The organism is Erythrobacter cryptus DSM 12079 (genome assembly GCF_000422985.1).
Lineage (GTDB): Bacteria > Pseudomonadota > Alphaproteobacteria > Sphingomonadales > Sphingomonadaceae > Erythrobacter > Erythrobacter cryptus.
On sequence record NZ_AUHC01000002.1, the window covers coordinates 168,799 to 223,337 of the forward strand.

Annotated in this window: 52 protein-coding genes and 2 tRNA genes (2 of these 54 only partly in view); 30 read left to right on the forward strand and 24 right to left on the reverse strand. The window is 70.8% G+C overall.

The features are described from left to right. From G524_RS0103655 to G524_RS0103685, 7 genes are all read right to left on the reverse strand, one after another. A protein-coding gene (locus G524_RS0103655) for a hypothetical protein (RefSeq protein ID WP_027442495.1) crosses the window boundary here: on the reverse strand, window positions 1–1,897 show its 5' portion. It extends 227 nt beyond the left edge of the window; 1,897 of the gene's 2,124 nt are visible here — the first part of the coding sequence; it begins with the start codon at window positions 1,895–1,897; its stop codon lies beyond the left edge, outside the window. Then, on the reverse strand, window positions 1,890–3,047 hold the full coding sequence (locus tag G524_RS0103660) for an NAD(P)/FAD-dependent oxidoreductase (protein ID WP_027442496.1): 1,158 nt from the start codon (window positions 3,045–3,047) through the stop codon (window positions 1,890–1,892). The genes G524_RS0103655 and G524_RS0103660 overlap by 8 nt, the downstream gene beginning before the upstream one ends. Continuing rightward, window positions 3,047–4,048, reverse strand: coding sequence for a hypothetical protein (locus G524_RS0103665; RefSeq protein WP_027442497.1), 1,002 nt, complete (start codon window positions 4,046–4,048; stop codon window positions 3,047–3,049). The genes G524_RS0103660 and G524_RS0103665 overlap by 1 nt, the downstream gene beginning before the upstream one ends. Further along, window positions 4,041–4,916, reverse strand: coding sequence for a sugar phosphate isomerase/epimerase family protein (locus G524_RS16245; RefSeq protein WP_051220881.1), 876 nt, complete (start codon window positions 4,914–4,916; stop codon window positions 4,041–4,043). Before G524_RS16245 ends, G524_RS0103665 begins: the two co-directional genes overlap by 8 nt. Further along, window positions 4,913–5,893, reverse strand: coding sequence for an NAD-dependent epimerase/dehydratase family protein (locus G524_RS0103675; RefSeq protein ID WP_027442498.1), 981 nt, complete (start codon window positions 5,891–5,893; stop codon window positions 4,913–4,915). The genes G524_RS16245 and G524_RS0103675 overlap by 4 nt, the downstream gene beginning before the upstream one ends. Window positions 5,894–6,075: 182 nt before the next feature. Continuing rightward, window positions 6,076–6,687, reverse strand: coding sequence for an LON peptidase substrate-binding domain-containing protein (locus tag G524_RS0103680; protein WP_027442499.1), 612 nt, complete (start codon window positions 6,685–6,687; stop codon window positions 6,076–6,078). A gap of 10 nt (window positions 6,688–6,697) precedes the next feature. Then, window positions 6,698–7,621: a tetratricopeptide repeat protein gene (locus tag G524_RS0103685; RefSeq protein ID WP_027442500.1), complete on the reverse strand. Its 924-nt coding sequence runs from the start codon at window positions 7,619–7,621 to the stop codon at window positions 6,698–6,700. A 243-nt stretch (window positions 7,622–7,864) separates the two neighbouring features. Here G524_RS0103685 and G524_RS0103695 point away from each other — a divergent pair. Beyond that, window positions 7,865–7,939: transfer RNA gene (locus G524_RS0103695), tRNA-Gly, on the forward strand. A gap of 51 nt (window positions 7,940–7,990) precedes the next feature. On the opposite strand, the gene G524_RS0103700 is transcribed toward G524_RS0103695, so the two are convergent. Both G524_RS0103700 and G524_RS0103705 read right to left on the reverse strand, forming a co-directional pair. Further along, entirely contained in the window at window positions 7,991–8,524 is a 534-nt protein-coding gene (locus G524_RS0103700) for a group I truncated hemoglobin (RefSeq protein WP_084625034.1), read from the reverse strand. Window positions 8,525–8,547: 23 nt separating this feature from the next. Further along, the gene (locus G524_RS0103705; protein ID WP_245561278.1) at window positions 8,548–9,576 is read right to left on the reverse strand and encodes a DUF3034 family protein; all 1,029 of its coding nucleotides are present in this window, start codon (window positions 9,574–9,576) and stop codon (window positions 8,548–8,550) included. Window positions 9,577–9,660: 84 nt separating this feature from the next. Between G524_RS0103705 and G524_RS0103710 the strand changes: the two genes are divergently transcribed. From G524_RS0103710 to G524_RS0103720, 3 genes are all read left to right on the forward strand, one after another. Then, window positions 9,661–10,302 (forward strand): cupredoxin domain-containing protein, encoded by a 642-nt coding sequence (locus G524_RS0103710; protein WP_245561279.1) that lies wholly within the window; start codon window positions 9,661–9,663, stop codon window positions 10,300–10,302. A gap of 17 nt (window positions 10,303–10,319) precedes the next feature. After that, window positions 10,320–12,605: an EAL domain-containing protein gene (locus G524_RS0103715; protein ID WP_051220882.1), complete on the forward strand. Its 2,286-nt coding sequence runs from the start codon at window positions 10,320–10,322 to the stop codon at window positions 12,603–12,605. A 170-nt stretch (window positions 12,606–12,775) separates the two neighbouring features. Continuing rightward, window positions 12,776–14,959, forward strand: coding sequence for a TonB-dependent receptor (locus tag G524_RS0103720; protein ID WP_084625035.1), 2,184 nt, complete (start codon window positions 12,776–12,778; stop codon window positions 14,957–14,959). A gap of 93 nt (window positions 14,960–15,052) precedes the next feature. On the opposite strand, the gene G524_RS0103725 is transcribed toward G524_RS0103720, so the two are convergent. The 4 genes from G524_RS0103725 to putA form a co-directional block, all read right to left on the reverse strand. Further along, window positions 15,053–16,228: a saccharopine dehydrogenase family protein gene (locus G524_RS0103725; protein WP_027442506.1), complete on the reverse strand. Its 1,176-nt coding sequence runs from the start codon at window positions 16,226–16,228 to the stop codon at window positions 15,053–15,055. 84 nt (window positions 16,229–16,312) lie between these two features. After that, window positions 16,313–16,867, reverse strand: a complete 555-nt coding sequence (gene dcd, locus G524_RS0103730) for a dCTP deaminase (RefSeq protein WP_027442507.1) — start codon at window positions 16,865–16,867, stop codon at window positions 16,313–16,315. A gap of 77 nt (window positions 16,868–16,944) precedes the next feature. Next, window positions 16,945–17,478 carry a hypothetical protein gene (locus G524_RS0103735; RefSeq protein WP_027442508.1) on the reverse strand — a complete coding sequence of 178 codons (534 nt, stop codon included), beginning with the start codon at window positions 17,476–17,478 and terminating at the stop codon, window positions 16,945–16,947. Window positions 17,479–17,505: 27 nt separating this feature from the next. Continuing rightward, entirely contained in the window at window positions 17,506–20,673 is a 3,168-nt protein-coding gene (putA, locus tag G524_RS0103740; protein WP_027442509.1) for a bifunctional proline dehydrogenase/L-glutamate gamma-semialdehyde dehydrogenase PutA, read from the reverse strand. A 154-nt stretch (window positions 20,674–20,827) separates the two neighbouring features. Between putA and G524_RS0103745 the strand changes: the two genes are divergently transcribed. Beyond that, window positions 20,828–21,115 carry a YciI family protein gene (locus G524_RS0103745; RefSeq protein ID WP_027442510.1) on the forward strand — a complete coding sequence of 96 codons (288 nt, stop codon included), beginning with the start codon at window positions 20,828–20,830 and terminating at the stop codon, window positions 21,113–21,115. 101 nt (window positions 21,116–21,216) lie between these two features. Here G524_RS0103745 and G524_RS0103750 read toward each other — a convergent pair whose 3' ends face one another. Then, the gene (locus tag G524_RS0103750; RefSeq protein ID WP_027442511.1) at window positions 21,217–22,050 is read right to left on the reverse strand and encodes a flagellin N-terminal helical domain-containing protein; all 834 of its coding nucleotides are present in this window, start codon (window positions 22,048–22,050) and stop codon (window positions 21,217–21,219) included. 268 nt (window positions 22,051–22,318) lie between these two features. Here G524_RS0103750 and G524_RS0103755 point away from each other — a divergent pair, with 268 nt between their 5' ends. Genes G524_RS0103755 through G524_RS0103840 form a run of 18 tightly spaced genes read left to right on the forward strand, consistent with a single transcriptional unit; the run spans window position 22,319 to window position 38,232 of the window. After that, the gene (locus tag G524_RS0103755; RefSeq protein ID WP_027442512.1) at window positions 22,319–23,650 is read left to right on the forward strand and encodes a sigma-54 interaction domain-containing protein; all 1,332 of its coding nucleotides are present in this window, start codon (window positions 22,319–22,321) and stop codon (window positions 23,648–23,650) included. Then, entirely contained in the window at window positions 23,647–24,015 is a 369-nt protein-coding gene (gene fliE / locus G524_RS0103760; RefSeq protein WP_027442513.1) for a flagellar hook-basal body complex protein FliE, read from the forward strand. Before G524_RS0103755 ends, fliE begins: the two co-directional genes overlap by 4 nt. A gap of 3 nt (window positions 24,016–24,018) precedes the next feature. Beyond that, entirely contained in the window at window positions 24,019–25,710 is a 1,692-nt protein-coding gene (gene fliF, locus G524_RS0103765; protein ID WP_027442514.1) for a flagellar basal-body MS-ring/collar protein FliF, read from the forward strand. Further along, the gene (gene fliG / locus G524_RS0103770; RefSeq protein WP_084625036.1) at window positions 25,707–26,765 is read left to right on the forward strand and encodes a flagellar motor switch protein FliG; all 1,059 of its coding nucleotides are present in this window, start codon (window positions 25,707–25,709) and stop codon (window positions 26,763–26,765) included. Before fliF ends, fliG begins: the two co-directional genes overlap by 4 nt. Continuing rightward, entirely contained in the window at window positions 26,749–27,405 is a 657-nt protein-coding gene (locus G524_RS14880) for a FliH/SctL family protein (RefSeq protein ID WP_051220883.1), read from the forward strand. The genes fliG and G524_RS14880 overlap by 17 nt, the downstream gene beginning before the upstream one ends. Next, window positions 27,402–28,736 (forward strand): FliI/YscN family ATPase, encoded by a 1,335-nt coding sequence (locus G524_RS0103780; RefSeq protein WP_027442516.1) that lies wholly within the window; start codon window positions 27,402–27,404, stop codon window positions 28,734–28,736. The genes G524_RS14880 and G524_RS0103780 overlap by 4 nt, the downstream gene beginning before the upstream one ends. Next, complete coding sequence (locus G524_RS16250; protein WP_027442517.1) at window positions 28,729–29,208, forward strand: hypothetical protein; 480 nt, start codon at window positions 28,729–28,731, stop codon at window positions 29,206–29,208. Before G524_RS0103780 ends, G524_RS16250 begins: the two co-directional genes overlap by 8 nt. Window positions 29,209–29,214: 6 nt before the next feature. Continuing rightward, the gene (locus G524_RS0103790; RefSeq protein WP_027442518.1) at window positions 29,215–30,969 is read left to right on the forward strand and encodes a hypothetical protein; all 1,755 of its coding nucleotides are present in this window, start codon (window positions 29,215–29,217) and stop codon (window positions 30,967–30,969) included. A 51-nt stretch (window positions 30,970–31,020) separates the two neighbouring features. Next, window positions 31,021–31,629, forward strand: coding sequence for a flagellar basal body-associated FliL family protein (locus tag G524_RS0103795; protein WP_027442519.1), 609 nt, complete (start codon window positions 31,021–31,023; stop codon window positions 31,627–31,629). Next, window positions 31,626–32,681, forward strand: coding sequence for a FliM/FliN family flagellar motor switch protein (locus G524_RS0103800; RefSeq protein WP_156893999.1), 1,056 nt, complete (start codon window positions 31,626–31,628; stop codon window positions 32,679–32,681). Before G524_RS0103795 ends, G524_RS0103800 begins: the two co-directional genes overlap by 4 nt. Continuing rightward, window positions 32,681–32,983 (forward strand): FliM/FliN family flagellar motor switch protein, encoded by a 303-nt coding sequence (locus G524_RS0103805; protein ID WP_036857313.1) that lies wholly within the window; start codon window positions 32,681–32,683, stop codon window positions 32,981–32,983. The genes G524_RS0103800 and G524_RS0103805 overlap by 1 nt, the downstream gene beginning before the upstream one ends. A 16-nt stretch (window positions 32,984–32,999) precedes the next feature. After that, the gene (locus G524_RS0103810; protein WP_027442522.1) at window positions 33,000–33,296 is read left to right on the forward strand and encodes a flagellar biosynthetic protein FliO; all 297 of its coding nucleotides are present in this window, start codon (window positions 33,000–33,002) and stop codon (window positions 33,294–33,296) included. Beyond that, the gene (fliP, locus tag G524_RS0103815; RefSeq protein WP_245561280.1) at window positions 33,296–34,123 is read left to right on the forward strand and encodes a flagellar type III secretion system pore protein FliP; all 828 of its coding nucleotides are present in this window, start codon (window positions 33,296–33,298) and stop codon (window positions 34,121–34,123) included. Before G524_RS0103810 ends, fliP begins: the two co-directional genes overlap by 1 nt. Next, on the forward strand, window positions 34,120–34,392 hold the full coding sequence (locus G524_RS0103820; protein WP_027442524.1) for a flagellar biosynthetic protein FliQ: 273 nt from the start codon (window positions 34,120–34,122) through the stop codon (window positions 34,390–34,392). The genes fliP and G524_RS0103820 overlap by 4 nt, the downstream gene beginning before the upstream one ends. Then, a complete protein-coding gene (locus G524_RS0103825; RefSeq protein WP_027442525.1) occupies window positions 34,389–35,192 on the forward strand; it encodes a flagellar biosynthetic protein FliR in 804 nt (267 codons plus the stop codon). Before G524_RS0103820 ends, G524_RS0103825 begins: the two co-directional genes overlap by 4 nt. 1 nt (window position 35,193) lies before the next feature. Then, window positions 35,194–36,336, forward strand: a complete 1,143-nt coding sequence (locus G524_RS0103830; protein WP_027442526.1) for an EscU/YscU/HrcU family type III secretion system export apparatus switch protein — start codon at window positions 35,194–35,196, stop codon at window positions 36,334–36,336. Between the two features lie 30 nt (window positions 36,337–36,366). Next, window positions 36,367–37,797, forward strand: coding sequence for a flagellar filament capping protein FliD (gene fliD / locus G524_RS0103835; protein WP_027442527.1), 1,431 nt, complete (start codon window positions 36,367–36,369; stop codon window positions 37,795–37,797). A 15-nt stretch (window positions 37,798–37,812) separates the two neighbouring features. Then, window positions 37,813–38,232: a hypothetical protein gene (locus G524_RS0103840; RefSeq protein ID WP_027442528.1), complete on the forward strand. Its 420-nt coding sequence runs from the start codon at window positions 37,813–37,815 to the stop codon at window positions 38,230–38,232. Window positions 38,233–38,270: 38 nt separating this feature from the next. Here the strand turns inward: G524_RS0103840 and G524_RS0103845 are convergent, their stop codons facing one another. From G524_RS0103845 to G524_RS14895, 3 genes are read right to left on the reverse strand one after another with little or no spacing between them, the layout of a single operon-like run. Beyond that, complete coding sequence (locus G524_RS0103845) at window positions 38,271–39,149, reverse strand: alpha/beta fold hydrolase (RefSeq protein ID WP_027442529.1); 879 nt, start codon at window positions 39,147–39,149, stop codon at window positions 38,271–38,273. 50 nt (window positions 39,150–39,199) lie between these two features. Beyond that, window positions 39,200–40,735, reverse strand: a complete 1,536-nt coding sequence (locus G524_RS14890) for a lipopolysaccharide biosynthesis protein (protein ID WP_084625037.1) — start codon at window positions 40,733–40,735, stop codon at window positions 39,200–39,202. Then, window positions 40,728–41,834, reverse strand: a complete 1,107-nt coding sequence (locus tag G524_RS14895) for a GNAT family N-acetyltransferase (RefSeq protein WP_051220884.1) — start codon at window positions 41,832–41,834, stop codon at window positions 40,728–40,730. The genes G524_RS14890 and G524_RS14895 overlap by 8 nt, the downstream gene beginning before the upstream one ends. 197 nt (window positions 41,835–42,031) lie before the next feature. Here G524_RS14895 and G524_RS0103860 point away from each other — a divergent pair, with 197 nt between their 5' ends. Then, a complete protein-coding gene (locus G524_RS0103860; protein ID WP_051220885.1) occupies window positions 42,032–42,580 on the forward strand; it encodes a flavin reductase family protein in 549 nt (182 codons plus the stop codon). Here the strand turns inward: G524_RS0103860 and G524_RS0103865 are convergent. Both G524_RS0103865 and G524_RS0103870 read right to left on the reverse strand, forming a co-directional pair. Continuing rightward, the gene (locus tag G524_RS0103865; protein ID WP_027442531.1) at window positions 42,563–43,675 is read right to left on the reverse strand and encodes an S-(hydroxymethyl)glutathione dehydrogenase/class III alcohol dehydrogenase; all 1,113 of its coding nucleotides are present in this window, start codon (window positions 43,673–43,675) and stop codon (window positions 42,563–42,565) included. The genes G524_RS0103860 and G524_RS0103865 overlap by 18 nt on opposite strands. After that, window positions 43,672–43,884, reverse strand: coding sequence for a C1orf53 family protein (locus tag G524_RS0103870; protein ID WP_036857317.1), 213 nt, complete (start codon window positions 43,882–43,884; stop codon window positions 43,672–43,674). Before G524_RS0103870 ends, G524_RS0103865 begins: the two co-directional genes overlap by 4 nt. Window positions 43,885–43,982: 98 nt before the next feature. Here G524_RS0103870 and G524_RS0103875 point away from each other — a divergent pair, with 98 nt between their 5' ends. Next, complete coding sequence (locus G524_RS0103875; RefSeq protein WP_211219273.1) at window positions 43,983–46,466, forward strand: M1 family metallopeptidase; 2,484 nt, start codon at window positions 43,983–43,985, stop codon at window positions 46,464–46,466. Beyond that, window positions 46,463–46,996 (forward strand): DUF6702 family protein, encoded by a 534-nt coding sequence (locus G524_RS0103880; RefSeq protein WP_027442534.1) that lies wholly within the window; start codon window positions 46,463–46,465, stop codon window positions 46,994–46,996. The genes G524_RS0103875 and G524_RS0103880 overlap by 4 nt, the downstream gene beginning before the upstream one ends. On the opposite strand, the gene G524_RS0103885 is transcribed toward G524_RS0103880, so the two are convergent. Beyond that, the gene (locus tag G524_RS0103885) at window positions 46,993–49,182 is read right to left on the reverse strand and encodes a putative bifunctional diguanylate cyclase/phosphodiesterase (RefSeq protein WP_027442535.1); all 2,190 of its coding nucleotides are present in this window, start codon (window positions 49,180–49,182) and stop codon (window positions 46,993–46,995) included. The genes G524_RS0103880 and G524_RS0103885 overlap by 4 nt on opposite strands. 220 nt (window positions 49,183–49,402) lie before the next feature. Between G524_RS0103885 and G524_RS0103890 the strand changes: the two genes are divergently transcribed. Genes G524_RS0103890 through G524_RS17295 form a run of 3 tightly spaced genes read left to right on the forward strand, consistent with a single transcriptional unit; the run spans window position 49,403 to window position 50,981 of the window. Continuing rightward, on the forward strand, window positions 49,403–50,020 hold the full coding sequence (locus G524_RS0103890; protein WP_027442536.1) for an outer membrane beta-barrel protein: 618 nt from the start codon (window positions 49,403–49,405) through the stop codon (window positions 50,018–50,020). 42 nt (window positions 50,021–50,062) lie between these two features. Next, window positions 50,063–50,587, forward strand: a complete 525-nt coding sequence (locus G524_RS17290; protein WP_027442537.1) for a serine hydrolase — start codon at window positions 50,063–50,065, stop codon at window positions 50,585–50,587. Beyond that, a complete protein-coding gene (locus tag G524_RS17295; protein ID WP_169447827.1) occupies window positions 50,511–50,981 on the forward strand; it encodes a serine hydrolase in 471 nt (156 codons plus the stop codon). Before G524_RS17290 ends, G524_RS17295 begins: the two co-directional genes overlap by 77 nt. A 17-nt stretch (window positions 50,982–50,998) precedes the next feature. Here G524_RS17295 and G524_RS0103905 read toward each other — a convergent pair whose 3' ends face one another. The 4 genes from G524_RS0103905 to G524_RS17300 all read right to left on the reverse strand — a co-directional run bounded on the left by G524_RS0103905 (window position 50,999) and on the right by G524_RS17300 (window position 53,744). Further along, complete coding sequence (locus G524_RS0103905) at window positions 50,999–51,715, reverse strand: tetratricopeptide repeat protein (RefSeq protein WP_027442539.1); 717 nt, start codon at window positions 51,713–51,715, stop codon at window positions 50,999–51,001. 23 nt (window positions 51,716–51,738) lie between these two features. Further along, window positions 51,739–51,918 (reverse strand): hypothetical protein, encoded by a 180-nt coding sequence (locus tag G524_RS0103910; RefSeq protein ID WP_027442540.1) that lies wholly within the window; start codon window positions 51,916–51,918, stop codon window positions 51,739–51,741. 522 nt (window positions 51,919–52,440) lie between these two features. Continuing rightward, window positions 52,441–52,527: transfer RNA gene (locus G524_RS0103915), tRNA-Leu, on the reverse strand. Between the two features lie 110 nt (window positions 52,528–52,637). Beyond that, window positions 52,638–53,744: an MJ0042-type zinc finger domain-containing protein gene (locus G524_RS17300; protein ID WP_027442541.1), complete on the reverse strand. Its 1,107-nt coding sequence runs from the start codon at window positions 53,742–53,744 to the stop codon at window positions 52,638–52,640. A gap of 168 nt (window positions 53,745–53,912) precedes the next feature. On the opposite strand from G524_RS17300, the gene ftsE reads away from it, so the two are divergent. Beyond that, window positions 53,913–54,539, forward strand: the 5' portion of a protein-coding gene (ftsE, locus tag G524_RS0103925) for a cell division ATP-binding protein FtsE (protein ID WP_027442542.1). Its footprint extends 111 nt past the window's final position; the window shows 627 of its 738 coding nt (coding positions 1–627); the start codon lies at window positions 53,913–53,915; its stop codon lies beyond the right edge, outside the window.

Sequence of the window (54,539 nt, forward strand, 5' to 3'; positions counted from 1 at the left end):
CGCCCGGCGGGGCGGCGGTTTCGGGCGATTGCTCGCGCACCACCAGAAAGCCGCCGCGCCCTTGGGCAAAGGGCGGCGCGCGGGTGAGGGTGATGACCGCAAGGCCCCCTGCCGGGGCGCTGATCGCAAGGGCAAGGCGGCTGTGCCCCAGCGGTGTCACCCGGCAGGAGGCGGGCGCCGGGGCGGGGCCGGGCGCGGCGCGGGGCACCCACAGCACCTGCTGATCGCCCCGCGCGATCGGGCGGTAGTGGCGGTAAAGCTCGGCAAAGATCGGCGCCTGCGCGCGCATCAGCCAGCCTGCCCAGCCGCTGTAATCGGGCGCGATCGTTGTGACAGCGGCCACCTCGCGCCGCGCCAGCAGCGCCGCCACGCCCGCACGGTTTTTCTCTCCCAGCGCGTGGATCAGCGCGCCGTAGGGGGTGGGGCTGCGCGCGCCCGCGGCGATATCGAGCGGTGACATATAGGCCGAAAGCAGGAGCCGGTCTGCCGCCACCCCTTGCGCGCCGAGCGCCTTGCCGAGCCGGGCCATGGCGGCAAGGTCCGCGGCATAGGCGGGGGTGACGCGAAAGCCGAGCGCGGCGGCGTGGACACTGCGCTCTGCCGTGGCAAGGAGGGGCTGAAGCCGCAGCGCCTCGCCCGCAACAAGGCCGAGCGCAGCGAGCGCGGCAAGCGCGGCGAGCGCGCCGGGCCTGAGCGCCCAGGCGCCGCGGCGCAGCAGCGGCTTTGCCTGGCGCCACAGCCAGCCCTGCCACAGGATCGCCGGCGCCGCCGCCCCGAGCATGAAGGTGATGGCGTTGTATTCTGCCCCCACGTGCCCGCCGATCTGGGGGATGAGCGCGGTGCCGGTGAGCGCCGCGGCAAGGAAGGCAAAGGCGCTGGTGCGCAGCGGCGCCCCGCGCCCCTCAAGCCGCCGCAGCGCCGCGATCAGCCCCGCGGCGGCGAGCAGCACCAGGCCCGCGCTCCCCAGGGGATCGGCGCTCTGGATAAGATGGGCAAGATCGGCCGGACCAAGGATGCGGGCGCTGCGCTGCCACGGGCCGAAGAACCAGAACTGATCGCCCGCCACGTCGCGGAAATTGTAGCCAAGCCAGCCCGCCGGGGCGCCGTGGGTGACGGCAAGGAGGATCGCCGCCGCGGCCGCAACCGTGCCGAGCGCAAGGCCGGCGAGCATCGCGGCAAGACGCGGCGGGTAGCGGTGCAGCGCCAGCACCAGCGCCGCCGCCAGCGCGAGGACCAGCGGGATCCCGGCATCATTCGACCACAACAGCCCCGCCCCCGCGGCCAGCCCCAGCCCCAGCCCGGCACACGCGGCCCGCGCCGCGGTCGCGCCCGGGGGCAGCGCCTGGCCCAGGCTCCACACCAGCACCGGCAGCACGAGGAAGGGCAGCGCCCCGCGCCAGGGGCGCAGCGAGACCCCGGGATCGAGGCTGAGCGGATAGGCCAGCCCCAGCGCAGCCGCGGCCAGCGGGCCAAGGCCGAAGAACAGGAACACGGCTATGATCGCCGCAGGCGCGCGCATGGGCGGCGGCACCGGGCGCAGCAGCCAGATGATCGCCCAGGCGCTCGCCATCGCTGATGCCACCACCGCGATCTGCGCGGCGAGGCTTGAGGCCAGCAGGGTCTTGCCGAAGGCAAGGTAGAGCGGCACCAGCGCCAGGACCATGGTGATCCCGAGATAGGACTGGAAGGCGCTGCCCAGCGCCTCGCCGCGGGCAAAGTGATCGAGCGCAAACCAGGTCTGCAGCGCCCCGTCGATCGAATTGAGGCTGTGGCCGTGGATGAGCGCAAGTGCGCGCAGCCCGATCAGCGCCGCGGCGAGCGCGACAAGGCCAAGCAGGCCCGCCACGCCCCACGGCACGCCCCGGCGCGCGGGCAAGGTGTGCTGGCTGTCAGGCATTGATGCGCCCGCTCAGCCAGCCGGCATCAAGCCCGGCAAATTCGGGCGCGGCCAGGCGCAGCGCCTCGATGAGATCATAGACATTGTCGATCTTGCCGCCGAGGATCGAGATCACCCGGCTGCCCGGCGGTTCCTGGTGGAACAGGATCGGGCGGCCATCATCGCCCTCGTTGCGGATCAGCACGGTCTTGATCTCGTAGAGCGAGCCTTCGTGGCGTGCCTCGGCAAGGCAGGGCAGATAGCGCTGTGCATCGCGCTGCATGAAGGCAAAGCGGCTCTCGCGCGGGGCCTCGGCAAAATGGCGATAGGGATCGCGCGCGCGCGGATTGTCGGCCCAGCTTTCATGCGGGGTGTAGCGCACGTGGGTGAAGGAATGGAGCGAAGCGGCGGGATAGGGCATGGCCGAGAAGAACGGCCCGTCCATCACCGTCACCCCCACGCGCGCGAGCGCGGGCGGCGGGGTGATCAGCGCCAGTTCGGCGATCTCGTGCTTGAGCCGGGCCTCGGGCAGGCCGGCGCGGGCGAGCAGGGTGTTGACCTGGGCATAGGTGGTGTTGAAGGCCCGGCGCGCGCTGATCTCGCTGCCATCGGCAAGGGCGGCGATGATGCCATCGGCGCGCTCGGCCAGCGCCACCACCGCACTGCCGAGGCGCAGCTCCACCCCGGCGGCATCGAGCCTGGCGCCAAGCCTCAGGGCGAGCACGCGGTGATCGAAGGCAACCTCGCGGCAGGCAAAGACCTCCTCGACCAATTCGGGATCGAACAGCGCCCGCTGGCTCGGCTCGGCCGGCGCGATCGGCGCGCCCATATCGCGGAACATGCGATAGAACTTCTTGGCCGTGACCTTCGAGCGGCGCCGGGCGATGGCATAGAGCATCTGGAAATCATCGCAGATGGCCTCGGGAAAATCGGCAAGGAAGCGGCGGTGGAGCAGCATCGACTTGACCGCGGTGGGGGCCGAGCGGGGATAGTGAAAGCCGGTGTGCACCCGCGCCTGGTTGACCCGCGAGGCGCGCTGCATCAGCGCCGGCTCGGCCTCGACCAGCACCACCTTGTGCCCCAGCGCGCGCAGATAGAGCGCCAGGCAGCAGCCGTAAAAGCCGCCGCCGATCACCAGGTGATCGAAGCTGGTGGCGCGCGCGCGTGCCATCAGCCGGCGCCCCGATCCTGCGCGACATTGAGATCGAAGGCGACCTGGGCGTAGAGATCGACCTGGTTGACCTCCTCGGGCGCGGGGGCGGCGCGGCTGCGGGCCTGCTGGCGCAGCAGATATTGAAGGCCGAGGCTCAGCCCGAGGGTGGAAAAGCCCATGAAGGCCGCGCTTGCCGCCAGCATCGCATTGGTGGTGAGCCAGCCGGGGGCGAGCGCCTCCTTCACCAGCGCGACCACGCCGACATAGGCGCCATAGGCAAGGCCGAGCGCCGCGAGCAGCGCCGAGGTGAGCGAGACGAGGCTCAGCACCGTCGGCGTGAGGTGGACGAGCAGGGTCTGGAACAGCTGCGCCCGGCGCGCAAGGCCGATAAAGGCATTGCGGCTTTCCACGTTCTCACCCGTGCGCAGCCATTCGACCGCGATGCGCGGATCGCGCGGGGGAAAGCGCAGCGCCAGGCGCGGCTCCTCGTGCGCGAGCAGCAGGTTGAGCGCGGTGCGCGGCACCGCCAGCGACTGGAAATCGCTGGGATCGACATGGAACCCGGCAAGCTTGCCCAGCGCGATGAAGGGCCAGGCGAGCAGGCGCTTGATCGGTCGGCGCGCCGGGCGGAAGGCCATGGCCACGGCATTCTCGCGCTCGGCAAGGTCAAGAAAGGCGATGAGATCGAGGCGGGCCAGCTCGTCGAGATGGCCGATCACCACGAGATCGCCGATCGCCTCCTCGGCGGCGATCACCCGGCGCTGGTAATATTCGGTGCCGCGCCGCACCACGAACAGGCGCAGATTGGCAAGCTCGGCGATGATCGGGAGGAAGGCGGCGTGGTCGGTCTCATCGACCACCAGCACGATCTCGCGGAAGCGGAAGGCGGCATCGAGCCGCGCGGCCAGCGCGCGCAGCTTGGCGAAGGTTTCCGCGCCGGGGGAAAGCTCGGCAAGGCAGACCGAGACGAGCACGTCCTCGCGCCGTGGGCGGAACTGGCCAAGATCAGGCTCACGCATCGCGGTGCTCCGGCGCAAGGGGGGTGGGGATGGGCACGGCGGCGGCGCGTGCCGCGGCGGCGAGGCGTTCGGCCATGCGGCCCACCTCGGCAAGGCCGCCTTGGGGTCGCCTCATCTCGATCGAGACCGCCGCGCCATAGCCCGCCGCGCCAAGGCCGCGCAGCACCTCTGCCAGCGCCGCCGCATCGGCCGGGGCCGGGGCAAGCTCGGGCTCGCTGACATGGACGTGGCCGAGGCGCGCGGCGAGCCTTGGCAGACGCCCGGGCAGCGCAGCAAAGCTGCCGTTCATGTGCAGCTCCCCGAGATCGAGGTTGAGCGTGACTGCCGGGTGATCGACCAGCGCCACGAAGGCCTCTGCCTCGGCCAGGCTGGTGAGGAAATTGGTGCCATAGGCCGCCGGGTTGGCCTCGATCGCAAGGCGGGTGCCAGCCGCCGCGGCGCGCGCGCCCAGATCGGCGAACAGGGCCGCGGCCTCACCCAGCGCGGCATCGGGCGCAAGCCCCTCGGGCACGCGGCGCTGGGTGGGCGCGCCGAACACGAGATTGGGAATGGCAAAGCGCTCGGCAAGCTCGATGGCGCGGATCATCCCGGCCTTGAAGGCGGCGCGCGCCTTGGGCGGGCCGAACAGGCTTGCCCCGGCGACGCCGAACAGCAGCGATTGCATCGAAACGAGCGTAAGCCCCGCCGCGGCGATCTCGGCAAGTGCGGTGCGTGCGCTCTGAGAATCGGGCCGGAAGGGATCCTCGGCGGCGTGGAAGAACAGCCCCGGGGCGATCTCCAGGCCGGTAAGCCCCGCCGCGGCGAGGCATTCATAGGCCGCAAGGCGCTCCGCGGGCAGCCAGGCGATGTTGGACATGGCGAGCCTCATGCCGGCACCCTTTCACCGGCAAAGAAGGCGGCGAGGCGATCGAGCGTGGCATCAGCGCCGAACTGGTAGGGCCCCTCGGCCCCCCACAGGCCGGCATGGCGAGTGCGCATGTCCTCGCGGTGGAGCCGCGCGCCCGTCTGCGGCATGGGCCGGCCCAGCAGGCGCTGATGGATCGCCGCGGCGCTGAGCGGTTCGGGCGCGAGGTGGAGATGGGTGAGCCCGGCTGCAAGCGCGATGGCAATATCCTGCCACAGCCGCATCACCGGATAATATTGGTAGGTGGTGGCGGGGTGGTGGAAGAAGGTGGCGCTTGCTCCCAGCGCTTCGAGCGCCTCCTCGAGCGCACGGCGGCGCGGATCGGCGTTGAGCACCGCCCGATCGAGCCGCAGCATCCCGGTGAGCGGATCGGGGGCATAGAGCCGCGCCAGCAGCGCGGCGAGCGGGGGGCTGAGCCGGGCAGAAAGATCGCCGAGGCGTTCGGCCCCGATCAGGCTCGGCACCGGGTTCATGAGGTCAAAGACGAAGTTCTTGACGAGGCCCGGCCCGAACAGCGCGGGCAGGCGGATGATGAGGTGGCGGGCAAAGCGGCGCTCGATGAAGGCCTCGAGCATTCGCCGGTGGCGGCCATAGGCGAGGCTTTGCTGGAAGGCGCTGGTGCCCTCGTCATCCCCCCCGGCAAAATCGGCGAGCACCGCGATGGTCGAGATCAGCACGAAGCGCTGGGCGCGCACCTGTTCGAGCCAAGCGATCAGCGCTTCGATCTGTGCCAGGTCCTCGTCAGGCGCGCGGTTGGCCGTGAGCATCGATCCCGGCGCGGCGGCGCAGACCAGCGTGCCGAAGCTCTCGCCCGCGATGCTGGCGATATTGGCGCGGTTGAAGCAGCGCGCAAAACCCGCCTGCCGCGCGAGCGCGGCGCCGACAAAGCCGGTGTGGCCGATCAGCCCATCGGGCGCCTGCTCGTCAAGGCCTGGTGTCATTGCCTGCTCGTGCCTTTGTCGCGCTGGCTGCGCCGGAGATGAGGGGCGGCGCAGACGGGGTGGGGCGTGCGGCGAGGCCGGGGCAGGCCACGCGCCGCGCACAGGCGCGGCATAATTAACATTGCTGGAGATAAGGTTAACCAGCCCGCGAGGGCACGAAGGAGCGGGCGCAGAGGGCCGCGCTATTGCAGCGTGACGATATCCTCGCTGCCGTCGTGGCGGCCGTAGAACTGCATCAATTGCACCAACAGCTCGCAGCGCTCGGAGAGGGTTTCGGCCTCGAGCAGCGCCTGCTTGCTTGCCGGATCGAAGGGGGCGATCTGTGAGACCCCGTTGATGAGCGCGCGGTCATCGAGGCGGGCGACCGAATCCCAATCGACGCTGTAGCCCTGGGCATCGGCAAAGCGCCGCGCCGCGCGCTCGAACCCGCCGCGCTCGGCGTGGGAAAGGGTCTCGCTCTCGTCCTCGTCATAGATCTCCGCCTCGATCTGGCGGAAGGCGGTGGTCACCTCCAGCTCGCGCACCAGGCGGAAGCGGGCCACGCCCTCGAGAATGAGGTTGTAGCGCCCATCGTCGAGCGCCTGCACCTCGCCGATCCGCCCGACGCAGCCGACCCGGTAGAGCGGCGCGCCCTCATACGGGCGCTGCGGCTGGATCATCGCGATCTGGCGATCGCGGATGAGGGCATCGCCCACCAGCGCGCGGTAACGCGGCTCGAAGATGTGGAGCGGCAGCTGCATCCCGGGAAACAGCACCGCGCCGGTGAGCGGGAAGATCGAAAGCCGCCTCGTCACGCAGCCAGGCTCACCCGAACAGGATGCGCGACAGCCGCCGCCGCACCCCCTTGACCCATTCGTCCTCGAGCCCGGTGGCCTCGAAGATCTTGAGCAGCTTGGCGCGCGCCGCGCCCTCGTTCCAGTCGCGGTCGGCCGCGACCATGGCGAGCAGGGTGTCGGCCGCCTCGTCGCGCAGGCCCGCGGCAAAGGCCGCCTCGGCAAAGGCGAACTGCGCGGCCATGTCCTCGGGCGCGGCCTTGGCGGCGGCGCGCAGGGACGCAAGCTCGCCCTCGTCAACCTTGGTGCCGGCCAGTTCGAGCGCCGCGCGCGCCGGGGCAACCGCGGGATCGGCGGCAAGCTTGGGATCGGCCTCGATCACTGCCATGGCGTCGCGCGCCTCCTCGATCCTGCCCTCGAGCACCAGCGCGCGCACCAGCCCGGCATGGGCGGCGGCATTGTCGGGGGCAAATTCGGTGATCTGGGCAAAGATGCTCCCCGCACGCATCGCATCGCCCGCGGCAAGGGCATCTTCGCCCATCTTGACGAATTGCGCGATTTCGGCGGGCGAAGGCCCGGCCGGCGCCCCGGCCTCGCCGCCTGCCACGGGCAATTGCGCGAGCAGCTGGTCGAGGATCGCCTTCAGCTGCGATTCGCTGCGGGCATTGGTGAGATCGGCGATCGGCTGGCCCTGGAAGATGGCATAGACCGTGGGGATCGAGCGCACCTGGAACTGCGCGGCGATGAATTGTTCCTCATCGACATTGATCTTGGCCAGCACCACGCCCTTGGCGGCATAATCGGCGGAGACTTTCTCGAGCACCGGGGCGAGCGCCTTGCACGGGGCGCACCATTCGGCCCAGAAATCGAGGATGACGAGCTTGGTCTGCGAAGGTTCGACCACTGCCTTGCGGAAGCGTTCGACCGCCTTTTGCTCATCGATGCTCAAACCCATGCTGGCCAAGTTGTCTGCTCCTTGCTTCGCGCGCGCGCACCATGCCGGCGCCGCGCCCCTGCGCAGGGGCAATGTGGGGGCAGGCAGCGCCGATGTGAAGGGCCTTGCGCTTGGCCGAGCCGCTGCTGGCGATCAAGCCTGACGAACGGGCAAATTTGCGCTTGCAGGCAGGCAGAGCCGCTGCTAATCGCGCCGCCTCTCCGGCAGATGCGCGGCTCGACGCGCGGCCGGAGCGATCAGCGAGCGGGCGTAGCTCAGGGGTAGAGCACAACCTTGCCAAGGTTGGGGTCGAGGGTTCGAATCCCTTCGCCCGCTCCAGATTTTCCAACGCGATATGGGCTGGCCCCGAGGGCCTCTTGCGCGAGGCGCTCAGCGCGTCACCACCTCGCGCGCCATCGGCGCGAGCTTGGCGAGCAGGCGGTTCTGCGCGGCAAAGGGCACGCCGGCCTCGCGCATCGCGGCCTGGAGGTTTTCCACCAGCGCGTTGAGATCGGCCTTGGTCAGCCCCATGTCCGCGTGGGCGCTGCGCATGTCGCGCCCGGTGTAGTCGCAGCCCGCGCCGATGAGGTAGCACAGTTGCTCGCCCAGCGTGCGCTTGAGCCGCACCATGTCATGGCTGGCGAAGATCGCGGCGATGCGCGGATCGGCTTCGCTCAGTTCCACCGTGCGCGCGGCGATGCGGACAATGCCCTCGCGCCCGCCGAAGGCCGCGACCAGCGCCCCGCTGGCATAGGGGGCGGCGCCGGCATTGGCGTTGGACTGTTCGTAGGGCGCAACCGGAAACTCGCCCGTCAGCGGATCGCGTTCCTTTGCCGCGATGCCGAATTCGGCGTCCCAGTCGGTGCCCTCGGCGGGGGCCTGTTGCAGCAGCATCAGCGCGGCGGCGCAGGTGACAAGCAGCATTGGCATGGCTCCTTTGCGCGGGATCAGAAGGCAACCTGCGCGGAGAGGAAGCCGCCGCGCTGGCCGGGAATGGTCGCGATCGCGCCGAGATCGACATAGGCCGCGGTCACGGTGAGGTGGCGGGTGAGCGCATAGGCGGCGAAAAGATCGATCCAGTCATCCTCGCTAAGGCCGAGATTGTCGGGCTTGGAGCGGTATTCCGTCCCCACCACCGCGCGGCGCGAAAGCTGGTAGGCCAGCGAGCCTTCAAGATGCAGCTCGTGGCCCGCCCCGGCGGCGCCGAAGCCGAGCAGGCCGAGCTCGTTCGCCTTGGTGTAGCGCAGCGTGGCATTGGCAAGCAGGCTGTGGCCGAGCAGCAGCTTGGTGGCCGAGAGGGTGACATCGGTGCCGCTCGCCGCGGCGGCGCCCAGCGCGCGCACCAGCGCGCCATCGCGGCTGCGCTTGTGCTCGATGCCGATGGCGATCTGCGGCATTGCCGCAGCGCCATAGACGAGATCGCCGGCAAGGCGCAGCTTGGCCCCGAAGGTATCGAGATTGAAGGCATAGCCCTCACCAATCCCGAGCAGCACGCCCACCTTGCGGGTGTCGAAATCGGCACGGGCATAGGACAGCTCGAGCCGGTCGCCCACGCCCACCAGCACGCCATAGGAACGCCAGCCATAATCGGCCAGTTCGATTGCGGTGGCATGGAGCGAGGCGCCGATCCCGCCGGGCATCTGCCGCCCGCCGATCGTGGCCCAGCGCGCCAGCCCTCCGCCCGAGGAGCCTTCGGCGGTGGCAACCCCGTTGGTGAGCAGCAGCTTGCCGCCCTTGAACAGCTCGGCCCGGCCGAGCCGCAAGCCCGCATCGCCAAGCGCGCTTGCACCTGCAAGCGGGGCCAGTGCGCGCTCCATCGCTGCGGGCGCGGGCGGCGCGGGCGGCGCGGGCGGGGCAACCGGCGGGGCGACCGGCGCGGCATCGATCACCGGCTCGTAGGCGATCTGCGGGTCGGCGGATGCAGCATCGCCCAAAAGGCTGCACAGCGTGGCAAGGCAGGGGGCAATAATCGACATGCCCGCCCCATTATGGGCATCTGGTAAATGGTGCCTAAACCTTGTGGCGAGGGAATCTTAAGAGAAACGGGCTAGCGCGCCGCCATGCTTGCGCGTCCTTTCTCGCTCTTGCGCCCTGTTGCCCTTGCCCTCTCCTCGCTCGTTGCTGCGGCGGGCCTCGGGCTTGCCGCGCGCGCTGCGGCACCGGCGAGCCTGAGCGTGCAGGTGGTGGATGCGGCGGGCCTGCCGGTGCGCGATGCGGTGGTCGAGCTGCGCAGCCTGCGCGCGCCAGCCGGCCCGATCCGCTTTCCCTGGAAGATGGGCATGGTGCAGAAGGATCGGCAGTTCCTGCCCGGCACCCTCATCGTCGCCCGGGGCAGCACCGTGGCCTTTCCCAATCTCGATAATGTGCGCCATTCGATCTACAGCTTTTCCAAGGCGGCGCGCTTCGAGATCGAGCTTTACGGGCGCGACCAGACCCGCACCCATACCTTCCCGGTGGCGGGCAGCGTCAAGCTCGGCTGCAACATCCATGACGAGATGCGCGGCTATATCCGCGTCACCGATACGCCCTTTGCCGCCAAGACCGATCACAACGGCTTCGTCACGCTGACCGGCGTGCCGCAGGGCGCGGCGCGGCTGACGGTGTGGCACCCGCAGCTGCGCGCGCCGGGCAATGAGATCACCTCCGCCGTCACTATTTCCGGCGCGGCGCAGACCGAGCGGCTCAAGGTCAGCCTGCGGTGAGGAAGGCCTGGCCCCTGATGCGCGGCTTTCGCGCGCTCAGCACCCGCATCGCGGTGCTTTACGGCACGCTGTTTGCCGTGGTGCTGGCGCTGGTGGTGAGCCTCGCTGCGGGCGGGCTTGCCCGCTTTGCCGAGGCCAGCGCGGCGCGCGACATGGCCGCCAATGCCCGGGTGTTCGACGAGATCCTTGCCGCCCGCGCGCGCCAGATGGGCGACGAGGCCGCCGTGCTGGCGCGCGATTTCGGCTTTCGCGAGGCGGTGGCGACCGCCGATGCGCCGACCATATCGAGCGCGCTGGCCAGCCTCGAGGCGCGGGTGCGCAGCGACAGCGCCTTCGTGCTCACGCTCGAGGGTGAGGTGATCGGCGCGGGCGACACCGCGATTGCCGATCCGCAGGCGCTGATGGCGCGGCTCGATGCCGGCGCGGGGCGGGGGATCATCGCGGGCAGCAAGGGGCTGGCGCTCGCCGCTGCCGCGCCGATCGAGGCGCCCGATCTGATCGGCTGGCTGGTGATCGCCCAGCCCATGAACCGTGCCGAGCTTGACCGGCTGGTCGAGCTGGCGCCGATCGCGCTCGAGGCCGAGGTGGTCGATGCCGCAGCCGCCCCCGCCTGGCAGCGCCGGGCGCGGGCGGGCGCGGTGTTCGAGCGCGAGATTGGCGGCGCGCGCTTCCTCTATCACCTGTCCGATCTGCCGGTGCTCGCGGACGGCATCGCCCCGCGGCTGGTGCTGCGCCACGCGCTGGCGCAATCGCTGGCGGCCTATGCCGGGCTCAAGGCGCTGCTCGCCGCGCTGGCGGCGGGCGGGATTGCGCTCGCGGTGGGGTTGAGCTGGCGGGTGGCGCGCTCGGTGACCGAGCCGCTCGCCGAACTCGATGCCGCCACGCGGATGATCGGCGCGGGGCGCGAGGTCAGCCTGGCGGTGCGCACCGGGGACGAGATCGGGCGCCTTGCCGAAAGCTTCAACCAGATGGTCAGCGCGATTGCCGAGCGCGAGCGGCAGATCATCCATGTGGGCCTGCATGATGGACTGACCGGGCTTCCCAACCGCAAGCTCTTTACCGAACAGCTCGCCAATGCCCTTGCCCGCCGCGCGAAGGGCGAGAAGGTGCTGGTCGCCTATGTCGATCTTGATGATTTCAAGCTGGTCAACGACACGCTCGGCCACCCGGCGGGCGATGCGCTGCTCAAGCTGGTGGCGGCGCATCTCAGCGAGGACCTGCCCGAGGCGCTGGTCGCGCGCCTCGGGGGCGATGAATTTGCGGTGCTGATCGACGGGATCGACGAAAAGGCCAACCTTGCCGCGATTGCCGACCGGCTGCAGGCCAGTTTCGACCGTCCGATCACCATCAACGGCCAGGCCGCGCCGTGCAGCGCCAGCATCGGCATCGCGCTTGCCCCCGGCGATGGCGCGGATGGCGTTACCCTGATGAAGAACGCCGATCTGGCGCTCTACCGCGCCAAGCACGAGGGCAAGGCCAGCTATCACTTTTTCGAGCCCGGGCTCGATGAAGCCGCGCGCCGCCGCCGCCAGCTCGAGGTCGATCTGCGCAGCGCCATCCGCGAAGGCCAGTTCGCGCTGCATTTCCAGCCGCTCTACAGCGTGGTGCAGCAGCGCCTCACCGGGTTCGAGGCGCTGATCCGCTGGGATCATCCCGAGCGCGGGCGGGTAAGTCCGGCCGAGTTCATCACATTGGCCGAGGAAACCGGGCTGATCATTCCGATCGGCGAATGGGTGCTGCGCGAGGCCTGCCACCAGGCCAGCACCTGGCCTGCTGACATTTCGGTCGCGGTCAATGTCTCGCCGCGACAATTTGCCGCGCCGAGGCTTGCCGCCACGGTGCTCTCGGCGCTTTCGGCAAGCGGGCTGGCGCCCGGCAGGCTCGAGCTCGAGATCACCGAGAGCATCTTCATCGCCGATGTCGATGCCACGCTGGCGACGCTCCATTCGCTGCGCAATCTCGGAATCAGAATTGCGCTCGATGATTTCGGCACCGGCTATTCCTCGCTCAGCTACCTGCGCTCCTTCCCCTTCGACAAGGTCAAGATCGACAAGAGCTTCGTTGCCGATCTGGGCACCAGCCCCAATGGCCACGCGGTGATCCGCGCGATCACCACGCTGGCCGATGCGCTGGGGATGGAGACGCTCGCCGAGGGGGTGGAGCACATGGCGCAGTTCGAGGTGCTGGCGCGCGAGGGTTGCCAGAACATCCAGGGCTACCTGTTCTCGCGGCCCGTGCCGGCCGAAGCCGTGCCCGACCTGATCGCCGAAGCCGCCGGGGCCGAGCGCCAGTTGCGCGCCTGACCGGCACCCCGGGCCGTCCGTGCGCCCTGCGGGCGCGAGCGCCGACCGGCCGCATCATCCCTGCTGCTCATCGAACCCCGGCCACCATTTGTCCGATTTCGCGCTTGCAATGGGCGCCGTTCGCGCTAGGGGTGTGATACGTTATCACATTCACGCAATCGGGAGGCACCATGATCAACCGCTCGATGCAGCAGGCATCCTCCCCTCTTGCCCTCGCGCTTTCGCTCGGCCTCGGCCTTGCGCTCGTGCCCGCCCCGGCCATGGCGCAAGCGCGCGGCGGTGAGACGCCGCCGCTGGAGGATGATCTTCACAACCAGGGCGAGGGCGCCGACCAGACGATCATCGTCAGCGCCTCGGGGGTCAAGGAGCTTGACGTCCTGGCCGGCACCAGCGTGCTCGAGGTGCGCGAGATCCAGCGCGAGGCGGTGACCGGCCAGATCGGCGATCTGCTCGCCAAGATCCCCGGGGTTTCGGCCACCGGCTTTGCCCCCGGCGCCTCGCGTCCGGTGCTGCGCGGCCAGCAGGGCGAGCGCGTGCGGGTGCTGTTCGACGGGGTCGGCACCGCCGATGTGTCCAACACCTCGGTCGATCATGCCACCACCATCGAGCCGATCACGCTTGAACGCATCGAGGTGCTGCGCGGCCCGGCGGTGCTGCTCTACGGCAGCCAGGCGATCGGCGGCGCGGTCAACGTGATCGACAAGCGCATCCCCACCCGGATGCCCGATGAGGCCTTCCACCTCGATGCCCTCGCCGGGATCGACAGCGCCGCCGACAGCCGCAGCGCCGCGGCGAGCCTTGATGTCGGCCTTGCCAGCAACCTCGTGTTCCACCTCGATGGCTCGTGGCGCAAGTCTGGCGATATCCGCATCGGCGGCTTCCAGGTCGCCCCGGCCCTGCGCGCCGATCTCATTGCCGATGCCGATGCGGAGGAGGAGGAAGGCGAGCTTGAGGAAGCTGCCGAACTGCGCGAAGCAGCCAATCGCCGGGGGCGCGTGCCCAACACCGGTGTGGAAAGCTGGACGGTGAACGCCGGGCTCGGGCTGGTGCTGGGCAATAGCACCTTCGGCGCGGCGATCGGTTGGTATGACAGCGATTATGGCGTGCCCACCCGGCCCGGCGCGGGCCACCACCACCACGGCGAGGAAGGCGGCGAGGAAGAAGGCGGCGAGGGTGAGGGCGAGGAGCTGGTCACCATCGGCCTTGAGCAATTCCGCGCCGACTTCAAGGGCGATATCTTCCTTGGCACCGGCGCCTTCGAGCGCCTGAAGCTCAGGGTCGGCTATTCGGACTACACCCACACCGAGTTCGAGGGCGAAGAAGTGGGCACGGTGTTCGATGCGGCCAGCATCGAGGCCCGCGCCGAGCTGGTGCAGAACACCGCCGGCATGCTGCGCGGGGCGAGCGGGGTGCAATATCTCCACCGCGACTTTGCCGCCGTGGGGGCTGAGGCCTATGTGCCGCCCAACCTCACCGATCAGTTCGCCCTTTTCACCCATCAGGAAATGGGCACCGGCCCGGTGCAGATCGAGGCCGCCGCGCGCGCCGAGTTCACCAAGGTCAAGGCCCAGACGCTCGGGATCGCGCGCGATTACGAGACCTTCTCGGGCGCGCTTGGCCTCGTCTATGAGGGGATCGAGGGGGTGCGCATCGGCCTTAATGGCTCGCGCGCCGCGCGCGCGCCGAGCGCCGAGGAGCTGTTTTCCGACGGCCCGCACATTGCCACCCAGGCCTTCGAGATCGGCAACCCCGATCTGCGCACCGAGCGCGCCTGGGGGCTGGAGGCCTATGCCCGCGGGCGGATCGGGCCAGGCACCTTTGCCCTCACCGCCTATCGCCAGTGGTTCGACAACTATATCTTCCTCGATGCGACGGGCGCAGAGGAAGACGGCCTGCCGGTGTTCCAGTATCTCCAGCAGGATGCTGATTTCTGGGGCTTCGAGGCCGAACTGTCCTTGCCCCTGATCGACACCGGCACCTTCCGGCTCAACACCGATCTGGCTGCCTCCTATGTCGAGGCCGAGCTCGACGATGGCACCGCCGTGCCGCGCATCCCGCCGCTGAGCCTGCTCGGTGCGCTCGAAGCCCAGACCGACTCCTTCGATCTGCGCGGCGAGGTGCAGTGGTTCGACCGGCAGGATCGCGTCGCCCCGTTCGAGACCGAGACCGGCAGCTTTGCGCTCGTCAACGCGCTGCTGGCCTGGCGCCCGCTGGCGGACAACCGCAATGTCACGCTGCAGCTGGCCGCGGACAACATTTTCGATGTCAACGGTCGGCGCCACGCCAGCTTCACCAAGGATTTCGTCCCCGTGCTGGGGCGCAACATCCGCGCCAGCGTGCGCTTGAGTTTCTGAGCCGCGCACGCCCGGATGGGCGCGCCCAAGGGTCGCCCAAGGGTCGAAAAAAAAGGGGGCAGGCGGGCGGGCCGCTTGCCCCTCTTTTTGCGGTCAATCCTCGGGCGCGAAGGTGATTTCGGCGTGTTCGGCAAGCCGGCGCACCAGCGCTTCGCCGAGGAAGGCGCCGGGGGTGCCGATCCCGCCCGGCTTGTCGCAGGACAAAAGCGCCATGCCGGTTTCGGCCAGCATCCGGCTGGTTGAGCCATAGCCCGGATCATAGCGGCCCTTGACCGCGTAGTGGAGGCGCGCCCCATCGGGCATCTCGGCCACGAACAGGATGTCGTAAAAGCCCCTCTCGCGCTCCTCCTTGCTCGGGCCCTCACCGGGCTTGGGCGGACGCGCGCCGAAGGGGTTCTTCATCAGTTCAAGCGCCGCCTGGGCCGCGGCCTTGCCTGCCTCGCCCGGGCTGGTGAGCACCATCTCGTCATAGCGAAAATCGCGGCCCCAGGGGTGGCCGAGGAGGAAATTGGTGCGGTGGACATTCTTGGTGTTGATCGGCGCCATCACGAAGGGCGCGGCCCACTTGCCAAGATCGGCTTCGTAAGCGGGGATCATGCCCGAGGGCTGATCCGGCCCGTCAAAGCCCGGGCAAAGCGCAAAGGGATCGCGCAAGAGGCCGATGAGCGCGGGGTTCTTGGCCGCCGCCTTCATGGTGGCGGTAAGGCTTGCCGCGGTGCCGCCCGAGAAGCTGCCCTGCATCGCGCGCACCCGGGCGCGGATGCGCGGGGCGGGCCTGCCGAAGCGCGCCACGCAGGCCTGCTGGGTCATCATCACGCCGAGATCAAAGGGGATCGAATCGAACCCGCTGGAAAAGCAGATGCGCGCGCCCGAGGCCTTGGCGGCCTCGTGGTGCTGGGCGATCTTCTCGGCCATCCACGCCGGTTCGCCGCACAGGTCGGCATAGTCGGTGCCGGTGGCAACGCAGGCGGCGAGCAGCTTGTCGCCATAGAGCTGGTAGGGGCCGACGGTGGTGAGCACGACCTTCGTGCGCGCGCACATGGCTTTAAGCGCGGCCTCGTCGTCCGCATCGGCGGCGATCAGCGGGGTATCGGCAGGCGCGCCAATCAGGTCGCGCACCTCGGCGAGCTTGGTCAGGCTGCGCCCGGCCATCGCCCATTTCGGCCCGTCATTGCGCGAACCATAGTGCTGGGCGAGATATTCGGCCACCAGCCGCCCGGTGTAGCCGGTGGCGCCATAGACGATGATATCGAATTCACGGCTGTGCATAGGGTCTCTCCTTCGCCCCGCCTGATGCGCGCGCGCAGCGAACAAGTCCAGCGCGGCAGCGGCGCAGCGCTCACAGCCGCGCCCTCACAGCCGTGGCAGCGTCACCCCGCGCTGGCCCATATATTTGCCCGCGCGGTCGCGGTAACTCACCTCGCAGCGCTCATTGCCCTTGAGGAACAGGAACTGGCAGGCGCCCTCATTGGCATAGATCTTCGCCGGCAGCGGGGTGGTGTTGGAAAACTCGAGCGTCACATGCCCTTCCCAGCCCGGCTCGAGCGGGGTCACATTGACGATGATCCCGCAGCGGGCATAGGTCGATTTGCCGAGGCAGATCACCAGCACATCCTCGGGCACGCGGAAATATTCGACCGTGCGCGCCAGCGCGAAGGAATTGGGCGGGATCACGCAGACATCGGTCTGGCGATCGACGAAGGAATTGGCGGCAAAATCCTTGGGATCGACCACCGCCGAATCGACATTTGTGAAGATCTTGAACTCATCGGCCACCCGGGCATCATAGCCATAGGAAGACAGGCCATAGGAGATCACCCCGTCGCGCCGCTGGGCCTCGACGAAAGGCTCGATCATCCCGTCCTCGAGCGCGCGCTTGCGGATCCAGCGGTCGGAGAGAATCGCCATGGGCACGTGGATTGCCGATGCCGCGTGCAGGGGCAAGGGCGGGCGCGCCACATATCCCCTTTCCCGGCCCGCCCGCCTCAGAGCGGCCTTGCCCCCAGCGCCGGATTGAGCGCGGCGATGTGGTTGAGCCACTTCTTCGGGCGGCGCAGCAGCTCGCGCGGATAATCGACCTTGAGCCCCACCAGCTCGGCCATGCGCACGACGAAGTGGATGCAGTTGCGCGTGTCGAGATCGTAGAACTTGCCCGGCGCGTTCTGCCAGGCGCGCACCTCGGCGATGATGCGGTGGTACTGGGCATCGCTGAGGGTGATGGTGAAGTGCCGGTTGGTTCGCGCGATCTGCGCCGGCTTTTCGCTCATCACCATGTGTTCAACCGGGCCGGAAAGCACCGCCGGGCCGACGCTGCGGGCGGAAAAGCCGTAATTCTCGTTCACCACCCGCCCGCTTTCCTCGAGCGTGCCTTCGAGCACGATGAAGGCATGGGGATAGCGCCCGGCCATCACCGAGCCGTTGAAGGAATGGAAATGAAGCCGCACCGCGGCCGCGGCCGGCGCTGCCGCGAGCAGCGCCAGCGCCAGCATCAGCACCAGGCGGTTGAGCCATGCCCTCATGGGGCCATGGCTTACCGCTTCAATGTTTCAGCTTGCCAGCAGGCTCGCATTGCCCCCGGCGGCGGTGGTGTCGATCGTCACCACCCGCTCGGTGGCAAAGCGCGGCACGTAATGCGGCCCGCCCGCCTTGGGCCCGGTGCCCGACAGGCCCTCGCCGCCGAAGGGCTGGCTTTCCACCACTGCGCCGATCTGGTTGCGGTTGATGTAGAGATTGCCGACCCGCGCGCGCGCTGCCACCAGCCGGTGGGTGGCGGCGATGCGGCTGTGGAGGCCGAGGGTAAGGCCATAGCCGGTGGCATTGATGGCCTCGATCACCTCCTCGATTGTCCCTGCGGCAAAGCGCGCGACGTGGAGCACAGGGCCGAAATGCTCCTCCTCGAGCACCTCGATCCCGGGCACTTCGATGATCGTGGGAGCGACAAAGCAGCCCCGCGCCGCCTCGGGCGGCAAGGGCAGGCGCGCAACCGGCCAGCCGCGCGCGGCTGAGGCGGCGATATGCGCCTCGAGCCGGCGCTGCGCGGCCGCGTCGATCACCGGGCCGACGTCGGTCGCAAGCCGGGTGGGATCGCCCACGTTGAGCGCCTCAAAGCCGCCGCGGATCATCGTCAGCATCAAATCGGCGACATCTTCCTGGAGATAGAGCACCCGCAGCGCCGAACAGCGCTGCCCGGCGCTCTGGAAGGCGCTTGCCAGCACGTCGCGCACCACCTGTTCGGGCAGGGCCGAGGAATCAACGATCATCGCGTTCTGCCCGCCGGTTTCAGCGATCAGCGTGGCGATCGGCCCCTCGCGGGCGGCAAGCGCCCGGTTGATCGCGCGGGCCGTGGCGGTCGATCCGGTAAACGCCACCCCGGCAAGGCGCGGATCGGCGGTCAGCATCGCGCCGACCTCGGCCCCGCCGGGCACGAGTTGCAGCGCCTCGGGCGGGATCCCGGCCTCGTGGCACAGCTTGACCGCAAGCACCGCGATGAGCGGGGTTTGCGGCGCGGGCTTGGCCAGCACCGCATTGCCGGCAGCCAGCGCCGCGGCAGCCATGCCGGTGAAGATCGCCAGCGGGAAGTTCCACGGCGCGATCGTGGCAAACACCCCGCGCCCGTGGAGGCTGAGGCGGTTGTCCTCGCCGGTCGGCCCGGGCAGGATCAGCGGGGCGGCAAAGTGGCGCCGCGCCTCGGCGGCATAGTAGCGCAGGAAATCAACCGCCTCGCGCAGCTCGAGCACGGCATCGACCAGGGTCTTGCCGGCCTCGCGCTGGCACAGGCTGATAAGCTCGGCGCTGTGCGCCTCGAAGCGGTTGGCCGCTTCCTCGAGCAGCAGGGCGCGCTTCTCGCCGCCAAGCGCGTCCCAGCCCGGCTGGATCGCCTGCGCCCGGGCAAAGGCCGCCGCCACCTCATCGGCCCGGGCCGGGCGCACCGTGCCGACGATGTGCGCGCGGTCATGCGGCGCGCTGATCGGCAGGGCCTCGCCCGGCGCGGCCCCATCCCCGGCAAAGGTCGGCGCGGCGCGCCACTGGACATCGGCGAGCATGTCGAGACGCGCAAGCAGCGGCGCGCGCACCAGCGGATCGGCAAGGTCGATCCCGGCGCTGTTCTGCCGCGCGCCGAAGATGTCGCGCGGCAGCGGGATCGACGGGTTGCGCCGGGGGCTGAGCGCGGCAAGCTCGGCCACCGGATCGCCCACCAGCGCCGCGGCAGGCACAGCCGCATCGGCGAGGCGGTTGACGAAGCTGGTATTGGCCCCGTTCTCGAGCAGGCGGCGCACCAGATAGGCGAGCAGCTGCTTGTGCCCGCCGACAGGGGCATAGACCCTGACCGGGGTGGGATGGTTGCCCTCGATGCGGCGCAAGGCGGCATAGACCTCCTCGCCCATGCCGTGCAGGCGCTGGAACTCGAACCACCCCCCGGCCGGCGCGCTGCCCGCGGGGGCCATGTGCTTGGCGAGGCTCTTGATCGCGGCGATGGTATAGGCGTTGTGGGTGGCAAAGGCAGGGCGGATCGCATCGCTTGCCGCCAGCAGCCGCGCGGCGCAGGCAAGGTAGCTGACATCGGTGGCGAGCTTGCGGGTGAAGACCGGGTAATCGGCGTGCCCCCCCACCTGCGCGCGCTTGATCTCGCTGTCCCAATAGGCGCCCTTGACCAGCCGCACGAACAGCTTGCGGCCATGGCGCCGAGCGAGCCGCGCGGCCCAGTCGCACACCCACACCCCGCGCTTCTGATAGGCCTGGATGGCAAGGCCAAAGCCCTCCCAGCGGCTGCCATCGGGGCGCTGGAACAGGCTGTCATCAGCGACCAGCGCCTCGATGATGTCGAGGCTCAGCTCGAGCCGGTCGGCCTCCTCGGCATCGATGGTGAAGTGGATATCGGCATCGCGCGCGCGGCGGGCAAGATCGCGCACGATCGGCACCATCGCCGCCAGCGCCTCATCGGCGTGGAGCACGTCATAGCGCGGGTGGAGCGCCGAGAGCTTGACCGAAATGCCCGGCGCCGCCGCCACCCCGCCGCCCGCCTCCGCGGCGAGACGCACGAGCGCGCCCTCATAGGCGCGGCGATATTCCTCGGCATCGGCGAAGGTCATCGCCGCTTCGCCCAGCATGTCGAAGCTGTGGGTGATGCCGCGCTCGCGCTCGGGCGCGGCGCGGCGCAGGGCTTCCTCGATGGTGCGGCCAAAGACGAACTGCCCGCCCAGAATCCTCATCGCCTGGGCGGTGGCGGTGCGCACCACCGGCTCGCCCAGCCGGTTGAGCGCGCGCTTCAAGGCGCTGCCCAGCCCCTTCTGGCGCGCATCGGGCGGATCGAGCACCTCGCCCGAAAGCATCAGCGAGAAGGTGGCGGCGTTGACGAAGGTCGAGGAACTCTCGCCCAGGTGCGCGCTCCAGTCGATCGCGCCGATCTTGTCGCGGATCAGGGCATCGGCGGTGGCGGCATCGGGCACCCGCAGCAGCGCTTCGGCCAGGCACATCAGGGCAATGCCCTCCTCGCTGTCGAGGCCATATTGCTGGAGGAAGGCATCGATCCCGCTTGCCTTGTGGGCGCGCGCGCCCTCGATCAGGCGGATTGCCAGGGCTGCGGCCTCATCGTGCACCTGTGCGGCCGGGGCGGCCTCATCAAGCCGCTCGGCGATCACGGCTTCCTCATCGGCGGCATAGGCGCGGCGCAGCGCGCTGCGGTCGAGCGGGGCGGGGGCGGCAAGATCGGCCATCTGGTTTCACCTGAAACGATTCGGGGCTTGGCAGCGCGCCTGTGAACCGCCCGAGGCTGCGCTGCAAGCGCGGCTTTGGCAATGCGCCGGCTTGCCCGTGGGGCCGGGGCCGGTTAGCCTTGGCCCGCGTGCGCGCAAGGGGGCCTGCCTGACGATGCGGATGTTCTGCTTTCACTGCCGCGACGGGGAAGATGGCGGGCGCCTGAGGGCGATCCACCGCCCGGCGCACCTTGAATTCATCCACGCCAATGCCGAGCATTTCGTCATCGTCGGGCCGTTGAAGCGCGCCGATGGGCTGATCATCGGCTCGCTGCTGATCGTCAAGGCCGAGGACGAGGCCGCCGCGCGCGCGATCCTGGCGGACGATCCCTATCTTACCGGCGGGGTGTGGCAGATGATCCGGGTGGACGAGTTCACCCCGCTGCTGGGCGACTGGGCCTAGCCGTCCCGACTCTTTCCGAAAGAAAAGGCGCCCGGAGCCGGGGGCAGCTCCGGGCGCGAGGGGTGCGCTTCCGATGGGGAGGGGAGGCGCGGGCGATCCGATCAGCGCAGCAGCGAGAGGACGTTCTGCTGCGACTGGTTGGCCTGGGCCAGCATCGCGGTGGAGGCCTGGCTCAGGATCTGCGCCTTGGCGAGCGCGGTGGTCTCGGCCGAATAGTCGGTGTCCATGATCCGCGAGCGCGCATCGCTGAGGTTGGTCGAGACATTGGCAAGGTTGTTGACCGCCGATTGCAGGCGGTTCTGACCGGCGCCCAGCGTCGCGCGCGCGGTGGAGACGGCGGCAAGATCATCATCGATGTCGGCGAGCGCGGTGCGGGCATTGCTGCCATCGGTGCCGGTGACATCAAAGGTGCCCGCGGTGCCCGCGCCGGAGTTGAGACCGGTGCTGAGGTCATCGAGGGTCAGGTTCACCGTATCGACATCATTGGCGCCGGCCAGCACCGTGACCGTGGCGACCGAGCCGTCGAACAGGGTGATGCCGTTGAACTCGGTGTTGGCAACCACCTGGCCGATCTGCGCGGTGAGCTCATCGACCTCGACCTGGATATTGGTGCGGTCGCTGCTCTGATAGGTGTCCGAACCGGCCTGCACCGCCAGCTCGCGGATGCGCTGGAGCATGTTGGTCACCTCGTTCAGGGCCCCTTCAGCGGTCTGGGCGAGGCTGATGCCGTCATTGGCGTTGCGGATACCCTGCTGCATCCCGCGGATCTGCGCGGTCATCGAGGTGGCGATGGCAAGGCCCGCGGCATCATCGGCGGCGCTGTTGATGCGCTTGCCGGTCGAGAGGCGCTCCATCGCGGTGCCGAGCATCTTGCCCGCCGCCACGCTGGCGTTGGCGGCGCGCAGCGCCGAAATATTGGTGTTGATCACAGTCATCGTCGAAACTCCCGAAATGGTCAGGCAGGACGAACAGGCCCGTCGCTGCTGGGGCCTAGAGCGGCCGGTGCGCGGAATGTTTAAGCCGGAAAAATAATCGCACTTTTTGAAAGGCTTGGCCGATGGCCCTGGGAGGCTGCCGGGCGGCACTAGGGAAAGCTACGGGGGCTTAAATTTGCCTCACATCCAGCCTCGCTGCGGCAAGGCTTTGCCGAACAAGGCACAAAGCCGCAAGGCCACCTGGCCGCGGCAAGGCACGGGGGCACAGATGACACAGCCGCACAGGATCGCGCAGACCTGTCACGTCACGGCGCCAAGCGCCGCGCAAGGCCAGCCCAAGGCCGATCCCCACGCAACCCTGCTGGCCACGACCCTGCCCTTGCTGGGCGGCACCTGGCAGCGCGAGCGGATCGTCCTGGGCGAGGCCATCCCCGCAGCGATGGCCGCCGGGATCGCGCGCAGCGGGCGCCTCGCGATCACGCTCGCCCATTGCCCGCGCGGGGAGACGCCGGCGCTGGCGGCGCCGGGCGAGGGGCGGGTGCGGCTGAGCTATGATCCTGACGATCTTGCCACCGCGCGCGCGGCGCTGATCGCCGCGGCGGGGGTGGGCGGCTGGCCGGTGGCGGGCGATCCGCAGTCGCTGGCGATGCTCACGCTCGCCGAACGCATCGCCGCGAGCACCATTCCGGTGCTGCTCGAAGGGCCGACCGGCACCGGCAAGGAGGTGCTGGCGCGCTTCGTCCATCGCCTTTCGCCCCGCGCGGCCGGGCCCTTCGTCGCGGTCAATTGCGCCGCCATGCCCGAAGCCATGCTCGAGGCGCTGCTGTTCGGCCACAGGAAGGGTGCCTTCACCGGCGCGGCCGAGGCGGGCGAGGGCCTGTTCCGCGCTGCCGATGGCGGCACCTTGCTGCTCGACGAGATCGGCGAGCTGCCGCTCGCGCTCCAGGCCAAGCTGCTGCGCGCGTTGCAGGAGGGCGAGGTGCTCCCGCTGGGGGCGACCCGCCCGGTCAAGGTCGATGTGCGAATCGTTGCCGCCACCAACCGCGATCTGGCCGCCGAGGCCGCCGCCGGGCGTTTCCGCGAGGATCTGCTCTATCGCCTCAATGTCTTTCCGCTGCGCCTGCCGGCGCTGCGCGCCCGGCCAGGCGATATTGCCCCGCTCGCCTTTGCCATGCTGCTGCGCCACGCCGGCACGGCGGGCGCGCCGGGCTGGATCGCGCCCGCCGCCATCACCCTGCTCGAAGGCCATGCCTGGCCCGGCAATGTGCGCGAGCTTGAAAATGTCATCCGCCGGGCGATCCTGCTGAGCGAGGGCGCGGCGGTGATCGGGCCGGAGGCGATCATCTTCGACACCGCGGTGCGCCCGGTCGATGCCGCCCCGCCCGATGCGCCGCCAGCGCCGCCCATCGGCGCCGCGCCGCGCTCGCTCGCCGACATTGCCTTTGCCAGCGAGGCGCGCGCGATCCTCGAGGCCCTGGCGCAGCACGGCGGGCGCCGGGCGGCGACCGCGCGGGCGCTGGGCATTTCCGAGCGCACCTTGCGCTATCGCCTCGCCTCGCTGCGCGATGCCGGGCTGCTGGCAGCAGGAGATGCGGCATGAGCAGCACGCCCCTCAGCTTTGGCGTGGCCGAGATCATGGCCCTGCGCAGCGAGATCGTCGGGCGCAGCAGCGCGCTTCAGGCGCTGCGCGCGGCGCGCGCGGGTGCCCCTGGCGCGGCCCCGGCGGCGCCGCTTGCGCCCCCCGGGGCGGGCTTTGCCGCCACGCTCGAGACGGCGCTGAGGCAAGTGAGCGCGGTGCAGGAACGCTCGAGCCAGATGCAGGCCGCCTATGAGCGCGGCGCCGTGACCGATATCGCCGAGGTGATGCTCGCCCGGCAGGAGGCCTCGATCGCCTTCGAGGCCACCTTGCAGGTGCGAAACAAGCTGCTGTCCGCCTATCAGGACATCATGCGAATGGGGGGCTGATCCATGGCCGACAGCGCGCTTCCCGTGCCTGCCGATGCGGCAGGTCTTCCCCCCGCGCCAGCCGCCGCCCCCCTCGGCGGCTGGCGCAACCTGGTGCCCGGCCCGCTCGCCGATTTCGCCCGCCAGCCCGCGCTCGCCCGCGCTTTGCCGGCGCTCGCCGGGGTGGGGGCGCTGGCCGCAGCGGGGGCGCTGTGGCTTGCCTTTGCCCGCGGGCCGGAGCGGGTGCTCTATACCAGCCTCGATGATGCCGATCGCGCCAAGGTGGTCGAAACGCTCGAGGCCGGGGGCATCGCCCATGATATCGATCCGGCCACCGGCGCGCTGAAGGTGGCCGAGGAGGATCTCTACCGCGCCCGGATGCTGGTGGCGAGCAAGGCCGGGATCGCCGCGCCCGAGGGGGCGGCGGAAATGCTCGATGCCATGCCGCTCGGCACCTCGCGCACGCTCGAGGGCGAGCGGCTGCGCCTCGCGCGCGAGCGCGAGCTGATGCTCACCATCCGCGAGATCGAGGGGATCGAGGCGGTGCGCGTGCACCTTGCCACGCCCGAACGCTCGGTGTTCGTGCGCGAGGCCGGGGCGCCGTCGGCCTCGGTGATGGTGCGCCTTGCCGCCGGGCGCAGCCTCGCCCGCGCGCAGGTCGATGCGATCGTCAATCTGGTCGCCGCCTCGGTGCCCGGGATGCGGCCCGATGCGGTGCGGGTGGTCGATCACACCGGGCGCCTGCTGTCCGACCCCGGCGCGGGCGGAGGCGCAGGTGAGACCCTTGCGCTCCAGCGCGAGCACGAGGCCAAGCTGCGCGCCCAGCTCGATGCGCTGCTCGCCCCGCTCCTGGGCGAGGGCAATTTCAGCGCCGAGGTGCAGGTCGCGCTCGACCAAACCGAGACCACCTCGGCGCGCGAGACCTACGAGAAGGAGGGCGCGCTGCGCAGCGAGAGCGAGCGCAACGCCACCCGCACCGGCATGGGCCAGGTGGGCGGGGTGCCGGGGGTGCCGGCCAACACCCCGCCGCCCCAGGCGCAACTGGTCGATGGCCCGCCCCAGCCCGCCGCCGCCCCGGCCCCGGCGAGCGCAACCGACAGCGAGGCCGCGCGCGAGCGCAGCTATGAGCTGGGGCGCGAGGTGGCGGTGAAGAACACCCGCCCGGGCGGGCTTGCCCGGCTGTCGGTGGCGGTGGCGGTGAGCGACAAGGCGCTCAAGGCCGCAGCACCCCTCACCGCCGCCCAGCTCGAGGCGCTGGTGGGCGCGGCGGTGGGCGCCGATCCGGCGCGCGGCGATCAGGTCAAGGTGGTGGCCAGCCGCTTCGAGCCGGCCGCGCCCGATGCCGGCGCCTTCTATGAACAGCCGTGGTTTGCCCTCCTGGTGCGCTATGGCGCGGCGCTGCTGGCGGTGCTGCTGGTGCTGCTGTTCGCGGTGCGCCCGCTCATTTCCGGACGCTTTGCCAAGCGCAAGGGCGATGGCACGGGCGAAGCGGCAAAAAGCGCCGAGGCCAGCCCCGCCCCGGCGAGCGAAACGCCCGCAAGCGAGGCGCCCGCGCCCGTCCCCGCCGAGGGCATGGCGGCGCTCCCGCTCGGCGATCTGCCGCAGCAGGTGGCGCTCGCCCGGCGCCTTGCTGCAAGCCAGCCCGAGCGCGCCGCCGAGGCGCTGCAGCGGATGCTGGCCGCGCCCGATCCGCGTGCGGTGGAGGGTGAGGCATGAGCCAGCCCGCCCCCGCCCCTGCGCTCGACACCGCCGATCCTGCCGCCGCGCTGCCAGCCGCGCCACTGCTGAGCCGGGCCGACCGCGCGGCGGTGTTCCTGATGCTGCTCGAGGACGAGGAGGCCACCGGCCTGCTCTCCCGCCTGGCGCCGCACGAGCTCGAGCGGCTTGGCCGGGCGATGCTGGCGCTGGGCGAGATCGATGCCCCGCGCATGGCCGAGGCGCTGGCGGATTTCGCCGCCGAGGCCGGGCGCGAGCTGCTCCCCCGGCGCGGGCGCGATGATCGGGTGCGCAGCCTGCTCGATCAGGCCTTGGGGCCGGCGCGCGCCGACAGCCTGTTGCAGCGCATCGCCCCCGATGCGCGCCCGCGCAGCCTTGAGCTGGCCCGCTGGCTCGCCCCGGCGGTGCTGGCGCGGCTGGTGCTCGATGAACACCCGCAGGTGATCGCCGCGCTGCTGCTTTTGATCGAGCCGGAACCGGCCGCCGAGGTGCTGGCGATGCTTCCGCTGGCGCTGCAATCGGACGTGGTGGAACGGGTGGCCAAGAGCGGCACCATCTCGGCCCGCGCGATCGCCGCGATCGATGCCCTGCTCACCCAGCGTCTCAGCGCCGCCTATGGCGCGGCCACCTTTGCCCTCGGCGGCCCGCGCGAGGCGGCCAATCTCATCAACCTTGCCGCCGGGGCGCTGCGCGAGACCGTGCTTCCCGATATTGCCACCCGCGATGCCCCGCTTGCCGCGCGGATCGAGGAGGAATTGTTCACCTTCGAGATGCTGCTGCGCCTCGATCCGCAGACCATGGGGCGGCTGCTGCGCGAGGTCGATACCGAAAAGCTGGTCGATGCGCTCAAGGGCCTTGGCGAGGAGCAGCGCGCGCCCTTCTTCGCCGCGATGTCGAGCCGCGCCGCCGATGGCATCCGCGACGAGATCGAGCTGCGCGGGCGGGTGGCCAAGCGCGATGTGGCCGCGGCGCAGAAGGCGATCGTCGAGATCGCCCGCCGCCTCGCCGAGGCGGGCGAGATCGTGATCGGAAGCGGCGATGGCGAATTTGTCTGATCTGCTGCAGCCGGATGCGCTCTCCGCTGCGCCGCCCCCGGCCTGGCTGGCGCGGCTGGGCGAAGCGGTGCGCCCGGCCGGCGCCTTCAGCCCCGGCCTGCCGCTCGCCCCTGTGCCCGATCCCGATCCCGCACCTGCCGCCGACGCGCCTGCCAGCGAGGCCGCGCCCGCGAGCGCGCGCGAGGTTGATCCCATCGCGCTGGCCTATGCCGAGGGCGAGGCCGCCGGGCGCGCCGCCGCCGAGGCCGAGGCCGCCGCGGCGCTCGCTGCCCAGCGCGGCCTGCGCCTTGCCCTGCGCCGGCTCGACGAGGCCGCCTTGGCGCTGCTCGCCGAGGATCTTGCCGCCACCGTGCTCGAACTGTGCGCCCCGGTGCTGGGCGAGGCGGCGATCGATCGGGCTGGCCTCGTGCAGCGCTGCAAGGCCGCCGCCGCGCGCATCGGCACCGCGCCCGATCGGCTGGGGCTGCATCTCAATCCGGACGACCTCGCCCTCGTCGGCCCTGATGCCCTGCCCGGCTGGCGCATCCAGCCCGATCCGGCGCTGGCGCGCGGCAGCCTGCGGCTCGAGGGGCCGGAAGGGGCGGTGTGCGACGGGCCGGAGGAATGGGCCCGCGCGCTTGCCGCGGCGCTCAAGGCATGATCGGCGAACTTCAGCTCGATCTCGCCCGGATGCGCGCCGCCCGGCCAGACTTTGGCCCGGTGCTGATGGGCCGGGTGGTGGCCTGCGACGGCGGGCTGATCGAGGTCGAAGGCCTGCCGCTCCCCGTCGGCTCGCTCGGCGCCATCGCGCAGGAGGGCGCCGGCGAATGCCTTGCCGAAGTGATCGGCTTTCGCGCCGGCCATTCGCTGATGATGCTGCTGGGCGATGCCGTGCTGCTGCGCCCGCGGGCGATGGTGCGCGCATTGGGCCAGCCGGGCGAGGTGCGCGTGGGCGAGGGCCTGCTCGGCCGCGCGGTCGATGCCCTCGGCGCGCCGATCGATGGCGGCCCGCCGCTCCACCTGCCCCATGCCTGGCCGCTCGCCGGGGCGCGCGAGGGTGCGCTCGAGCGGGCGCGGGTGACCGAGCCTTTCGATTGCGGGGTGCGCGCGATCAATGCCCTGGCCACCATGGGGGTGGGCCAGCGGCTCGGGATCATCGCCGGATCGGGGGTGGGCAAATCGGTGCTGGTCGATACCATCGCCGCCCATGGCGCGGCCGATGTCACCGTGGTGGCGCTGATCGGCGAGCGCGCGCGCGAGGTTTCGGACTTTGTCGCCCGGCACATGGCCGGGGCGCGGCGCGGGGCCATGGTGGTGGTTGCGGTGCCGGCCGACCATGCCCCCAACCTGCGCCTGCGCGCGGCGCAATATGCCGCCAGCATCGCCGAATATTTCCGCGCCCGGGGCCAGCGCGTGCTGCTGATCCTCGACAGCCTCACCCGCGTCGCCCATGCCGCGCGCGAGCTGGGGCTGGTGCTGGGCGAGCCGGGGGCGGCGCGCGGCTATCCGCCGAGCGCGCTCGCCGCCGTCACCCGGCTGGTCGAGCGCGCGGGCAATTCGGCGAGGAGCGGCGGGGCGGTGACGGGGGTCTATACCGTGCTTGCCGATGGCGATGATGCCAATGATCCGGTGGTCGATACCGCCCGGGCGATCCTTGACGGGCACATCGTGCTCTCGCGCGCGCTGGCGAGCCGCGGGCACTATCCGGCGATCGACGTGCCCGCCTCCTTGAGCCGGGTGATGGACGATCTGGTTGCGCCCGAGATCGCCGCGGCGGCGCGGCGGCTGCGGGCGCTGATCGCGGCGCGCGAGGACAACCGCGATCTGGTGCTGATGGGGGCCTATCGCCCCGGCGGGGATGCGCTGCTTGACGAGGCCCTGGCGCTGAGCGGGGCGATCGATGCCTTCCTCACCCAGCCGCGCGGCGCGGCGGTGCGCCTCGATGAAGCCCAGGCAGGGCTGCTGGCGCTCTTGGGCAAGGCCCATGCGTGAGGCGCGCCGCGCCGCGCTGCTCGCCCGGCAGGGGCTGATTGCTGCGGTGGCGCGGCGCCAGGCGCTCGGCGCGCTCGCCGCCGCCCGCGCCGAGGAGGCACGGCGCCAGGAGGTGGCGGCGCGCGCGGGCGCGCTGCTTGGGGCAAGCGGCGCGCGCGGGCAGGAGGCCTGCGCCGCTGAACTTGCCGCGCGCAGCCGCTTCGCCGCGGCGCTTGCGCGCATCACCGCCGAGGCGCGCACCGCGGCCCAAGCCGCCGCAAGCGCCAGCGCCGAGGCCGCCGCCGCCTTTGCCGCCGCCGATACCCGCGCCCGCCGCATCGCCGAGCGCGCCGCCGAAGCCCGCGCCGCGCTTGCCGCTGCCACGGCCCGCCGCGCCGCCGCCGCCGATGGCGCGCTGCTGGCACGCAAGTTGCATCGCCAGACGCACAAAGCCGGTGGCGCCGTGGCCGCGCCGCCGCCTGCCGATGGATGAGCGCCGATGATGCTTCCCCTGCTGCCCGATCCCGCGCCCGGCTCCGCCCCCGCGCTCTCCGCCGCGCCGGGGCTGGCGAGCGGCCCCGCCGCGCCAAGCGCCGACTTCGCCGCGCTGCTTGGCGCGCTGATTCCGGGCGAGGAGGAGGACGCGACGGGGGAGGAGGGCGCCGCCCCGTCCCCGCTGGCGCCTGCCGCTCCATCGGCGCCGATGGTGCCGATGGCGCCGACCCCGGGTTGGGGCGAGGCCGGCATGATGCTGCCGCAAGGCGGCACCGGCTTGCCGCTGCCCGCGCCGCTGCCCTTCCCGCAGCTTGCATCGCTTCCCGAGGCGTCGGGGGCGAGCGGCGAGGCCATCGCAGGGCGCCTTGCGTCCCCGCCAGCGCGCGCCCCGGCCGAAACACTTGCCGCGCCGTTGCACCGGGCCGAAGCGGGCGTGATCGCGCTGCCGCCACGCGGGGCCGAGCCGGCGCCGCTCCCGCCCGGCGCGGCGCCAGCCGCAATCCCGGCGCTTCTGGCCTCGGCCCAGCCCGGGCCGCCCGAGCAGCCCGCCGCTGACACGCCCGCCGATGGGCAATCAGGCCCGGCGCCGGTCGTTGCGGCCATGTCGGTGCCCGGGCCTGCCCCCACGCTCGCCACGCCAGCGCTGCCCCCGGCCAGCGCCGCCCCCGCCCCCGCGACCGCCGCCGATCACCCGGCCCCCGCCGCGGCGCGCCGGCAGGGCGCTGCCACCCATCCTGCACTTGTCGCCGATCAAGCGCTGGCAGCCGCTGTGGCGCCGCAAGCCGAAGCCGCATCCAGCGCAGCCTTGGCGGGCGCGCCGCCCACGCTTGCGGCCCTGCCTTCAGGCGCGGCGCCCGTCACGCCCTTCCTCGCCGCGACCCTGCCCGCCCCGCTGGCCGCGCCGACCGGTGGCGCAGCAATCGCGCCGCTGCCCGACCTCGCCGCAGCCATCCCCGTCGGCCCCTTGCCGCTGGCCCAGCCGGACATGGCCCAGCCGCGCCCCGAGCCGCGCCCCGATCCGCGCCGCCCCGCCGCCGCGGCAGAAGCGGCAGAGCCACGCCCCGCGCGCCGCTCCGCCGCCCTGCCCGCGGGCCCCAGCGCGCCAGAGGCGCCAGCCGAGGAAGCGCCACCAATGCTTGCGGCGACCGCGCGGCAGGTCGCCAGCCCGGCGCCTGCGCCCAGCCCGGCGGCACCTCCCGCCGCCGCGCCGCCAAGCGCACCGCTGCTCACCGCCGCGCCCGCGCCCGGCACCCACGGTCCGGCGCCGCTCGGGCATCCCTCCGCCGGCCTCGCCCCGCCGCCCGGGGCCGGGCAGGACAGCGCCATCGCCCAGCTTTCCGCGCTGCGCCAGGCGCTGCGCAGCGCCCGGCCCGAACTGACGCTGCGCCACAATGAGTTCGGCGCGGTGGCGCTGCGGATCGAGGCTGCCCTCCCCGATGGCTGGCGTGCGGTGCTGGCGAGCCATGATCCGGCCTTTGTCCCCGCGGTGCAGGCGGCGCTTGCCGAGCGCACCCCCGGCGCCGGGGCAGCGGCGGCTGCCGCCAGCGCCGATCCTGCCAGCTCGGGCGGTGACGCGCCGCGCTACGGGTCTTCCCTAGGGTCGGGGCAAGGCGGCTCGCAACCATATTCGGGCCAATCCCAGGGGCGCGAGGGCCACCCCGGCAGGGCGCGCGCCGCCCCCACCGCCACGCTGATCGCGGCGCGGGCCGAGGGCACTGGCGCGCCGGATGCGCGGGCCGGGGGCGGCATCTTTGCCTAGACGCCCAGGTGAAGGGGCGCCGGGCGCATTGACAGGGGAGTTCACGGGGTCATGGCCAAAGCCGCAGGCAAAAACGAAGGCGCAGACAAGGACAGCGAGGCGCCCGCCAAGGGCAAGGGCGGCTTTGTCAAGCTCGCACTTGGCGCGGTGCTGCTGCTCGGCGCCGGGGCGGGCGGGGCCTATGGCGCCTTTGCCATGGGCCTGTTTGGCGCCCCGGCAGAAAAGCACGAACCCGATATCCCGCGCCTCGTGCGCAAGGGCGAGGAAGATCCCTATGCGCTGCCCGGCGCGGAAAAGGACAAGGAGGCCCCCGCCCCGGTCTATGGCGAGGGCGGCAGCGAGTATCGCACCGCCTATTACAACTTTGCCGACAGTTTCACCTCCAACCTCGCCAATTCACCGGCCTTGATCCAGGTCGAACTGGCGGTTTCCACCCGCCGCGACGGGCGGGTGCTGCAATGGGTCAAGACCCACGAGCTGGCGATCCGTTCGGCCATCCTTGCCGAGCTTGCCGCCACCACCGAGGCCGAGGTCTATGACAAGGAAGGCAAGCAGCGCCTTGCCCAGCGCCTCACCCGCGCGGTCAACCAGGTGCTCGAGCAGCACGAGGGCTTCGGCGGCATCGATGCGGTGCATTTCAGGGGGTTTCTGGTGCAATGAGGATGGAGCAGGATTTCGCCGCGGCGCGCCCGGCGGCGCAGCATTGCGCCGAACTGCTCGGCCATGCCGGCGCCCGCGCGGCCCGGCCCGAGGAGCGCGCCGCGCTGGTGGCGTCCTGGCGGCGCGATCTTGCGCGCCTGCTGGCCGATGAGCTTTCGGCGCTGCTGGCGGGCGATCGGCTGAGCGTGGCGGTGGGCGCGCCCGAGCCGATCACCGGCGCCGAGGTGCTGGCGCGGATCGGGCCGGTGGCGGCCAATTGCCTGCTGCGCTGCGGCGCGGGGGGGGAGCGCGTGCTGTTGAGCTGCGATCTGGCTACCGCGGTGGCGCTGACCGAGCGCAGCTTTGGCGGTGCAGGCCGCCCGGCCAGCCCCGCCCCCGAGGCCCTGCCGCGCTCGGCGGCGCTGCTGGTGGAGGAGGCCGCGGCGATCATCGCCGGGGCGCTCGCGCGGGCGAGCCTCGGCGATTGCCCGCCGCCCGAGGCCGCCGCCGCGGCGACAGGCGCGGTGATGGTGCGCTCGGAAAGCGCGGCGCGCCTCAGGCCCTTCGATCCGAACGGCGCGTGCTTGGGTATCAGCTTCACCATCACCAATCAGGAAGGCTGCAGCTGGCCGCTGCTGCTCGCCTGTGATGCGGCCGCCTTCGCCCGGCTGCTGCCCGGCAGCCGCAGCCTTGCCCGTCCAGCCGCGCGGCGGCGCCAGGCCGCGGTGCTCGGCGAACCCTTCGCCAGCATCCCCCTGCCGCTCAGCGTGGTGCTGGTCGAGCTTGATCTGCCGCTTGCCCGCCTCGAGGCGCTGGCGCCGGGCGATTGCCTGCCGCTGGCGCTGGGCCGGCAGGTGCCGCTGCGCCTCGGCGAAATGGTGCTTGGGGTTGGCGAGGTCGGCACCAGTGCGGAGCGCATGGCGATCAGCCTCACCCGCATGGCCACACCGGGCGCGCCGCCCCCGCCCGCCGCATCCGGCCCGCCACCTTTCGCGCCGCCCCCTGCGCCGCCCGCATCCACGCCCGGCCCCGATGCCGCACCACTTTCCCTTGCTGATGAAGGTCTTGCCTGATGAGCCACGCTTTTCCCCCCAGCCTCTCACGCTTCGGCGATGTCGCCGTGCGCCTTGCGGTCGAGCTCGGCCGCACCGAAATGCCGCTGCGCGAGGTGCTGCGCCTTGGCGAGGGCAGCACCGTGGTGCTCGACCGGCTGACCGACGACTTGCTCGACATCACCGCCAATGGCCGGGTGATCGCGCGCGGCGAGGTGGTGGCCGAAAAGGGCCGCTTTGCCCTGCGGATCGTCACGCTGGCGGGCGAGGAAGCTGCGCCCGAGCCTGCTGCCGCCGCGGCCCCGGCAGATACGGCGCTCTAGCGAAAAGGGCAGGGCGATGCTCGAATATTTCCTGCGCCTTGCGCTGCTGCTGCCGCTGCTGGCGGGGTTGATCTGGGGCAGCCTGTGGCTCACCCGCAAGCTCCAGACCCGGCTCGGCGCTCTGGGGGCGGCCGGGGCGGGGGAGCGGCTCGAACTCATCGAGGCGCGCCTCATCGCGCCGGGGATGCGCCTTGCGGTGGTGCGCTTTCATGGCCGCGACATCCTGCTCGGCTGTTCGCGCCACGGGCTGGTGCGGCTCGGCGAGGCCGCCGCCAGCCCCGCCAGCGGCGCCGAAACCGAGGCGCGCGGCTGATGCGCGGGCGCAGCATGATCCGCGCCGCGCTGGCAGGGGCGCTCGCTCTGCTGCTCCTCGCCCTGCCCGGCCTTGCCCACGCCGCCGCGCCTGCCGCCGCCGCCGCGGCGCCGCTGCCAGGGCCCGATCCGGTGGCCGCGGGGATCGGCGGGGCGATCGAGCGCGCGCTCGGCAGCGGCGGAGCGGGCAGCCAGGCCCCGCTCAGCCTCTCGCTCCAGCTGCTGCTGGTGATGGGGCTGCTCACCATCCTGCCCGCGCTGGTGCTGATGATGACGAGCTTCCTGCGCATCCTCGTGGTGCTGGCGATCTTGCGCCAGGCGCTCGGCCTGCAGGGCGCGCCCCCGGGGCAGGTGCTCGCGGGCCTGGCGCTGTTCCTCTCGCTCTTTGTCATGGCGCCGACGCTCGATGTGGTGAACAGCACGGCGATCGCCCCCTATGCCGCGGGCACGCTTGGCGCCGATGCCGCGATCGCCAAGGCGGGCGAGGCCTTCCACGCCTTCATGCTCGCCCAGACGCGCGAGGCCAATCTCATGCTCTTCAGCGATCTGGCCGGCGGGGCGCGCTTTGCCAGCGGTGCCGAGGTGCCTTTCTCGATCCTGCTGCCGGCCTTTGTCACCAGCGAGCTCGAAACCGCCTTCCAGATCGGCTTCATGATCTATCTGCCCTTCCTCGTCATCGATCTGGTGGTGGCCAGCGTGCTGATGAGCCTGGGCATGATGATGCTCTCGCCCACGATCATCTCGCTGCCCTTCAAGCTGCTGCTGTTCGTGCTGGTGGATGGCTGGGCGCTGCTGATGGGCTCGCTGGCGATGAGTTTTGCCCCATGAGCGAGGAAGCCCAGCTGCTGGCCCTGGCTGATCAGACGCTGTGGGTGATCGCGCTCATCGCCGCCCCGGTGCTGGTGGCCACGCTGGTGGTGGGGCTGGTGGTGGGGATCATCCAGGCCGCCACCTCGGTCAACGAACAGAGCCTGTCCTTCATCCCCAAGCTGGCGGTGAGCGCGCTGGTGCTGGTGGTGCTGGGCGCGGCGATGATGGGCCTGCTTGCGGATTTCACCCGCGAGATCATGGATCAGATCGCAGGGATCGCGGCATGAATGTGCCCGATTTCGGCCTTGCCGGGCTCGAGGCACAGCTCTGGCAGGTGCTGCTCCTGTCGATCCGCTGCGGCGCGGCGCTGTTTGCCGCGCCGATGCTGGGGGCGATGGCGGTGCCGGTGCCGGCGCGGATCCTGGCCAGCCTTGCCCTCGGCCATTTCCTTGCCGCCCACGTGCCGCTCGCTGCGCTGCCCGCGCCGCTCTCGCTTGCCGCGGCGCTGGCGGTGCTGCACGAGGTGGCGATCGGCCTTGCGCTGGGCTTCGTGCTCCAGCTCGCCTTTGCCGCGGCGCTGATCGCGGCCGAACAGATCGCCGGCACCATGGGCCTGGCGCTGGCAACCGCGATCGATCCGGCGAGCGGCGCGCAGGCGGGCGCGCTCGGCACCTTTCTGGGGCTGGTGATGAGCCTGTTGTTCTTTGCCAGCGGCGCGCATCTGTTGTGGTTTGAACTGCTGGTGGAAAGCTACCGCCTGCTCCCCGCCGGGGGCGCCGGGCTGGGGCCGGAGCAGGCGCGCGAGATTGCCCTGTTCATGGGCCTTGGCCTTGCCAGCGCTGCGGCCATAGCCGCGCCGGTGGTGCTGGTGCTGCTGCTGGTGCAGGTGGTGACCGGGATCATCGCCCGCGCGGCCCCGGCGCTCAACCTGTTCGCGCTCGGCCTGCCGGCGGGCGTGCTGGCGGGAATTGCGGCGCTGATCCTGGCCCTGCCGGCGATCCTTGCCCAGCTGCGCAGCGCCATCGCCGCGGCGCTCGAACTTGCCGGCGCGATCGCCGGCACTGGGGCAGGGCTGGGGGCGCCCTGAGATGGCCGAGGAGAGCGCCGGGGAAAAGAGCTTTGCCCCCACGCCGCAGCGCCGGCGCGAGGCCGCGCGCAAGGGCGATGTGCTGCGCTCGAAGGAATGGGCGACCGCCGCGGCGCTGGGGGCAGGGGCGCTGGCGCTTGCCGCGCTGGGGCCCTGGCTCGCCGATGGGCTTGCCCGCGTGGCGCGCGCGGCGCTGGTGTTTGATCGGGCTGCTCTCGATGGCTTCACCCCCGGCGCCGCGCTGGGCGGTGCGGCGCTTGGCGTGCTGCCCCCGGTGATGGCGCTGGGCCTCACGGTGGCGGGGTTTACCCTCGCCTCGCAGCTGCTGCTCGGGGGGGCGGAAGGGCGCTTTGTTGCCGGCAATGCCGCCTTCAAGCCATCGCGCATCAACCCGATCAACGGCTTGAAGCGCATCTTCGGCTGGCACGGCCTTATCGAACTGGCCAAGGGCCTCATCAAGCTTGCCCTGCTTGGCGGGATTGCCGGTTGGTGGGCGCGCGGGCACCTGCCCGGGCTGATGGCGCTGGGCGCGGCGCCGATCACGGCGCAGGTGCAAGGGGCGCTCGAGGCCACCCAGGGGCTGATCGGCGCGCTTCTCATCGGCCTTCTTGCCATCGCCGCGATCGATTGGCCGCTGCAACGCTTCCAGCGCGACAAGCGGCTGATGATGAGCCGCGAGGAACTGCGCGAGGAATTGAAGCAGGCCGAAGGCTCGCCCGAGATGAAGGCGGCCCGGCGCCAGCGCCAGCGCGATCTTGCCCGCGGCGGGGTGGCCCGGGCCATGGCCGAGGCGCAATTCCTCGTCACCAACCCCGAGCATTTTGCCGTCGCGCTGCTCTACGATCCGGCGCGCGCCCCGGCGCCGCTGGTGCTGGCCAAGGGGCGCGGCGAGGTGGCGCTCGCCATGCGCGAGATTGCGCAGGAAAAGGGCCTGCCGGTGCTCGAATATCCCACGCTCGCGCGCGCGCTCTATTTCACCACCCGGCCGGGCCAGATGGTGCGCGAGGAGCTTTATGTCGCGCTTGCTGCGCTGGTCGCCTTCGTCATGGCCTTGAAGCGCGGGCAGGCGCCCGCCCGGCCCCGGATCGCGGTGCCCGAGGCCCTGCGCTTCGATGCCGATGGGCGGCCCGCGCGCGATGCTTAAACCTGCCAAGCCTTCGCCGTTCTTGCGCGCATGAGCAGCCCCGGATCATCGATCATTTCAGCCCTCGGCGCGGGCAGCGGCGTCGATTTCATCAAGCTTGCCGATGATATCGCCGCGGCCAGCTTTGCCGGGCAGCGCAACAATCTGACCAGCCGGCGCCAGAGCCTCGAGGCGCAGGTTTCCGCCGCCGCGCAGCTCAGGAATGCGCTCACCAGCCTGGCGAGCGCGCTGGGCGAGCGCATCAGGAACGGCGATCTGGCCCCGCGCGGCGTGGTCGCCAACCCTGCTGTGGCCACGGTGAGCGTGGCCCCCGGCGCCCTGCCGCGCGGCACCTTCTCGCTCGAGGTCAGCGCGCTGGCGAGCGCCCAGACCCTGGTGAGCGCGCCGCTTGCCAGCAGCGATGCCCTGGTCGGCGAAGGCACCTTCACCCTGCGGCTGGGCACGGTGGATGGCACCAGCTTCACCCCCGATGCCGCGCGCGATCCGATCACCATCGCGGTGAGCGCCAGCGACACGCTGGCCAGTCTGGCGAGCAAGATCAACCAGGCGAGCGGCGGGGCGATTGCGGCCTATGTCGCCAGCGGCACCGGCGGGGCGCGGCTGGTGCTCAAGGGCCGCGAAGGGGCGGCCAATGGCTTTGTGGTCGAGGCCACCGGAATGGGCGGCGGGCCGGTGCCGGGCGATCTTGAATATCTCGCCTGGGCGCCCGGCGCTTCGGCCCCGCCGCTCCAAAGCGTGGCGCGCGATGCCGCCTTCAGCCTCGATGGGGTGGCGATGACCAGCCCCTCCAACCGCGTCACCGGGCTTCCCGGTGGCTTTTCGCTCACGCTTGGCGCCACCAATGTCGGCGCGCCCACCACCATCAGCTTTGGCGGCAACAGCTCCGCGCTGTCGGCGGTGATGGGCGATCTCGTCGCCGCGCTCAACGACATCACCGCGCAGGTCAACGAACTCGCCGCTCCGCTCGGCGGGCCGCTCGGCAACGACAATGGCGCGCGCGCGCTGCGCCGCAGCCTCGCCGCACTCGCGGGCGAGGTGGTGATGCCCGGCGCGGCTGCGGGGGCGCCGCGCACGCTCGGCGATCTTGGCCTTGCGCTCAACCGCGACGGCACCTTCCGGCTCGATGCGGCGCGGCTTTCCCGCGCGCTCGAGGATCAGCCCGAGGCGGTGGCGGCGATGTTCACCACCGGGGCGAGCGGGGTCTTTGCCACGATCGACCGTTTCGTGCGCGCCAACAGTTCGATCGGCAATCCCGGCACGCTCGGCGGCTCGCTCACCCGCTATGAGCGCGAGCTTGCCGCGAGCGATGCGCGGCTCGGCAAGATCGCCGAGCAGCAGGAGGCCCTGCGGCTGCGCCTCACCCGCGAGTTCACCGCCTCCGAACGCCGCGTTGCCGCCGCGCAATCGACCCTGGCCTTCCTGCGCCAGCAGGTCGATCTGTGGTCGGCGCGCGAGCGCTGATGCGGGGGCCGGACGATGCAGCCCATCACCTGCCACCCCGCCGCGGCCTATCGCCGGGTGGCGCTCGAGGCGCGGATCGCCGCGGCCGGGGCGGGCGATCTCACCCGCATCTGCCTTGAGGAGGCCGAGGCGGCGCTGGGCACCGCCCTGGCCCTGATGGCGCGGGAAGCAGGCGCGAATGGGGGCGCAAATGGGGACGGGCTTTGCCCTGGTTCTGCCGCCGCTTTGCCGCTGCGCGCGCCGCTTTCCCGCGCGCAGACGATCCTCTTGTGGCTCGCCCGCTCGGTTGCGCCAGAGCACCCGCTCGCCGCCAGCCTTGCCGCTTTCTACGGCGCGCTTGCCGCGCAGATCGGGGCCTTGCTCCAACAGCCCGATGGCCCGAGGCTTGCGGCAATTCGCAAGGATATCAGGGATGTGCTTGAGGCGGCCGGCTAGGCGCGGGGCAATGTTTCACGTGGAACATTTTGCGATCATCACCCCTCGGCGATGAAATCGGCGATGATCCTTGCGGCGTCCCTGGGATCCTCGAAGGGGTGGAAATGGGTCATGTCGGGGCGGTGGAGATCGCGGCCCCGGGGCAGGATGTCGGCAAGCTCGGCCCAGGTGGGCGAGCCTTTGAAATCGGTAAGTTCGCTCTGCCGCGCGCGCACCACCAGCACCGGGCAGGTGACGCTGCGGGCGGCCTCGATGATCCCCGGATTGCTGCGGCTCGAGGCATAGATGCTGGCCTCGACCTCGGGGGGGCAGGCCAGTTCCATCCCCGTGCCCGAGGCGGCGGGGCGCAGGCCATGGCGGCAGTAATCGGCAAACACCCGGGGATCGAACAGGCAATAGGGATCGCGCGTGGCAAAGCGCGCCATCATCTCCTCGACGCTGGCAAAATCGCGCTTGCGGCGGATCGCCGGGTGGGGATTTTCGGGGGTGTAGAGCGGGGCGGGGGCGGCATAGAAGGCCGGCGCCAGGATCACCGGATCGAACAGCACCAGCCGGCTGAAGGCGCCGGGGCGATCGGCTGCGACCTGAAGCAGCGTGTGCCCGCCCATCGAATGGCCGATGCCGATGGCGCCGGTGAGCGCGGCTTGATCGAGAAAGGCGGCCACATCGCGCGCGACGATGCGCCAGTCGTCGATCGGCCCGCCGCCGGTTTGCCCATGGCCGCGCAGATCGAGCGCATGGGCCGGATGGGCGTTGAGGCTTTCGATCACGGCATCGAACACCCGCCCGTGAAAGCCGGTGGCATGGGCAAAAACAAGCGGCGCGCCGTCGCCATCGGAAGGCCAGTGGTGCACCGCCATGGCGATATCACCCACACGGTGGAAGCGGGTTTGCGGATTGGGGCGGGCAGAGGTCATGCCCGCGGGCTCAAAAGCATCGCCCGGTGCAAGTCAATCGCGCGCTTTTGCTAAGGGGCCGGTGTGGCGGCGGGCTGGCGAATGAAGGCCAGCGCCTCGGCCAGCCGCTGCGGCGCGATCAGCCGCAGGGCGGCAAGGTAGAGCGCCACCCCCAGCGGCACGGTGAGGGCAAGCTGCGCGAGCGGCGGCCAGCTTGGCGGCAGCAGGCGCAGCGCCAGCGCCACCCCGGCGGCCATTGCCAGCGCCGCGGCAAGCGGCGGGGCGATCGCGCGGGCGAGCGCGGCGAGCCTGAGGCCGATCAGCCCGCCCGACAGCCACACCGTGGCCGCGGTCAGCACCGCCATGCCGCCAACCCAGGCCCAGGCAAGGCCAAAGATCCCCCAATGCGCGCCGATCCAGAAGGCGGCAGGCATCACCAGGCTGCCCAGCATTGCGATCCTGAGCGCGGCTCCCGGCACCCCGCGGGCATTGGTGGCCGGGGCAAAGAGAATTTGCAGCGTCATCATCGCCATCGCTCCGGCGAGGATCGGCAAAAGCGGGCTGATCTCGTGCCATTGCGCGCCGAGCAGCACCGGCACCAGCGGCTCTGCCACCACCGCCATCCCGGCATAGGCGGGCAGCGCCACCAGCATCACCAGCCGGATGGTGGCGAGCAGCGCCTCGGGCGCGGCGCCCTGCTGGCGGCTGTAGGCGGCATAGGCGACCTCGTTGATCGGGGGGATGAACTTGGCCGCGAGCAGCTGGGCGAGGAACAGCCCGGTGGTGTAGACCCCGAGCGTGTGCGGATCGAGCGCCCGGCCGGCGATCATCACGTCCGATTGGCTCTGCACGAACCAGAACAGCTGGGTCGCGGTCATCATCCCGCCAAAGCCGGCGATGTGCCCGGCCCCGGCAAAGCGGAAGCTGGGGCGGATCGGGGCGCGCGCCGCCCAGGTCATGCCGATCGCCTCGGTCACGAGGATCGTCAGCGGCGCGAACACCAGCGTCCACACCCCCCAGCCGGCCAGCGCCCCGCCGAGCGCCATCCCCGCCCCGGCAATCGCGGCGACGAGGCGCACCTGGGCTGGGCGGCGGAAATCCATGCGCCGCGCCAGCATCGCATAGGGCAGGGCGCTGAAAGGCACGGTAAGATAGATGAGCGCCTGCACCCGCAGCAGCGCGGCCACCTTGGGCTGGCCGAACCAGGCCGCCACCAGCGGCGCGGCGAGCACCTGCACGACCGCGAGGCCGAAATTGAGCAGGATCAGCATCCCCAGCGTCTGGCGCAGGCGCTCCTCGCTCACCTCGCGCTCGCGGATCAGCGCCGAGGCCAGGCCCCAGCCATTCATGGTCGAAAGCAGCACCAGCATCACCTGGGCCATGGCAAACAGGCCATAGTCCTGCGGGGCGAGCAGGCGGATGACGATCAGGGTCGAGGCCCAGGAGACCAGCTGGGTGAGCACCTGGCTGCCCGAGCGCCAGATCACCGCGCTGCGCACCTGCGCGGCGAGCGAAGGGGGCGCTGCGGCGGCGGTTGCAGCGCTGCCGCTCCCGACAGGCGCGCCCGGGGCCTCGCGGGCGGTGCGGGGCGGATCGGCCTCAGCCATGGTGCGCCTTGCCCCAGCCGGCCCACAGCGGCGCGATCAGCCGCGCGGCAAGGCGCGGGCGCACGATCAGCAGATCGACCAGCTCATAGCCGGCCCTGGCGCCTATTTCGCGCTTGTAGCCGCTGTCGCCCGCGCCAAGGTCCATGAGGTCGATCCCGCCCGCGATCGCATCGGCCAGCGCGCGGTGATTGGCAAGCTTGCCGATCTCGTGGCGGGCAAGGGCCTGAACATAGCTTCCGGCGATGCCATATTGCACCTGGCCATCGATGAGATCGAAGCTGAAGGCCACCGGCTTGCCACCCACCTTGAGGATCGTGGCGCACAGCATCGCGGCCAGGGCCGGATCGGCCAGCACCTCCAGCCACAGCGCCCGCTGGTGGGGATGGAGGAACTTGGCGCCGCTGCCATCGGTGCGCGCGGCGATCCAGCTGGCCGCCTCGATCGCGGCAAGCTCATCGAGCGCCGCCGCGCTCCAGGCGGCCCCGCGCACCCGGCTCCAGCTCACCGGGCCTAGCCGGCCGAGGCGCCGCTCGATCCGCGCCATGCGCTTGGCTGTTGAGGCGCGCGGCCAACCCTCGGCGCGCGCGGCGGCGCAATCGATCACCCAGCACGTGCCGGCCGGGCGGGCGAGCACCTGCCAGCCGGCAGCTTCGGCAGCAGCGACAAGGCGGGCGGTGGCAGGGCAATCGGCGCGCGCCGGGCCAAGCCGCCAGATCGGCCCGAGCGCGCGGCGGGCGGCGGGAAGGGCGAGCGCGGCGGCAAGCTCGCGCGGGTCGCAATCGCGCCCGATCAGCGCGGCGCGCAGCGGCCAATAGGCGCCCGCCACCCGCCGCGCCCCGAGCAGCGCCGGGCCGAAGCCAATGGTGGGAATGGCAGCGATCGGGAAGGAACCGCATTGCCCGGCGCGCTGCACCAGCAGGCTGCGCCCTCGCTGCGCGCTGTGGGGGCGGGCACAGGCGCTCAGGCTGGCGCGATACCAGGCGGCGCGCAGGAAGCCGTGGCCGGCAAGGTTGTGCTCGGCGAGCGCATCGAGCGCGGGGGGGAAGCCCTCCACCTCCACCGCCACCAGGCGGCTCGCTGCGATCCTGCCTTCGAACATGCTTCCACCTGGTCAGCCGCAAGCGGGGTGGCCTGCGCGCGCGGGCGGCAGGACTGGCGGCGCTCTGCTCTAGCCGGGGGCGCGTAACCATGCGGTTAACCACGCGCTTTTGCCCGGCTCTCCCGCCCTTTCGGGAACAGGGCGCGGCGCTGCCGATTGACAGGGGCGCAAGCCTTGCCCCAAGCCAGCGGCCAGCCGTGTCCGATCCCCTGCCTTCGCCTTCGCCCGAGCGCCCCGTGCCCGCCGCCGATCCTGCGCGCGAGGCCGAAGCGCGCGCCTTCCGCCAGCTGATGGGCCAGTTTGCCACCGGGGTGGCGGTGGTGGCGCTGCGGGGTGAGGGCGGGCGCATCTCGGCGATGACGATCAATTCGCTGGTCTCGCTCTCGCTCAGCCCGATGCTGGTGAGCTGGAGCCTGCAAAACAGCGCGAGCCAATATGCCGCCTATGCCGGGGCGAGCCGCTTTGCCATCAGCATCCTGGCCGAGGATCAGGCGGTGCTCGCCCGGCGCTATGCCGCGCGCGGGGATTCGGCGCTGCTGCCGGGCGATTTCGAGGAGGGGGCAGGGGGCCTGCCGGCGATCCGCGGGGCGCTTGGCCAGATCGCCTGCCGCCGCTTTGCCGCGCACCCGGCGGGCGATCACACCCTCATCATCGGCGAGGTGATCGCCATGGCGCGCAGGCCAAGCGGTGGGCGCCCGCTGGTGTTCTTCGGCGGGCGCTTCGGGGGCCTAGAACAGGATCACTGAGCGGATCGACTTGCCTTCGTGCATGAGGTCGAAGGCGGTGTTGATCTCATCAAGCCCCATCACGTGGGTGATCATCGGGTCGATGGCGATCTTGCCGGCCATGTACATATCGACGATCCTCGGCACATCGGTGCGGCCCTTGGCCCCGCCAAAGGCGGTGCCGCGCCAGTTGCGCCCGGTAACGAGCTGGAAGGGCCGGGTGGCGATTTCCTTGCCCGCCTCGGCCACGCCGATGATGACGCTGGTGCCCCAGCCGCGGTGGCAGGCCTCGAGCGCGGTTCGCATCACCTCGACATTGCCGGTGGCATCGAAGGTGTAATCGGCCCCGCCATCGGTGATCTCGATCACCCGCGCGACGATCTCCTCGCGGCTCATGCCGCGGCTGTCGAGGAAGTGGGTCATGCCGAAGCGCCGGCCCCATTCCTCGCGCGCCGGGTTGATGTCGATGCCAAGGATGATGTTGGCCCCCGCCAGCCGCGCGCCCTGGATGACATTGAGGCCGATGCCGCCCAGCCCGAAGACCGCGACATTGTCGCCCACCTGAACCTTGGCGGTGTTGATCACCGCGCCCACGCCCGTGGTCACCCCGCAGCCGACATAGCAGGCCGACTGGAAGGGCGCGTCCTTGCGGATCTTGGCCACCGCGATTTCGGGCAGCACGGTGAAATTGCTGAAGGTCGAGCAGCCCATGTAGTGATAGATCGGCTCGCCCTTGTAGGAAAAGCGGGTGGTGCCATCGGGCATCAGCCCCTTGCCCTGCGTGGCGCGGATCGCGGTGCACAGGTTGGTCTTGCCCGAAAGGCAGCTTTTGCACTGGCGACATTCGGGGGTGTAGAGCGGGATGACATGATCGCCCGGCGCGACCGAGGTGACGCCCGCGCCCACCTCGCGCACGATCCCGGCGCCCTCGTGGCCGAGCACGCTGGGGAAGATTCCTTCCGAATCATGCCCATCCAGCGTGTAGGCATCGGTGTGGCACACGCCCGTGGCCATGATCTCGACCAGCACCTCGCCGGCCCTGGGGCCTTCAAGATCAAGCTCGACGATCTCGAGCGGCTGCCTCGGCGCGAAGGCAACGGCGGCGCGGGTCTTCATCGGGTGTTCTCCTGTGGCTGCTGATCGGGACGGGCCACGGCTGCGTGGCCAAAGGGGCAATGGCGGCAGCCCGAGCCGCAGCAATGGCCGCGTTTGAGATGGGCCAGCCGGGTGAACACGCTGTAGCCGGTTTCGGGATCGCGATAGGTCATGGCCCCGCGCGCGCAGGCCGCTTCGTGCAGGGCGTGCCAGAGGGGGGGCGTGGTCATCGGCGCCGAGCGATAGGCGCGCCCCGCGGCAAAGACAATCCGGGCAGCGGCAGGTGAGGCAGGGACAAACCGGCTTGCGCATGCCGGCGAATTGCGCTGTGAACCTGCGGCCTTGCCACGTGCCGCTGCTGTCCGGAGAAGCCCCCTTGCGCATCCTGCTTGCCACTCTGGCCCTCATCCTTGCCGCACCCGCCGGTGCGCAGGGCATCCAGCAGACCAAGGGCCGCTTCGAGGACAAGTTCCGGCAATTGGACGAGGTGCTGCCCACCCCCAACACCTATCGCAACGCCAGCGGCGCGCCGGGGCACGAATATTGGCAGCAGAAGGTCGATTACACCATCACCGCCCGGCTTGATGAGCCGCGCCGCCGCCTCAGCGCCGAGGCTGAGGTGCGCTACACCAACAATTCGCCCGACAGCCTGCCGTGGCTGTGGATGCAGCTCGATCAGAACATCTTCAGGCGCGATTCGATGGCCGAGCTGACCGACGTGTTCGGCGGCCCCGGGCGGCGCGGGCCCAAGGTCAGCCTTGGCACGGATGGCGAGCCGGCGCGCCTCTCGCTCGAGGAGCTGCGCCGCCAGCAGGCCATGGCCGACAATGACTATGGCTACACCATCACGGCGGTGAAGGGCGCGGACGGGGCCGATCTGCCGCACACCATCGTCGGCACGCTGATGCGGATCGATCTGCCGCGCCCGCTCGCCCCGGGCGAGACGCTCACCTTCTCGCTCGCCTTCGCCTTCAACATCGTCGAGGAAGACGCGGTGGTGGCGCGTTCGGGCTACGAGCACTTCCCCGACGATCCGAGGAAGGGCGGCAATGACATTTTCCTGCTTGCCCAGTGGTTCCCGCGCATGGTCGCCTATTCGGACTATGAGGGCTGGCACAACAAGGAATTTCTCGGCCGCGGCGAGTTCACGCTCGAGTTCGGCGATTATGAGGTGAGCCTCACCGTGCCCGATGATCACATCGTCGCGGCCACCGGCGAGCTCGCCAACCCCGATGAGGTGCTCACCCCGCTCCAGCGCCAGCGCCTCGCCGCGGCGCGCAAGGCCAGCGCGCCGGTGTTCATCGTCACGCCGCAGGAGGCCGCCGCGGCCGAGGCCGGCAACCCCACCGGCACCAGGACCTGGCGCTTTGCCGCACGCAACGTGCGCGATTTTGCCTGGGCCTCGAGCCGCAAGTTCATGTGGGATGCGCAAGGGGTCCACCAGCCCGGCGCCGAGCATGAGACCGTGATGGCGATGAGCTTCTGGCCCAAGGAAGGGGGCGAGCTGTGGCGCAAATATTCCACCGCCGCGATCGCGCACACGCTCAAGGTCTATTCGCGCTTCAGCTTCGACTATCCCTATCCCACCGCGCAATCGGTCAACGGCCCGGTGGGCGGGATGGAATATCCGATGATCACCTTCAACGGGCCGCGCACCACACTCAACAAGGATGGCAGCCGCACCTATTCGCTCGCGGAGAAGATGTTCCTGATCGGCGTCGTCATCCACGAGATCGGGCACATCTACTTTCCGATGACGGTCAATTCCGACGAGCGGCAATGGACCTGGATGGACGAAGGGCTCAATTCCTTCCTCGATTCGGTCGCCGGCTATGAATGGGACCCCAAGCTGCCCTGGACCCGCAGCCTGCCGCGCGACATGGTGAGCTACATGATCTCCTCCGAGCAGGAGCCGATCATGACCCAGTCGGATTCGGTCACCAACCTTGGCGCCAATGCCTATGGCAAGCCTTCGGCTGCGCTGCACCTCTTGCGCGATACCATCATCGGGCGCGAACGCTTCGATTTCGCGCTCAAGGAATATGCCCGGCGCTGGAAGTTCAAGCGCCCCACGCCTGCCGATTTCTTCCGCACCATCGAGGAAGCGAGCGGCACCGATCTCGACTGGTTCTGGCGCGGCTGGTTCTACACCACCGACCATGTCGATATCAGCCTCGATACGATCTATCGCCTGCGGCTCGACACCAAGGACCCCGACATCGATCTGCCGCGCCGCCGGGCCGAGCGCGCCGAGGCGCCCGAGCCGGTGGGCGTTGCCCTCAACCGCGCGCAGGGCTTGCCGATCTGGGTACTGGAGAACCGCGGCGTTACCGATTTTTATGATCGCAACGACGAATTCACCGTCACCCCCAAGGATCGCAAGGCCTATGCCGAGTTCCGCGACAGCCTCTTGCCGTGGGAGCGGGCGGCCTTCGAGCGGGCGGTGAAGGAAGATGCCAATTATTATGTCCTCAACTTCACCAACCGCGGCGGGCTGGTGATGCCGATCATCCTCGGCCTGTCGTTCAAGGATGGCAGCCGCGAGAAGCTGACGATCCCGGCCGAGATCTGGCGGCGCAACCCGCGCGAGGTGGCCAAGCTCCTCGTCTATCCCAAGGGCAAGGAGCTGGTCGAGGTGGTGGTCGATCCCGATTGGGAAACCGGCGATGCCGATATCGAGAACAACCACTATCCGCGCCGCATCATCCCCAGCCGCATCGAGGCCTTCAAGGCCGAGGCGGCAAAGGCGCGCAGCGCACGCGACCTGATGGGCGAGGCGGCCGGGGCCGAGCCGGACAAGAAGCGCAAGTGATCGCCCGGCGCGCCGTGCTCCTCGCCCTGGTGCTGGCGCCGCTCGCCAGCCGGGCGCTGGCGCACCAGCAGAAGCGCACCATCACCACTCTGGCGCCCAATCCGCGCAGCGCCATGCTCGAGATCGTCCACCAGGTGCCACTGCACGATGCCGAGCATGCGCTCGCCTTCCAGGGGGTGCGCCGCCCCGATATCATCGCCAGCCCGGAAAGCCGCGAGGCCTTTGCCCGCTATGCCACGCGCCGCTTCCTGCTGGCGGTGGAGGGCGAGATCGTCGTGCCCGATTATGTCGGCAGCGAGATCGAGCGGGGCTTTTTGTGGGTCTATCAGGAATGGCCGCTGCCGGGCGCGGGGCAGGGCGGCGGGGCTGATGCGGCGCCGCGCACGCTGCGCCTCAGGGTCAACGCGCAGATCTTCACCGATCTTTGGACGGCTCAGGAAAACCGGGTGAACATCGGGCGCGGCACCCGGGTGGAAACGCTGGTGTTCCACCGCGGCGATGCCCCGCGCGAGGCGCTGCTGCGGATCTAGCGCGCGGCGCGGCGGGGCTGGGGCGCGGCCTGCGCGCCAAACTGGGCCTCAAGCTCGCCGATCAGCATCGGGCGGCCAAAGCGGAAGCCCTGGACATGGCGGCAGCCGATCGCGCGCAGGAACAATTCCTGCTCCTCGCTTTCCACCCCCTCCACCACCACCTTCAAGCCCAGCGAATGGCCCATCTGCACGATCGCCTGGATGATCAGCCGGGCCTGGTGATCCTCGTGGATCGCCGCGATGAAATCGCGCTCGATCTTGACCTTGCGGATCGGGAAGGCGCGCAGGTGGGTGAGCGAGGAAAAGCCGGTGCCGAAATCATCGAGGCACACGGTAAAGCCGCAATCATCGAGCATGGCGAGCGAGGCGCGCACCTGCCCGTCGGCATCGATCAGCATGGTCTCGGTCACCTCGATGATGATGTGCTCCGGCTGCAGCGGGCTGTCGTCGATCACGTCGATGAGGTGGCGGACGAAATCGCATTGCTTGAGATCCGCCTCGGAAAGGTTGAGGCCGATGCGCGTGTCCGGGCCGAACAGGGCGAGGATGCGCGGCCCATCGGCCACCACCTGGTCGAGCATCACCCGGCTCACCCGGCGCGAGAGCTCGGGATCGAGCAGCGCGGCAAAGACCTCGGTGGCGCTGAGCAGGCGCCCGTCCTCGTCGCGCAGCCGCAGCAGCGCCTCGACCGAGACCACCCGCCCACTCTCCAGCTCGCGGATCGGCTGATAGGCCGCCAGCACCCGCCCGCCATTGAGCGCCCCGCGCAGCCGGGCGATGGCGTTCTGGCGCTCGGTCTGGCGGGCCTCGATCTGCTCGCTCCAGCACACCACGCTGCCGCGACCGTGCGCCTTGCCGTGATAGAGCGCAAGGTCGGCCCGGCGCATGATCTCCTCGCTGCGCGCCGGGCTGGCGATCTGCGCCACCCCGCAGGTCGCCCCGATCTTGATGAGCACGTTGCCCAGCGGGGGCAGCGCATCGAGCGCGGCGAGCAGCCGGGTGAGCATCGCCATGACCTCTTCGAGCGCCAGGTTCGGCGGGAACAGCAGGGCAAATTCATCCCCGCCCCAGCGCGCCGCGAAGACCTCACCTGGCAGCGCCAGGCGCAGCTGCTCGGCGACGGTCTCGAGCACCCTGTCGCCGACAAGGTGGCCGAGCGTGTCGTTGACATCCTTGAACCCATCCAGATCGAGCAGCGCCACCGTGACCGGTTTCGCCTCGACCTGCTGCATTGCCTTGGCCAGCTTGCGGTCAAAGGCGGCGCGGTTGAACAGTCCGGTCAGCCGGTCGCGCTCAGCTGCACGCTCGAGCGCGGCATTGCGCAAATATTCCTCGGTGCAGTCGAGGATGATCCCGGCGACGCTGTCGGGCAGCCCATCGACATCGATGCGTTCGCCCACCACCCGGATGCGCCGCGGCTCGCCATCGCGGCGGTGGATGGTGGTCTCGAAGCTGAAGGGCAGGCCATCGGCCACGGCCTGCTCAAGCTTGGCCTTGACCATGATCTGATCCTCCGGCTCGTAGAAGCGGATCGCTTCCTCGACCGTGGGTGTCGTGTCGGGCTCGGCACCATTGATGACATAGACCTGGTCGGACCAGTGCAGCGTCCACGTGGCCAGATCGACCCGCCAGAAGCCGACATTGGCGGCCTGTTCGGCCTGGCGGAAGATCTGGCTCGATTGCTTGAGCGCGGCGTTGGCGAGGCTCAGTTCACGGGTGCGGGTGTGCAGCGCGATCGCGCGTTCGGCAAGTTCGGCGAGCATGGCAAGCGGGGCGATCTGCTCCGCGCCGAAGGCGCCCGGCTCGGGCGAGATGCCGCACAGCGCGCCCAGAACCGTCCCGTCATCGAGCCGCACCGGCACCCCGATATAGGAGCGGATGAAGGGCGGGCCGCCGACCAGGCGGTTGCCCGCAAGCCGCGGATCGGCGCGGGCATCGCCGATCAGCACCGGCGAGGCGCCGATCACGCACAGCCGGCAGATCGAATCGGCAATGTCGGTCTCGCCGCAGGCCAGCCCGGTGCTGCCGAGAAACCACTGCCGTTCCTCCTCGACCACCGAGATCAGCGCGATCGGGCAGCCGAGCATGGTGGCGGCCAGCAGGGTGATGCGCGAAAACACCTCCCGATCAGGGACGGTCTCAAGCCCAAGCTGGCGAATCGCATCGAGGCGCTGAGGGTGGTGCACGGCACCCCAATGGCGGGCAAGGGTTTAAGAATCCTTGCCTCAGGCCCTGCGTAGGTGCGCAAGGTGTGCGGGCCTGTGCGCCTGGTCAACGGCGTTTCAACGCTCGTGCAAACGCATGGTCCAACGCCGTGCCGCCAGGGCGGGGGCGACCAGCGGCGCCGCCTGCCCTTGTGCGGGCCCGGCTGGGGCGCCGCTCCCCGATTGATCAGGAGAAAGAAGAATGATCCCCTTGCATGATGAGAGCGCGCGCCTGCTGCGCGCCGGTCTTGCGGTGAGCGCCGCCACCATCGCTGCGATTGCGCTGGGTGCGGCCCGGGCCGAGAGCTTCCACGGCCCCTATGCCGGCGCCGCCGCCAGCTACGAGAGCTTCTCGGGCGCGCTTTCGGGCGCGGCCTTCAAGGCCTATGCCGGGTGGAACATCCCGCTCGGCAAGGACTGGGTGCTCGCCCCCGAGGTCAGCCTCGCCGCCAGCACCGCCGAAGCCAGCGAGACGCGCGAGACCGCCGCCTTCACCGAGGCCACCAGGGTCAGCATCGACCGCCAGCGCGGCGCCGAGCCGCGGCTTGGCCGGCGCCTCTCCGAGGAGCTGCTGATCTATGCCGCGTGCGGGTGGCAGCGCTTTGCCGTCGATGCCCGCACCACCCGGCGCCCCAGGCCCTGCAACGCTTGCACCCCGAGGCAGTGCGAGATTGGCTTTGACGAGGATGTGTGGACGATCGGCGCCGGGGTCGAACTGGCGCTGTCGCGGCGGCTCACGCTGCGCGGCGCCTATGCCTTTGCCGAGGGCGATGCCTATCACCGCCACGGCCTGACCGCGGGCCTTGCGCTGCAATTCTGAAGGGCGGGCGATTGCACCGCGCAAGCTCGAGGAGCACCTGCCATGACCCTCTCCCCCGCGCCGATCGCGCTCACCCGCCGCGGCCTCCTCGGCGCGGGGGGCGCTACTTACCATCCTGCCCCGGCCGCGCTCGCCGCGCTGGTGGGGGAGCGCATCGGCTTTGCCGTGATGCGCGGCGCGTTTTCCGGGGTGTGCCGGATCGCCTATCCCAATCGCGCCTTTGCCGAGGCCTGCACCATCCGCCACCTTTTGTGCCATGCCGCCGGGCTTGGCAGCCTGTTCGACCGGCCGGGCTATGACAAGCATCGCCCCTATGCGCGCATGGCCGATCTGCTGGGCGCCTTTGCCGCTGCCCCGCCGGCCTTTGCCCCGGGGAGCAGCGCGGCCTATTCCAACGAGGGCTTCGTGGTGCTGGGCGCGGTGATCGAGGCGGTGACCGGCGCGAGCTCGTATGATCTTCTCGAAAGCTGGATCTATCGCTCCCGCGGGGATGGGTGCGAGCGGGCACTTCTTCTCGCGCGCCCTGCCCGATCGGGTGGCGGTGGGCTTTCGCTACCGCGAGGATGACCACTTCGGCATCGACGCACGCCAGGACAACCGCGATTTTCTTGGTTATCGCGGCAATTCCTGTGGCGGGGGTTATGCCACGGTCGGCGACATGACCGCCTGTCTCGGCGCGCTGCGGCGCGGGGACATCGTGGCCCCGGCGCTGGTGGAGGCGCTCCTTACCCCGCCGCCGGGCGGCCTTAGAGACTATGGCATGGGCTTCATCGTCAGGCCGTTGGCGCCGGGGCGCACGCTGGTGGGCCATGGTGGGGGCGGGCCGCACAGCGGGATCGGCGGGATGAGCGGGACGATCCGCGAGACCGGGTGGGCCTTCTCGGTGCTGGGCAATTACGATGCCCACTTCACCGGCGCCATCGCCGATGACATTGCCCTGCTGCTCGCCCGGCTCGCCTGAGCCTGCGGGCAGCGGCATCAGGCCGCGCCGTGCCGCTCCACCGCGCTGGCGAGGTGGCCAAGCAACCTTGCCCTGGCCTCGGGATCGCTGATCGGGATGGTGCCGATCGCCGGGTGCTCGGGGCCGGGCGGAGAGTAGCGCAGCAGGGCCTCGGTGGCAGCCGCCCAGCCTGCCTCATTGCCCAGATCGATCGCCGCCGCGATCGCCGCGATCAGCCCCGCGGGGTTGCTCGGCTGGCGATCAAGCCCGCGCTTGGCGGCCCTGGCGGCCTCGGCAAAGCGGCCCGCCAGCCAGTGGCAGATGGCTCGCCCGCACTGGGTCGAGGTGATGTTCGAGCCGAACGGATCGCAGCGGTCGGCGTGGTTCCAGTGCTGGATCGGGGTCTCGGTCTCGCCCGCCATGCAGCGCACCCAGGCGCTGGCGCTCCAGGCCACGCGCGAGAGCGGGTTGATCCGCGTGGCAAGCCCGATAGCGCGCAGCGCCGGCTCGAAATCCTGCGCGAGGTGCGCCGCTGACCAGGCGCCGATCGCCAGCGACTGCGAATCGCCTGCCGCCATCGCCATATGGGCCTGCGCCAGCGCCTCGCGCCGCCCGGTTTCGCCCAGGCCCTGGCCCAGCCCGGCCTTGGCCCGGGCGGCAAAGGCGTTGAGCGGGCCGTGGCCGGGATCGCGCCGCCGCCCCTGCTCGAAGGCGTCGAGCGCCAGCGCCTGGTTGGCGGCGGCTGGGCCGGCCATTGCGGGACTGGGCGCGGCGGGCATTACCTCGGCCGACGCGGCCAGCGCCCCTGTAGCAGCGACGGGCCGGGGGCAAGCCCGGCGAGCCTGAGATTGCGTTCGGCCTGGGCCACCGTCTCATGCGCCTTGTCGCGGCGCCTACATTCCACCAGCATGCGCGCCAGCGACGCCGCCGCGCTTTCATCGAGCGGGTCGAGCGCCACCAGCGGAGCCGAGGCGACCGCGCCCGCGGCGATCGCCTGCCGCTTCCACGAGGCCGGGGGCTGGCTGCCGGCTTACCTCGAACTCAAGCAGCGCATGGGCGAGGGAGGAAGCCGCACCGGGCGGCCGAGGTTCGACCGGATCGCGCTTGCCATCGCCCCTGCACCAGAGGGCGCCGCGCCGGGCGCCTATGTCTTTGCCCATGAGGGCGTGGCGGTTGGCGCGGTGGAACTCGGGGCGCGCCCGCTGGTGCGCTTCAGCGCCGCGCATGGCCATGCGCGCACCCGGTGCGCGGTGATGCTGGCAGCCACGGTGCTGGGCGTGCGGGGGGCGCGTCCGAGACCTCCGCGCCCACTCTTGCCGCGGCGCCCGCGCAGCGCTGAGCCGGCCCCAGACGGGGCCTTGCATCCTGGTGCCTGCAACAGCGATGGTCACGGCGCCGGGCCGTGGCCCTCGCTTCGCGCGTGGCGCTGGTCGTGGCGCTGCCGGGCTGGCCCGGCCGGGCCGGGGGCTAAGGAAGGGGATGGTGCGGTCGAGAAGACTCGAACTTCCACGGGCTTTCGCCCACAACGACCTCAACGTTGCGCGTCTACCAGTTCCGCCACGACCGCACTCGGGGTTTGCCGGGGCAGGCCAGTCGGCTGCCCCGCGGTAGGAGCGCGCCCCTAGCAAGGGGCCGGGCCGGGTGCAAGCGCTTTGACGCTCTGGCTGCGTGCAGGGTTCAGGCGGGCGCCCAGCCGATCGCGGCATCGACCGCGCCGGGTGGGATGTCGGTGATCGCCTCGGTCACCGTCACCGTCTCGCCGGGGGCAAGGCGGCGCTTGGGCGGCTTGACCACCCAGTCGCCGATCTTGCGCTTGCGCGCGTCGGAAAACACCACCAGCACATCGGGCACGCTGCGGCTTTCGCGCCCGGTGTTGGTGATGGTGCCGCGCAGGCGGAAGATCACCTCGCCGCTGGGCAGGGTTTCCTCGCCCTGTTCGGCCGCGGGAAACTCGAGCTTGAGATCAGCCTCGCCGATCCCGAAGGTGGGGCGGGTGACGGGCACCCATTCGGGCAGGCCATAATAATTGACCGCGACTGTGGTCGCCCCGGCGATGAGGGCAAAGAGGATCGCCGCGAGCGTCCACATCCGCAAGGAATTGCGCCGCCGGGTGAAGGGGGCGCGGTAATCGAATTGCGAGGCGCCCTCCTCGTCATAACCCTCGCCTGCAGGCGCATCGTCATCGGCGTAAGGCGGGGCGCCATCGCTCGGCGCAAGCGGCGGGAGGTCGGCTGCGCCGGCGCCTTCGTCCGCCTCCGTGCCATCCTGCGCGCCTGCCTCGGCAAGGCGGGGCGGTGCGGCAGCGGGCGCCAGGCCTGCGCCGCTCAGCCCGCGGCGCAGCGCCCGGCGGGCGAGCACGGCATCGTCCTCGACCGGGGTCGGGGCCGCGGGCGGTGCCGGCGGGGCGTCGCTGCTGCGCCAATGGCTGATCTCGGGCTCGGCAGGCGCCCCATCAACCGCCTCTGGCGCCGCGGGCGCGGCGGCGGGCGGTGGCGACGCGGGTTCAGGCGGCGCGGGTTCAGGCGGCGCGGGTTCAGGCGGCTGGGCGGGTTCGGGAGGCGGCGGGGCCGCAGCCGACGCCGGGGGCGGGGGCGCGGGCTGCGCCGCGGCGGCGGGCTGTGCGCCTAGCGCTGCGGGCGCCGGGCGGGGCGGCAGGTCGCGCTCGGGCGGCTCCTGAAACCAGCTGTGCTTGCACTTGGCGCAGCGCACCGTACGCCCTTCGATGCCGATGGCAGCATCGGGCACCGCGTAGCGGGTGCGGCAAGCTGGGCAGACGATGATCATCTTGCCTTCTGCAATAGTCGGCGCGCCCCCCCAAACAAGCCCGGGCGCGCCCTGTGAGGGCGAATTGGCGCGGTTTTCCACATGGAAGGCGGTCGTGAGCGCCCCAAGCGCGCGGCGCGCGGCGAATGGCGGCTTTTCCCGGCCCGGCGGCGCTGATAGGGCCGCGCCATGAGCGAGCGCATGATCGGCCATGTGACCTTTGACAATGTCGGCCTGCGCTATGGCACCGATCCCGAGGTGCTGAGCAACCTCAGCTTCACCCTCTATCCCGGCAGCTTCTATTTCCTCACCGGGGCGAGCGGGGCGGGCAAGACCAGCCTGTTGAAGATGCTCTATCTCGCCCAGGCCCCCTCGCGTGGGGCGATCCGCATGTTCGGGCACGATCTTGTCACCCTGCCGCGCGCGCGCCTGCCCGAGCTGAGGCGCCGGCTCGGGGTGGTGTTCCAGAACTTCCGCCTGGTGCCCCACCTTACCGCCTTCGACAATGTCGCCCTGCCGCTGCGCCTTTCGGGCACGCCGGAGCCGAAGGTCGCGCGCGCGGTGGGCGACATGCTCGAGTGGGTGGGGCTTGCCCACCGCGCTCGGGCGCTGCCGCCGACGCTCTCGGGCGGCGAGCAGCAGCGCGTGGCCATCGCCCGCGCGGTGATCGGCAGGCCGCAGATGCTGATCGCCGACGAGCCGACCGGCAATGTCGATCCCGACATGGCCGTAAAGCTGCTGCGCCTGTTCGAGGCGCTCAACCAGAGGGTCGGTACCACGGTGGTGGTGGCCACCCACGATGTCCACCTGCTGCAG

Excerpts from the sequence above, each read along its gene's own strand:
- G524_RS0103660 (WP_027442496.1), bottom strand. The coding sequence starts at position 3,047 with ATGGCACGCGCGCGCGCCACCAGCTTCGATCACCTGGTGATCGGCGGC.
- G524_RS0103665 (WP_027442497.1), bottom strand. The coding sequence starts at position 4,048 with ATGCGTGAGCCTGATCTTGGCCAGTTCCGCCCACGGCGCGAGGACGTG.
- G524_RS16245 (WP_051220881.1), bottom strand. The coding sequence starts at position 4,916 with ATGAGGCTCGCCATGTCCAACATCGCCTGGCTGCCCGCGGAGCGCCTT.
- G524_RS0103675 (WP_027442498.1), bottom strand. The coding sequence starts at position 5,893 with ATGACACCAGGCCTTGACGAGCAGGCGCCCGATGGGCTGATCGGCCAC.
- G524_RS0103685 (WP_027442500.1), bottom strand. The coding sequence starts at position 7,621 with ATGGGTTTGAGCATCGATGAGCAAAAGGCGGTCGAACGCTTCCGCAAG.
- G524_RS0103700 (WP_084625034.1), bottom strand. The coding sequence starts at position 8,524 with ATGCTGCTTGTCACCTGCGCCGCCGCGCTGATGCTGCTGCAACAGGCC.
- G524_RS0103705 (WP_245561278.1), bottom strand. The coding sequence starts at position 9,576 with ATGTCGATTATTGCCCCCTGCCTTGCCACGCTGTGCAGCCTTTTGGGC.
- G524_RS0103710 (WP_245561279.1), top strand. The coding sequence starts at position 9,661 with ATGCTTGCGCGTCCTTTCTCGCTCTTGCGCCCTGTTGCCCTTGCCCTC.
- G524_RS0103715 (WP_051220882.1), top strand. The coding sequence starts at position 10,320 with ATGCGCGGCTTTCGCGCGCTCAGCACCCGCATCGCGGTGCTTTACGGC.
- G524_RS0103720 (WP_084625035.1), top strand. The coding sequence starts at position 12,776 with ATGATCAACCGCTCGATGCAGCAGGCATCCTCCCCTCTTGCCCTCGCG.
- G524_RS0103725 (WP_027442506.1), bottom strand. The coding sequence starts at position 16,228 with ATGCACAGCCGTGAATTCGATATCATCGTCTATGGCGCCACCGGCTAC.
- dcd (WP_027442507.1), bottom strand. The coding sequence starts at position 16,867 with ATGGCGATTCTCTCCGACCGCTGGATCCGCAAGCGCGCGCTCGAGGAC.
- G524_RS0103735 (WP_027442508.1), bottom strand. The coding sequence starts at position 17,478 with ATGAGGGCATGGCTCAACCGCCTGGTGCTGATGCTGGCGCTGGCGCTG.
- putA (WP_027442509.1), bottom strand. The coding sequence starts at position 20,673 with ATGGCCGATCTTGCCGCCCCCGCCCCGCTCGACCGCAGCGCGCTGCGC.
- G524_RS0103745 (WP_027442510.1), top strand. The coding sequence starts at position 20,828 with ATGCGGATGTTCTGCTTTCACTGCCGCGACGGGGAAGATGGCGGGCGC.
- G524_RS0103750 (WP_027442511.1), bottom strand. The coding sequence starts at position 22,050 with ATGACTGTGATCAACACCAATATTTCGGCGCTGCGCGCCGCCAACGCC.
- G524_RS0103755 (WP_027442512.1), top strand. The coding sequence starts at position 22,319 with ATGACACAGCCGCACAGGATCGCGCAGACCTGTCACGTCACGGCGCCA.
- fliE (WP_027442513.1), top strand. The coding sequence starts at position 23,647 with ATGAGCAGCACGCCCCTCAGCTTTGGCGTGGCCGAGATCATGGCCCTG.
- fliF (WP_027442514.1), top strand. The coding sequence starts at position 24,019 with ATGGCCGACAGCGCGCTTCCCGTGCCTGCCGATGCGGCAGGTCTTCCC.
- fliG (WP_084625036.1), top strand. The coding sequence starts at position 25,707 with ATGAGCCAGCCCGCCCCCGCCCCTGCGCTCGACACCGCCGATCCTGCC.
- G524_RS14880 (WP_051220883.1), top strand. The coding sequence starts at position 26,749 with ATGGCGAATTTGTCTGATCTGCTGCAGCCGGATGCGCTCTCCGCTGCG.
- G524_RS0103780 (WP_027442516.1), top strand. The coding sequence starts at position 27,402 with ATGATCGGCGAACTTCAGCTCGATCTCGCCCGGATGCGCGCCGCCCGG.
- G524_RS16250 (WP_027442517.1), top strand. The coding sequence starts at position 28,729 with ATGCGTGAGGCGCGCCGCGCCGCGCTGCTCGCCCGGCAGGGGCTGATT.
- G524_RS0103790 (WP_027442518.1), top strand. The coding sequence starts at position 29,215 with ATGATGCTTCCCCTGCTGCCCGATCCCGCGCCCGGCTCCGCCCCCGCG.
- G524_RS0103795 (WP_027442519.1), top strand. The coding sequence starts at position 31,021 with ATGGCCAAAGCCGCAGGCAAAAACGAAGGCGCAGACAAGGACAGCGAG.
- G524_RS0103800 (WP_156893999.1), top strand. The coding sequence starts at position 31,626 with ATGAGGATGGAGCAGGATTTCGCCGCGGCGCGCCCGGCGGCGCAGCAT.
- G524_RS0103805 (WP_036857313.1), top strand. The coding sequence starts at position 32,681 with ATGAGCCACGCTTTTCCCCCCAGCCTCTCACGCTTCGGCGATGTCGCC.
- G524_RS0103810 (WP_027442522.1), top strand. The coding sequence starts at position 33,000 with ATGCTCGAATATTTCCTGCGCCTTGCGCTGCTGCTGCCGCTGCTGGCG.
- fliP (WP_245561280.1), top strand. The coding sequence starts at position 33,296 with ATGCGCGGGCGCAGCATGATCCGCGCCGCGCTGGCAGGGGCGCTCGCT.
- G524_RS0103820 (WP_027442524.1), top strand. The coding sequence starts at position 34,120 with ATGAGCGAGGAAGCCCAGCTGCTGGCCCTGGCTGATCAGACGCTGTGG.
- G524_RS0103825 (WP_027442525.1), top strand. The coding sequence starts at position 34,389 with ATGAATGTGCCCGATTTCGGCCTTGCCGGGCTCGAGGCACAGCTCTGG.
- G524_RS0103830 (WP_027442526.1), top strand. The coding sequence starts at position 35,194 with ATGGCCGAGGAGAGCGCCGGGGAAAAGAGCTTTGCCCCCACGCCGCAG.
- fliD (WP_027442527.1), top strand. The coding sequence starts at position 36,367 with ATGAGCAGCCCCGGATCATCGATCATTTCAGCCCTCGGCGCGGGCAGC.
- G524_RS0103840 (WP_027442528.1), top strand. The coding sequence starts at position 37,813 with ATGCAGCCCATCACCTGCCACCCCGCCGCGGCCTATCGCCGGGTGGCG.
- G524_RS0103845 (WP_027442529.1), bottom strand. The coding sequence starts at position 39,149 with ATGACCTCTGCCCGCCCCAATCCGCAAACCCGCTTCCACCGTGTGGGT.
- G524_RS14890 (WP_084625037.1), bottom strand. The coding sequence starts at position 40,735 with ATGGCTGAGGCCGATCCGCCCCGCACCGCCCGCGAGGCCCCGGGCGCG.
- G524_RS14895 (WP_051220884.1), bottom strand. The coding sequence starts at position 41,834 with ATGTTCGAAGGCAGGATCGCAGCGAGCCGCCTGGTGGCGGTGGAGGTG.
- G524_RS0103865 (WP_027442531.1), bottom strand. The coding sequence starts at position 43,675 with ATGAAGACCCGCGCCGCCGTTGCCTTCGCGCCGAGGCAGCCGCTCGAG.
- G524_RS0103870 (WP_036857317.1), bottom strand. The coding sequence starts at position 43,884 with ATGACCACGCCCCCCCTCTGGCACGCCCTGCACGAAGCGGCCTGCGCG.
- G524_RS0103890 (WP_027442536.1), top strand. The coding sequence starts at position 49,403 with ATGATCCCCTTGCATGATGAGAGCGCGCGCCTGCTGCGCGCCGGTCTT.
- G524_RS17290 (WP_027442537.1), top strand. The coding sequence starts at position 50,063 with ATGACCCTCTCCCCCGCGCCGATCGCGCTCACCCGCCGCGGCCTCCTC.
- G524_RS17295 (WP_169447827.1), top strand. The coding sequence starts at position 50,511 with ATGGGTGCGAGCGGGCACTTCTTCTCGCGCGCCCTGCCCGATCGGGTG.
- G524_RS0103905 (WP_027442539.1), bottom strand. The coding sequence starts at position 51,715 with ATGGCCGGCCCAGCCGCCGCCAACCAGGCGCTGGCGCTCGACGCCTTC.
- G524_RS17300 (WP_027442541.1), bottom strand. The coding sequence starts at position 53,744 with ATGATCATCGTCTGCCCAGCTTGCCGCACCCGCTACGCGGTGCCCGAT.